A 56,238-nucleotide genomic window follows, 5' to 3' on the forward strand; every position below is an offset into this window, starting at 1 on the left:
TGCCGAGGAGTTCCGGGTGTCCAGGAGCCGGGCCGGCGAGAGGCTCTTGAAGGAGCCGCCCGTCGCCGGCGTTCCGGTGACGTAATAGCCCGTCACGTCAGCGATCAGCTGGGAGGACCCGGAGGAACTGTTGAACAGGGCGACCTTGCCGTCGGCCCCGACCGGGACGGTGACCAGGTTCGGTACCGTCTGGCCGGCAGAGAAGTTCAGGTTGGACGCGTTCGGACGGGCGGCGCCCGAGGCGTAGGCCGTGATGAACCCGACGGACCGGGGCTGGGTCACCGTCAGGTTGAACACCACCGCCGAAACCTTCGCCGGGATCCCGTTGACCCCCGCGACTTGGAACGACACCGCGGAATTCGCCCGGACCGGTGAGCTGTTCCTCGTATCAAGGACACGCGTGGGAGCGGTGGGGTTGAAGGTTCCGGGAAGCTGGCCACCGGCCTTGCCGGCTTTGATCACGACGTCGTCAATGTAGCTGTCGCCCGCCTGCCGTCGGTGCTCTGCGCCGAGCTGCATCTGGGTGACCGCGGTGAAGGCCGTGGCGACCTGCTTGCTGGAATAGAGGAGCTTGCCGTCAAACCACACCTCGATGGTGGAGGAGGCGCCGTTGGGGATTACGTGCATGACCAGGTGGTGCCACGTTCCGAGCGGGACGTTCACTTTCATCGCGGTGTAGCCGAGCGTGCCGTCGGGCGCCGCTACGCGCAGCCACAGGGGGCCGGCGCCGCCGTTGGAGCGGTAGACGTCCACGAACCGGGTGGTTCCGTTGAAGAACCGGAACATGGGGACGTTGTTGCCCGCGACGCCTTCCTTGGTGACGTTGAACCATCCGTCGGCGTAGACCTCATTGGTGCCCGCAGGAAGCGGTGCGGAAAAATTGGCCAAGGAACCAGCATCCGTGGTCACGTGAACATGGGCTGAGCAGCGGCCCGAGTGTTGTTCAGCCGAGGAGACGTCGGCCGTGCCGGTCCCGGCCGTGACGGGGGCGTTGAAGCCCGAAGCCGTGATGCTCCCCGACTCGAAGTTGGTCGCAATCACCGTTGTGCCCGGGTATTGGTTGGTCGGTTGAGGCGCCCCCGGCTGACAAGTCGGCGTTGCGGCGGACGCCGGACCGGCCCCCACCGCCGAACCCGCCATCACCAATAGGCTCAGCGCTGCAATCACGCCCGCCCTCTGCAATCGAATCATTGATCTGCCCCCCTGCGTGGCTTCCACTCGATACGAAATCCCAGAAACCCTGAGGATTCGAGGCGCCACAGAAGCGCTGTGAGTAGCCGACGCACGAGACCGCTCATACTCCGACGGTGCCTGCCCCCAAGGTATCCCCCAGCAACTTGAATAAACCTTGGACCAGCGCCGATGCGGCGTCGGGGGCGCCGCCCGCCCGCGGGCATCAGGCCGGGACCAGCCCCAGGAGCACGGGCACGACGCCGAGGCAGACAAATGCCGGCAGGGAGCACAAGCCCAGAGGCACGACCAGCTTCACGCCTAGCGCCGCGGCACGCTGCTCGGCAGCCCGGTTCCGTTCGCGGCGAAGCCGGGCCGCTTGGGCATAGAGGAGGGCCGAGGACGGGGCGCCCGTGAGGGCGGCGAACGTGAGGGTGTCGCGCAGGGCAAGAAGTTCGCACGCCTGGCCACCTGAACTGTGCCATGCCGTGTCCCAGTCCGCGCCAATGGCAAGGGCTGACACCACCGGCCGAAGCTGCCGCCCGAGTTCCTGCGGCACCAGGGCGGCGATGAGTTCCAGGGACCGGCCCAGTCCGGCTCCCGCATCCAGCATGGCGCCGATGAGTTCCAGCATCATGGCGGTGTCCCGCAGACCCGGATAGCCGGGCTGGCGGCCGGCCGGGGTCCCCCGACGCAGTCCGGACCCGTCCGCCGGGGCCAGGATTTGGCGGTGGAGTCTTCGGCGGACGCGGCCGGAGTCTCCGCGGACCATAATGGCTGCACCGGCAAGGCCGGCGGCCACCACAACTCCGGCGAGTCCGGGACTCACGGCGGCGGTGGAGTCACGAGTGCGCTCCCGCCGCGGCCCGCACGAGCTTCGAAGACCACACCCGGCCGGCGGCGGTCAGGACCACCCCTGCGGCCAACGCCAAGAGGCCCCACGGATTTCCGAGGAGCGTAGCCATCGGGTCCACTCCCAGCAGCAAGCCGAGCCCCAAACCCGATACCGGCAGCCAGGTCAGCAAGCGGATGGTTGCCCGGGGCCCCGCTAAAGCCGTCTGCCGGGCACCTTCGGCGTCGTCCTCCGCCTCAAGGTGCGCGGCAAAGCGCGCCAGGACGTCTGCCAGCGGGCAACCGCTGGCCTCCGCGGTGTCGAAGCATGCGGCGAGCTCGCCCCACACCCGGGCGTCGCGCCCGGCACGGACGCTCACGGCGCCGCCAAAGGCAGCTCCAGCGCCGCTGCCCCCGCCGGCCGGCCCGCCGGATACCGTGCGGCGGATCGCCACGGCCACGGAGGACCCGCCCAGGGCGGCCGCACGTGCGGCCGCGAGGACTCTGAGCGACTCCGGGTCAAGCACCGGCCCAGACGTGACTTGGGCACCGTCGCGGCCCGCGCCGCGGACCGAAGCACGCACCGAAGCGTCGACAGTTCTGTTGACCGCGGCCCCTTGCTCCGCAGCCTCCGCGCCGTACAGCACCCACAGTTCATCCCACAGCCGGGCGGGGGTGCGTCCGCCCTTCAGCAGCGCGGCCAGCTGCTGAACCACAACTGTCATAGGCACGGCCCCCACCCCCGCGGAGCCTCCAACCAACACGCGGTGGAGACCTGGGAAGGCCCTCCGGCCACGACTGCGCAGACCTGTTGACCGACCCGGGCTCCGAGTGCTGGATGGCTGCCCGCGGGGCAGGAAACTCCGCGGGCCGGCGCCGTGCAGGGCATTGCGGGTGCGGCGGCCTGCCACACGCGGGGAGGGAAAGGCCAGCCACAGGGCCAAGATCAGGACGATGATCAGGAGCGCCGTCATCGCGGGGTCCATGACTGCGGGTGTTCGGCTCCTGAACCCGGCGGGCGTGTTTCGGGCGCCGGGCGGGCCCCGGTGTTGGTTCCATCGGCTACTGCTGGATCCAGGCCGAGCCGGTCCGCCAGCCGCGGCCAGGCCGGGCCGAACCGGGCCCGGTCCCTCAGTACTTCCAGTGCAGCGGTGACAGCCAGCCCGGATTCCTGTGCTTCCATGATTCCGATGCTCGCGACCTGGCGCCCGGTCCCGCTCCGCTCGACATGCACGACGGCGTCGATGGCACTCGCCACCTGCAAGCGCACGGCATCCTGGCCCATGCCGGCGAGCGCGCCGAGCGCCGCCAGCCGGGCAGGCACGGCCGCCGCAGCGTTCGCGTGAATCGTCCCGCCGCCTCCCGTATGACCGGTATTCATGGCCGACAGCAACTCCCGGACCTCCGCACCGCGGCATTCACCCACCACCAGCCGGTCCGGCCGCATCCTCAGGGCCTGACGAACTAGTTCGCCCAGGTCCACGGCACCCCCGCCTTCCAGGTTTCCGTGCCGGGATTCCAGCGTGACGACGTGCGGGTGCACCGGATTAAGTTCCGCGGCGTCCTCAATGAGGACGAGACGTTCTCCGGGGCCGCACAACCCCAGCAGCGTCGCCAGCAGCGTGGTTTTCCCCGAGCCGGTGGCGCCGCTAATGAGGAAGCTCAGTCTGCACCCCACCATGCGTTCGAGTACGGACTGGACCAGCCCGCCGCATGCCCCGCTCCCGAACATGCCCTTGCGACCCAGCTCGGCCATCGTAAAGACCGAAGTCCGGCGGATTCGCACGCTCAAGAGGGTCCCGGCCGGGGAAATCGGCGGCAACACCGCATGCACCCGGTAGCCGCCGTCGAGCCTGACATCGACGCACGGCGAACCGTCGTCCAGGCGGCGGCCGCCGGCTGCCACCAGCCTCGCCGCGAGCGCCCGGACCTGCGGTTCCCCGGAAAAAAGGACGGGCGCCTTTTCCAGGCCGTTGCCGCGGTCCAGCCAGACCGAGTCCGGTCCGTTCACGAAGATGTCCGTCACAGCAGGATCCCGGGTCAGCGGATGCAGGGGACCCAAGCCGCTCAGCTCCGCGCTGATACTTTCCACAGCTGCAAGGGCGCCGGCCGTGCCAAGCAGCCGTCCGCTCGCCTGGAGGGCCGCTGCGACCCGGGAGGGGGTTACCGGGGCGGAATCGGTCATGACTGACTCGCGCACGGATTCCAGCAACGCCGGGTCCAGAAATCCCTGCGAGCGGCGGCGGCCCGACGCTCGCCGGGTAAGCCGTTCCGGTTCGGCGGGGTCCGCGGCCGAATGGGCGCTCATCAGACGTCACCCCGGTCCAGGTCAAGGAGCCCTGCGGTGAGACGGCGGACAGAGCGCTGACGGCCGGCTTCGAGGAGTCGGCCGAGTTCCGTGGCCGCCGCCAGACCCTTGATTTCCGGCATGACCCCGTGGAGGGGAAGCCCCACGGACTCCGCAATCAGTGGCGCATCCAAGGCAGCGCCCGGACTGGCCCGGACCACTAGCGTCGTATCTACCGGTGGAAGCTCCTGCGCCAACCGGGCCGTGGCGACGGCCGCCCGCAGCCGGGCCGGCGCCACGACCACGATCCGGTCGCATTCCCAGGCGAAGGATCGCAAAGCCTCCCGTCCCCGGCCGATGTCCAGCACGACCAGCTCGCTGCCCCGCCGGGCGGCGTCGAGAACCACGGCCACCGAGGTCGCGTCCACGCCGGCTGCACCGTCCCGGGTGCCCGGCCACGACAGGAAGGAGAATCCCCCGACCTTCGGGAGCGCATCGTCGAGCTGGGCGGGATCGATACTGCCGCTCGCCCCGGCCAGGTCCGGCCAGCGGAGCCCGGGAGCGTCCTCGGCGGCCAACGCCAGTTCCAGTCCGCCGCCCCAGGGGTCGCCATCGATCAGCACCACGCGCGCCCCGAGCCCGGCGGCGGCCTGCGCGACCCAGATGGCGGCGGTCGTGGCCCCTGCACCGCCGCAGCCGCCCGTCACGCCTACAACGAGTCCGCCGGCTTCCGGCGCGCGGGACCGGCTCAGGTATTCGGCCAGCCAGGCGGCGGCATCCGGCAGCACGGCGACGCGTTCGGCCCCGATGGCGGCGGCCAGTTGCCACAGTCCGTCGCCGTCATCCTTGACTCCGACGAGCACCGCCGGCGCCCTCCTTCGAAGTGGCAACTCCCTGATGTCGCTGCCAACCAGTACGGCGCCCGCGGCGTCCCAGAAGGGCGCGGCATCGGCCACGTCCCGGACTGTCCGCAGGTGGCCCCCGGCAGCGGCGACGATGCGCTCCACCTCGCCGCGCAGAACATCGGCGCCGGTGACGAGCAGAGTCTCCGCGGACTCCCCGGGAATCCACGGCCCCCCGTCCTGCGGGGGCGGCGAGTCCGGGCCGGGTGGCTGGTGCCTGTTCATGCTGCCACTGTGCCTGTCCGGGAAGCGCAGCGTAACCGCCGTCGTCGGCTATGTGGACAAACCGGGCCCGGCCTCTGCAGCCCCGCCAGGCAGTGCGCACCGAGCACGCTCCGGAGCAGGGCAGAATTGACCCTATGTACCTCCTGCTTGCCGCCCACGCCGACGGCACGGCTCTCCAGGAACTCACGGCCGATGGCCTCCCCGCACCGTCCAATCCACAGCCACGGGTGGTGAGCGCCGGTGACCTCGCCGGCGTCGTCCGCGGGCTTGAAAAGCGGCGCCCGCGCTGGATCTGGCACCGCACGCAGGACTGGTATCCGTCGCTGCTGCGGGCCGGCGTGGAGCTCGAGCGCTGCTACGACCTGACTTTGTGCGGTTCGATTCTGGCCCACTCGGAGTTCACCGCCCACACCGGCTATGCCCGGGCGGCGGAGAAACTCACGCAGGACGACGAGCTGCACCAGCCGCCGCGGGCCCTGCAGCCCCCTCCCCCGCCGCCGGAGCAGGGCGCACTCTTCGATGCCCCGGCCCGGGACCAGCGCCCCGGCCAGTCCCTTGAGGAACTCCGCGCCGAGTATGCCGCCCAACAGGACGCGCTCCGCCAGGCGGGAGCCGTGCCGGCAACGGCCCCCGGCACGACCGGCGGCTCGGCCGACGCCCCAGACGCCAACCGGCGCCAACGGCTCCAGCTGCTGCTCGCGGCCGAATCCGCGGGCGCCATGATCGCCGCCGAAATGCAACACACCGGCGTGCCCTGGCGTGAGGAACTGCACGAGCAGATCCTCGCGGACTGCCTCGGACCCCGCCCGGCTCCGGGCCAGCGCCCTGCCAAACTCGAAGCGCTCACCGCCGAACTCAGGCAGCTGCTGCGCTCACCCGCGCTGAACCCGGACTCACCGCAGGAGCTCATGCGCGCCCTGCACCGGAACGGCATCGAGGTGAAGACCACCCGCCAATGGGAGCTGAAGGAATCCAGCCACCCCGCGATCGAGCCGCTGCTGGCCTACAAGAAGCTGGCCCGTCTCCACGCGGCCAACGGCTGGGTGTGGCTTGACGCGTGGGTCAAGAACGGCAGGTTCCAGCCCGAGTACGTGGTGGGCGGTGTGGTGTCGGGGAGGTGGGCGTCGCGCGGCGGAGGGGCGCTGCAAATTCCGCGCCAGATTCGCGGCGCCGTCCACGCCGATCCCGGCCACAAGCTGATCGTTGCCGACGCCTCGCAGCTGGAACCGCGGGTCCTCGTCGCGCTCGCGCAGGATTCCAAAATGGCCGAGGCCGCCCGGGACAAGGACCTCTACGCCGGCATCGCGGCACAAGGCTTCGGCGGCGACCGGGCAAAAGCCAAGGTAGCCCTCCTCGGGGCCATCTACGGCGCAACCACGGGCGAGTCCGGGCGCCTGATGCCCCAACTTGCCCGCACCTATCCCCGCGCCGTGGGCTTCGTCGAGCAAGCTGCCCGCGACGGCGAAGCCGGGAGAACCGTCACCTCCCGCCTGGGCCGCAGCAGCCCTCCGCCGTCGGATCGCTGGCTGCGCAGCCAGCACTCGACTACCGCGGAAGAACAGCGCCGGGCGGACTCGATCGCCCGCTCGCGCGGACGTTTCACCCGGAACTTCGTGGTGCAGGGCTCGGCCGCCGACTGGGCGGCCTGCTGGCTGGCGGAACTGCGACGGCGGCTGCGCGACCTGCGGTCGGACGGCACCGCCGCGGCTGAACTGGTCTTCTTCCTGCACGATGAAGTGATGGTGCACTGCCCCGATGGCGCCGTCGAGGACTGCATGCGGGCGATCGAGGACTCAGCGGCTGCCGCCAAAGAGCTCTTGTTCGGCCGGATTCCGGTGGAATTTCCGGTCAGCGTGGCGGTCGTGGACTCGTACGACAAAGCAAAATGAGTGACCTCGGACACCATCCGTAACGTACCCGTCGGTAGCGTTGTGTGGGCTCCATCACCCGGCTAGGCTCGAAAAGGCCGGCGGATTCCCGTTCTTTCCGCTGGCTATTGCAATGACGCAAGGAATTGGGGAGGCACAGATTTGGCTGGCATGTTTGAGATTGCACAAGCTGGAGACAAGGCGTATTTTTTTCGGCTGACGGCACCGGATGGAACGGTCGTCGCCGTATCGCCGCTGTTCAGCTCCATTAAGAGCGCGGCGGCGGGCATTACCGCTGTGCGTGAGAACGCCGCGACCGGTCTGATTGTGGATCGTTCCGGCACTCAGCGGCGAGCCGCCAGCCGGCCGGCGGCAGTGGCACCCGCTGCCCTGGTGGGCAGCGGCGTGGGGGCCAGCTAGCGGATCAGCCGGCAGGCCGGCGTAGAACAGGCCGGCCTAGAACAGGCCGGCGCAGAATCGGCCGCACGCATCGCCGGGAGTGGCTCACACATCGATCCCGTAGAGCCGCGCACGGTCCCAGGGAACCGCCCAGCCCAGCTGTTCGAACAGCTGGTTCAGAATCATCCCGGTAAACCCCCACACCACCACGCCGTTGACGGTGAACGCGGGGCTCTGAAACGTCTGGCCCGCCCGGCTGACCGTGGCCATCACCCGGTTGTCCGGATCCAGCAGATCCCGGACCGGAACCCGGAACACCTGCGCGGATTCGCCGTAATCCACCACCCGGACGGGCGACTGGGCGGCCCACCAGGCCAGGACCGGGGTGACGAGGAAATTCCCCCGCGGCAGGGCCAGCTCGGGCATCGCCCCGAGGACGTCCACACCCGCTGGGTTCAGCCCCGTCTCCTCTTCGGCCTCTCGAAGGGCCGCGGCGACCACCGACTCGCCCGGGTCGATGCCCCCGCCCGGAAAGGCCACTTGTCCGGGATGGTCATCCAGGGTCTGCGCCCGCTGCAGCAGCAGAACGTCCAGATCGGCCGGAGCCAGCAGCTTCTCGGACACCGCCGGGACGTTGTCGAGCGCCCCGAAGAGCATCAGCACGGCGGCCTTGCGGACCCGTTCGCCGGGCTCGACGGCGAGTTCCCGCCAGCGTGGATCCGGCGCGGGCGCCGTGCCCGCCACGACGGCGGCAACGAGGTCGACGAGGTCCTGGCGCGCGGTCACGGCTGCTTCCTCTGCGATTCCATCCGGATTTCGGCAGCGCGGTGCGTCTCGGCCAGAAGCCGGGCCAGCAATGCCTCCTGCCCCGGGGCGAGCTCGTACTTCAACAGCTTCCTGGCCTTCTCCGGGTCGGTCTCGCCGGCGCCGTAGCTGGGGCACCAGTTCGCTACCGCGCAGGCGCCGCACGCCGGCTTGCGGGCGTGACAGACGCGGCGGCCGTGGAAGACGACGCGGTGCGAGAGCATGGTCCAGTCCTTCGGCTCGAACAGTTCGGCGACATCGGACTCGATCCGGACCGGATCATCGGAGTCTGTCCAGCCAAAGCGCCGGGCCAGGCGGCCGAAGTGGGTGTCCACGGTGATGCCCGGAATGCCGAAGGCATTGCCCAGCACCACGTTCGCGGTTTTCCGCCCGACGCCGGGCAGCGTCACCAGGTCCTCCAGCCGGCCGGGCACCTCGCCGTCGTACTCATCCACGAGCCGGCTGCACAGCGCCAGGAGGTTCCTGGCCTTGGCGCGAAAGAAGCCGGTGGGCTTGATGATGGCCTCGAGCTCGGCCGGCTCCGCCTCCGCCATCCGGCGCGCGTCAGGGTAGCGCGCGAACAAAAGGGGCGTGATCTGGTTGACCAGCACATCCGTGGTCTGGGCGGACAGCACCGTGGCCACCACGAGCTCAAACGGGCTGCGAAAATCCAGTTCCGCGTGGGCATAGGGGTACTGTTCCGCGAGGGCCCGGTTGATCCGGCGAGCCCGGCGCTTGAGCGCCAGAAGGGACTCCGACGCCCGCGGCGCACCGGGCTTGGTGCTGCGGGGGGCCTTGCCGCCGGATTCCTTGGTACCGGATTCCCTTCTGCCGCATTCCGTGGTCACGGACGGCTAACCGCGTTCGATGTTGCTGAGGTCCCGCAGCACGCCGAGGCGCCCGTCCGTGTGCTGGACCAGGAATTCGTTGCCGCGGTCTTCAAGGGCCAGGACCCAGCCGCCGGGCTCGATGACGAACGCCGGGGCCCCGGTGCGCTCGTCGACGGCGGTACGGGGCTGTGCGACGGCGAACCAGAAGGCCTCGTGCACGGGGTGGACTTCGTCCTCGGCGGCGCGGCTGGCTGGATCGACGGTGGCTCCGATGGGTTCCTGCGGCCGGACCTGTTCCTGTGGCCGGACCTGAGGGTGGACCGTGGTGGGGGCGCTGCCGCCGGAGGCAGCCGGAACGCTGGCGGCCTGGGTCTGTTCCGCGGCGGTGCCGGTGGAAGCGGCCGGGGCAACGGAAGGAGTCGATGCAGCAGCACCGGCCGCGGCACCGGCCGCGACGCCGGCGGCCTGAGTTTGTTCCGCGGCAGACGCCGGCTCAGCGGAGGGAGCCGGCCCAGGGGACGGAGCCGACGTCGACGGCGTTGACGGAGCCGACGTAGACGGAGCAGACCCTGACGGGGCGGAAGCAGCGGACGGCGCAGCACCAGCCGTGCCACCCGCGCCAGCGGGTGGCACGACGCCGGAAATCTGGGTTGCCGGCGCGCTGGAAGCCACAGCGCTCGTCGCTGCAACGGACGCTGCACCCGCCGAAGCTACCCCGGGCGACGGTACAACCGGTGAAGGTGGTGCCGGCACGGCGGTCTGGCCGGCGGTGGCCGGTCGATTGTCCCGGCCTGCGGCCGCCCCGAAGGCGGCCGCCTTGGATTCGCCGGTTCCTGTGGCGGCCTTGGCCGGTTTGGGTGCCTTCGGCGTCTTGGGTGCACGGGGCTTTTGCACCGGCGCAACGGCTTCACGGGCCACCACGTGGGCAGGCGCTTCCTCGCGGCCCAGGAAGTCGCCGGCAAAGAACGGGATCCAGCGGGCCAGGACCGTGGCCGCGAAGAGACCCGCGGCTCCCAGGAGGGCTATCAGCATGCTCGGCACGAAGGCCCCGGCCGCGGCGAGAAAGAAGAAAGCGAGCGTAAAGGACGCCACGACGGACGCGAACTGATCAATCGACAGCGATCCGACCCGGATTTTCGTCCCCGGGCTGAGCCGGCGCGCCACGAACAAGACGGTGACAATGAGCGGCAGCACGATGCCCAGGCCCAGGAAGAAGAGGCTGCCCAGGTTCCACAGATTGTAGGAGAAGGCAAACATCGGAATGAGGGAGGCGATGAAGAGAAGCAACGTGGAGCCGAACACGGTCAGATCCCGGATGGTGAAGGGGCCCAGAATGGATTCGTTCTTCTTCGCGGTCTTCTTGTCCACCGTGAAGCGCGGCGCGTCCCCGAACCCGGCTGGCCCCGGCTGCGCCGCGCCGCCCTGGTTCTGGGCGGGCGCCCGGAGTTGCCCGTTGTCTTGCTCGTTCATTCCGTATCTCCTTAGCATGGCGGCGCCCTGGACAGCGCCGTCTAACGGCAGGCAAGGACAGGACCGCTAACGGGTCCCGCCGCCTCCATCGGATGTCACAACTTCATCTCAGCCTAGCCAAGTGCATGGCCGATCACTAGCTGACAAGCCGAGGGCGGACACAGCAGAATTCTCTGTATTCCCGCCTCCCCGGCGCCTGCGCCGGGGAGGCGGGAACGGGCACGTCCGATCGCCGAAGAGACCACTCGGCGCTTAACAAACACCGCTCACGGCGCTCTTTGTGACGGGGCGCACGTTTGGTCGGACCCGCGTATTAGTGTTTATTGCAGAACAGCTCTTGCGGCACTGCCGTGATCTGCCGCCGCCCGACGTCGCGCATGCGGCCCGGCGCGGAGGCGGCACGAACGTCCGCTCAGCACGGATCGATGAATGATGAGGTTCACCATGTCCCAGCAGACACCCGGCACCACTGCCACGCAGGCGCCCCAGGGCGATGCCTTCGAAAATCTGTCCCAGGAGAACCGCCGTTTCGCGCCGTCGGCCGAGTTCGCGGCGAATGCCGTGGTTACCGCCGCTGACTACGCCGAGGCCGACGCCGACCGTCCCGCCTTCTGGGCGAAGCAGGCCCGCGAGCTGCTGAGCTGGTCCAAAGACTTCACCCAGGCGCTGGACTGGTCGAACCCGCCGTTCGCGAAGTGGTTCGTCGGCGGCGAGGTCAATGCGGCCTATAACGCCCTGGACCGGCACGTCGAGGCCGGCAACGGGGACCGGGTGGCCATCTACTTCGAGGGCGAGCCCGGCGACACCCGCACCTACACCTACGCGCAGCTGACCGAGGAAGTGAAGAAGGCCGCGAACGCCTTCGAGTCACTGGGCGTGGCCAAGGGCGACCGTGTGGCCGTCTACCTGCCGATGATTCCCGAGGCCGTCATCACCCTGCTGGCCTGCGCCCGGATCGGCGCGATCCACTCCGTGGTCTTCGGCGGCTTCTCCGCCGAGGCCCTGCGGTCCCGGATCGACGACGCCGAGGCCAAGCTCGTGGTCACGGCCGACGGCACCTACCGCCGCGGCAAGCCCAGCGCCCTGAAGCCGGCGGTCGATGAGGCCCTGGCCCACGACGGCCACACCGTCCAGAACGTCGTCGTGGTCAAACGCAACGGCCAGGACGTGGACTGGCACGAGGGCCGGGACCACTGGTGGGCCGACACCGTCGGCGCCGCGTCCGCCGAGCACACCGCCGTCGGGCACGACTCCGAACACCCGCTCTTCATCCTCTACACCTCCGGCACCACGGGCAAGCCCAAGGGCATCCTGCACACCACCGGCGGCTACCTCACCCAGGGCGCCTACACGCACAAGGCCGTCTTCGACCTCCACCCGGAGACCGATGTCTACTGGTGCACCGCCGACGTCGGCTGGATCACCGGACACTCCTACGTCGCCTACGCCCCGCTCATCAACGGCGCCACCCAGGTCATGTACGAAGGAACCCCGGACTCCCCGCACCAGGGCCGCTGGTGGGAGATCGTGGAGAAATACAAGGTCTCCATCCTCTACACCGCCCCCACCGCCATCCGGACCTTCATGAAGTGGGGCAAGGAGATCCCGGCCAAGTCCGACCTCTCCTCGATCCGGGTCCTGGGCTCGGTGGGCGAACCCATCAACCCCGAGGCCTGGATGTGGTACCGCGAGGTCATCGGCGCCGACAGCGGCCGGACGGCGATCCCCGCACCGATCGTGGACACCTGGTGGCAGACCGAAACCGGGGCACAGATGATCGCCCCGCTGCCCGGCGTCACGGCCACCAAGCCCGGCTCGGCCCAGGTCCCGCTCCCCGGCATCGCCGTGGACGTCGTGGACGAACTCGGCGAATCCGTGCCCAACGGCTCCGGCGGCTACCTCGTCATCCGCGAACCCTGGCCGGCCATGCTCCGCGGCATCTGGGGCGACCCGGAACGGTTCAAGGAAACGTACTGGTCCCGTTTCGAAACCATGTACTTCGCCGGCGACGGTGCCAAGAAGGACGAGGACGGCGACATCTGGCTCCTGGGCCGCGTCGATGACGTCATGAACGTCTCCGGCCACCGCCTGTCCACCGCGGAGATCGAATCCGCCCTCGTGTCCCACCCGGCCGTGGCCGAAGCCGCCGTCGTGGGCGCCGCGGACGAGACCACCGGCCAGGCCGTCGTGGCCTTCGTGATCCTGCGCGGGGACGCCGTGGACACCGGCGACGCGATCGTTCAGGAACTCCGGAACCACGTCGGCAAGGAGATCGGACCGATCGCCAAGCCCAAGACCATCCTCGTAGTGCCGGAATTGCCCAAGACCCGCTCCGGCAAGATCATGCGCCGGCTCCTCAAAGATGTCGCGGAAGGCCGCGAGGTCGGCGACGCCACCACCCTCGCCGACAACACCGTCATGGCCCAGATCGCGCATTCGCTGAAGAAGTAGCCGGCAGAAACAGCCGGGGCGCCGGAGTGTTTCGACACCGGCGCATGACGACGGCGGCGCCTCCCACCCGGTGGGAGGCGCCGCAGTCGTTAATGCTGTCCGCGGATTTTGGCGCGGCGCGCAAAGTCCGCATTAACGAAGGGTGTGGCAGTAACGAACAGCGCACACGGGCCGGGGCGCGATAGATTTGCTGACATGACTGAAGCCTCCCCCGCCAGCGCTGCCGGCCGCGGCACCATCCTTGTTCTCAACGGACCCAATTTGAACCTGCTCGGCACACGCGAGCCCGAGAAGTACGGGACGGCGACCCTGGCCGACGTCGAACAGCTCGCCAAAGATGCCGGTGCGGCGCACGGGCTGGACGTCGAATGCTTCCAGTCCAACCATGAAGGGGCCCTCGTGGACGCCATCCACGCCGCACGCGGGAAGGCGGTGGGAATCGTGCTCAACGCCGGCGCCTACACGCACACGTCCGTCGCCATCCGGGACGCCATTTCCGCCGTCGCGCTGCCCACGGTCGAGGTGCACATCACGAATGTGCACGCCCGCGAACAGTTCCGGCACCATTCCTATCTGTCGGACATCAGCAAGGCCGTGATTGCCGGCGCCGGGATCCTGGGCTACCGGTTCGCGGTGGAATACCTCGCCGGACTGCACGCGGCCAAAGACTGAGCATGTCCACTGTGGCGGGCCTGCTTCGACCTCAATCCTGTGGATGTGCGCAGCCCTGACGACGTCCACGGGTGGAAGCCTTCGTCCGGCCGGGGCAGGAGTTCCACGTCGAACGGTTACTCCCGGGGGATCGTGATCGCCCGCGAGTGCTCGTGGCCGGCAACCGCAAGGAACAGCTCGCGGCGTAAATGTCCGGCTATTTCTTGACGCAGTGTCCGGACGAGACGGCGCCGCCCAGACCCGGTGCCTGGGCCGCGACCGGGCCGAGGTCGGTCATGGTGATAGCGAATCCGAGCGAGGACTCGGCGGTGGCCTTGGCAAAGACCACCCCTGCCACCTGCCCGTCCGTGGTCAGGAGCGGGCCTCCGGAGTTACCCGGCTGCACGTCGGCAGCGAGCCGGTACACGTTCTCGGGCGCGGCATTGTTGCCGTAGATGTCGGGGACCAGCACGGTGGTGATGTCCTGGACCGTGGCCGGCTTGGACTGGAACGGACCGCCGTGTGGATAGCCGGCGAAGGCCGCGGCGCTGCCGGACGGCAGGTCAGAGGCCAGGGGAAGGGGTGCCGACTGCAGGCCGTCCACCGCCACGACGGCGAGGTCGTGCTGGGTGTCAAAGTACACAACGCGCCCGGGCAGGGCGCCGCCGCCGGGCGTTTCCACCACCGGCTGATCGACGCCTGCGACCACGTGGGCGTTGGTCACCACGCGTCCGGGGGCGACGACAAAGCCGGTGCCGGTCTGGTTCTGGCCGCACTGGTAGGCGGTTCCGGCGATCTTGAGGACCGACGCGGCTGCTTTGTTCAGTGCCGGGGTATCCGTGCTCGTGTCCGGGACGGCGACCGGCTGGCCCTGGCCGATGCCGTCCAGCAGGGTGGGGATGCCCTCGCCGATCACTGCGGAGCGCAACTGGGCCATTGACGCCTTGACCGGGGTGGGCGTCACGCCGTCGATGAAGCCGATGACTTTGGATTCGGCGATCTGCTGGGACACGAAGGGCACGCCCAGGGCCCCGATGCTGAATGCCAGCATCGACATCACCAGGGCGGACACGACGACGTTCACGCCTCCGCCCACGAGACGGTCCGCCGCACGCAGGGGGCTGAACGGCATGACGCTGCGGATTCGCCGGCCGATCATGGTGCCTAGCCCGTTCCCCACGATCATCAGCAGGATGGCCGTGGCCACGATGGCGGTCAGCCGCCAGCCGCTGTCTTCCACGAGCCCGCTGACGATGGGAACGGACACGAATGCGGCGACCGCGCCCGCAGCGAATCCCGCGATGCCTCCGAGCGTCACAAGGAAGCCGTTGCGAAGGCCGTGGATCAGGTAGGACAAAAGCGCCACAACCAACACCAGGTCCAAAATGGTCAAGCCAAACACCGGGGCTCCTCACAGACAGTTCAGCCACGATTCTAGCGGTGTAAGCTGAACGTTTGCCGATCGGCCGCCGGCCTGCCGGGTCTTCCGGGATCGGCGGGGACTTCCGGGACCCCGCTTTCGAGCCCTTCGGGCGTTTCAGTGCCAACTACGTCACAGACGCGCCAAAATTCTGAAAGAATGGCTGAAGCGCCCCAGCCGACACAGCTAGTCAGGAGATTTCATGGATATCGAGGTATTGCGCCGCGCACCCCTTTTCGCCACGCTCGACGACGAGGCGTTCCGTCTGCTGACGGACGAACTCACCGAGGTGGACCTTTCACGCGGTGCCTCGGTATTCCGGGAAGGCGATCAGGGTGACCAGCTCTACTTCATCGTCTCCGGCAAGGTGAAGCTCGGCCGCACGTCGCCGGACGGCCGCGAATCGCTGCTTGCCATCCTCGGCCCGGGCGAACTCTTCGGCGAAATGGCGCTCTTTGACCCCAGCCCGCGAACGGCGACGGCTACGGCAGTTTCCGAGACCCGCCTGGCCGGTCTCAAGAACGAAAGCCTCAATGCGCTGCTGCGCACCCGTCCCGAGGTTTCGGCCCAGCTGCTGCAGGCCTTGGCACGCCGCCTGCGCCGTACCAACGATTCCCTCTCCGACCTCGTCTTCTCCGACGTTCCGGGCCGCGTGGCCAAGGCGCTCTTGGATCTGGCCGACCGCTTCGGCCGCCCCGCTACCGACGGCGTCCTGGTCGCCCACGAACTGACGCAGGAAGAGCTCGCCCAGCTGGTCGGCGCCTCCCGCGAAACGGTCAACAAGGCCCTAGCTGAATTCGTCCAGCGCGGCTGGCTTCGCCTGGAAGCCCGCGCGGTCGTCATCCTCGACATGCAGCGACTGCGCCAGCGTTCCCGCTAGGAAACCTGAGCAGAAACCACGAAGGCCGGGCCCGGAATGAACGGGACCGGCCTTCTGTCGTTGGTACTCACTTGTCCGAGGGACATGCCCATTCTTCACAGACCCATGGCCGGGACATGCCCAGCTTCGGAAGCCAGGAATGGACATACTGCCACCATGTCCAACGGCCAGCGCCAACGGAGGGCATGTCCCCCAACGGGCCAGCCCCGAAAGGCCGCCACACCCCTCAGGCAGTCACCAAGCCTAGCCAGACGGGACCACGCGGTGTGGGCTTAACGCTCCCGCTGGGGTTCGCCGGCAACGGTCTTGGCGGCCTCGACTTCGAGCATGAGCCGGCCTTCTTCCTCGACGAGCTTGGGCTGGTAGACGTGAGCCTTGCGCTTGTAGCTGAGGTAGGCGATGCAGCCGTTGGCCTTGGCCATCTTCTCGAGCATGATCTCCGAGCCAGGAACCAGGAGTTCACCCAGGGTGCGGCCCACGGTGTTCTCCTGCCCCACCTCGTCGCCGAGCACCGTGGTGTCCCGTTCGCTGACAACCTTGCGGACGCAGACCCAGCGGCCCCAGACGCCCTTGCTGGCGAGCAGGGAGGGCTGCTGGTTCACGGGCAGGGTGGCAGCGAAGTAGCGGGTGTTGAACCGGCGGTGCGCGAAGTCGGGGCTGAGCCAGTTGACCAGGGGCTTGAGTAGATCCGTCCGCAGGGAGAGCCCGCGCTTGGCCAGCACGTCGGTGAAGGATTTCTCCTGGTCCGCCACGGCTTCCCGGGCGCGCATCCATTCCGCGCTGGAGGTCGACTCCACCGTGGTGGACAGGTCCGGGCCGGCCAGCAGGATGCCGGTCTCCTCGAACAGCTCACGGATGGCGCCAACCACATGGCGGCGCGCTAAGCCGACGTCGGAGGTCCCCATCTGCTCGGCCCAGTGCTGGGGCGAGGGACCAAGCCAGCCGACGGCGTCGTCGTCGGACGTTTCGAGCGATCCGCCGGGGAAGGCCAGGACACCGAGCGGGGAGGACCCCGTCCGGTACCCGAGCCAGGTCTCCAGACCCGTGGGCGAGTCCCGCAGGAGGATCACCGAGGAGGCGAAGCGCGGGGCGCGGGGCGTGCGTTCACCGTGTTCAAGCCAGCTGCGTGCTGCTCCTTCAAGATCGGGGGGCAGAACGAACAGGCGACGTGCTAACTGAGGCAAAGAACTAACCGGCCTTCTAAGCGAATTCGGCGATCAGTTCGACTTCAACAGGAGAGTCGAGCGGCAGGACGGATACCCCGACGGCGGAACGGGCGTGCTGGCCGGCATCGCCGAGGACCTGGCCCAGCAGCTCGGAGGCGCCGTTGATGACACCGGGCTGGCCGGTGAACGAAGGATCGGAGGAAACAAATCCGACCACCTTGACGATCCGCGTAATGCGGTCGAGGTCCCCGATCACACTCTTGACCGCCGCCAGGGCGTTGACGGCGCAGACGGCGGCGTATGCCTTCGCGGCTTCCGGGGACACCGTGGACTCGTCGGAGGCGCCTTCCGAGCCCGTGGACACCTTGCCGGTGGCTTCGAGTTTGCCGTTGATGAACGGCAGCTGCCCGGAGGTGTAGACATGATTGCCGGAAATGACGGCCGGAACGTAGGCCGCCACGGGGGCAGCGACGTCGGGCAGGGTCAGGCCCAGCTCCGCGAGGCGCTGTTCGACGGCGGACGACGCGCCCGTGCCGCCGGTCTGGCCTGCTGCGGCGGCCGTCGAGGCAGCGGTGCCTTCGGCGACGTTTTCCGGGTTTGCCGGCGTGGCCGGGGTGGCTTCAGAGGGGGTGCTCATGGCTACTGCTTCTCCCGCTTCAGGTAGGCAACAAGGCCGTTTCCGTCAGGGCCCGGAACAACTTGGACGAGCTCCCAGCCGTCCTCGCCCCACTGGTCCAGGATCTGCTTTGTGGCATGGATGATGAGCGGAATCGTGGCGTACTCCCATTTGGTCATGACATAAAGCCTAGTCGTTGCCGGTAAAGTGGAAAACATGGCGACTGGTAAGAACCCTTTATTCGACACGGCCACCACCCTCGGAAAGATCCTTCTTTTCCTGGGCGTGAGCGCCATTTGTGGCGTCCTGGTGGCGGGGCTCCTGGTCCCCGCGGCGGCCGTTTCGGGCAGCGCGGCGAGCGGTTCGATCCAGTTCTTTGACACCCTTCCGGCAGAGCTGAAGGTCGATCCGCCGAGCCAGTCGACGACGATTCTGGCCTCCGACGGCAGCGTGATCGCCAATCTCTACGCGGAGAACCGCACCCGCGTCTCGCTGGACCAGATGTCCCCGTACATCAAGGACGCGATCATCGCCATCGAGGACAACCGGTTCTATGAGCACGGCGGCGTGGACACCACCGGCATCCTGCGCGCCCTCGTCAGCACCGCCCGCGGCCAGAAGCAGGGCGCGTCCACGATTACGCAGCAGTACGTGAACAACGTCATCAACTCCTCGCTGGAGGCCGAAGGCAAGGGTGACGAGGTCCTCCTCAACGGCGTCAACAAGGGCGTCGGGGACAAGCTCCGGGAAATGAAGCTGGCCATCGCCTTGGAGAAGAAGTTCACCAAGGAGCAGATCCTTGAGGGCTACCTGAACATCGTCTTCTTCAACCGGGACGCCTACGGAATCGAAGCCGCATCCAAGTTCTTCTTCAGCACCACCGCCAAGGACCTGACCCTGCCGCAGGCGGCACTGCTCGCCGGCGTCGTGAACAGCCCCTCCTTCTACGACCCCATCGCGAACCCGGACAACGCCAAGGTCAGGCGCGACCTCGTGCTCAAGGCGATGCTGACCCAGGGCAAAATCAAGCAGGCCGACTATGACGCCGCCGTCGCGACGCCGGTGGAAACCAAAGTCACCCAACCCCGCCAGGGCTGCGCCTATTCACAGACCGCACCGTACTTCTGCGACTACGTGTTGCACCTGCTCCTGAACAACCCGGCCTACGGGGCCGACGCCGCCGAGCGCGAGCGGAAGATCTTCCGCGGCGGCCTGACCATCAAGACCACGCTGGACCCGCACGCCCAGGCTGTGGCCCAGTCCCAGGTTGATGCTTCGGCCGGCGCCAACCCGGACAAGTGGGGCGCCTCGCTGGTGTCCGTGCAGCCGGGCTCCGGCAAGATTATTTCCATGGCCCAGAACACCGTCTGGTTCCCGGCCGACGGCAAATTCGACCAGACCCAGAACTTCAACGTGGACAGCCAGGACGCCAAGGGCAACGACCTCAACGGTCTGGGCGGCTTCCAGCCCGGCTCCACCATGAAGCCCTTCACGTTCGCGGAATGGCTCAATGAGGGCAAGTCCATGAGCACGCTGCTCAATGGCGCCGTGCGCCGATATCCGCAGAATTTCCCCTGGAAGAACACCTGCCCCGCCCCGACCGTCGGCTGGTATGACGCGACCAACGGCACCCATGACCTGCAGAACGCGGAAGAGGGCTACTACAAGTACATGTCCGTCCTCGACGGGCTTGCCAACTCCATCAACACGATCACCTTCGCTACGGCGGCCCAGGTGGATCTCTGCGGGATCCAGAAGATCGTCGACGCCGTCGGCATCCACGGCGGCCTGCCGAGCACGGACAACCCCAATCCGCAGGTGCCGATGACCACCCTCGGCAACCTCATCGGCTCCACCCAGACGGCGCCGCTGACCATGGCCAGCGCGTTCGCCACGTTCGCCAACGACGGCAAGTACTGCGAACCGATCGCCATCGATTCGGTGACGGACGCCACCGGCGCCCAACTGCCGGCCCAGACGCCCAACTGCCGGGACGCGATCAATCCGGATGTGGCCCACGGCGTCGCGTATGCCATGCAGGAGGTGCTCAACCGCGGTTCTGGTGCGCTGATTGTGCCCCGGATTTCGACCAAGACCACCTTCCCGATCGCGGCCAAGACGGGAACCAACGACTCCAACAGCTCCACTTGGGTGGCCGGTTACACCAGCGGCCTGGCGACGGCCACGTGGTTTGGCGATCCCCTGGGCAACCAGCAGCGGGCCGGCCAGAACGTCACCATCAACGGCAAGTTCTACAGGGGCATCGACGGCTACATGATCGCCGGGCCGCAGTTCTCGAACTACATGGCCCAGGTGGCGCCGGCCTACGGCACCAATCCTTTCCCGGCACCGCCGTCGAACCTGCTGAACGCGCCGGCCCCGGTCGCGCCGCCGCGGGCGACCATCCCGACAACCCAGAGCACGGATCCGGCCACGGCCCCCGCCGCCGACCCGACAACGGCCCCGACGCTGGCTCCGGCTCCGGCCCCGACGAAGTCCAGTAAGAAGTAGCCGATGAGCCGGGGGAATGATCTGGCAAGCCGCGTTCGAAGCATCGGACGCGGCTTTGCCGTGACCGCCGCGGTCGGCACCGCAGCAGGGGCGGCCGCCACCGGTTACGGAATCTGGGAGAAGAACCAGTTCGTGCTCCGGGAGGAAACTCTCCCCATCCTGCCGGCCGGCTTCGGCCCGTTCCGGGTGCTGCACCTCTCCGACATCCACTTCGTGCCGGGCCAGCACCGGAAGGCCCAGTGGCTGTCCTCCCTGGCCGAGCTGAGGCCGGACCTCGTGGTGAACACCGGCGACAACCTCAGCCATCCCAAGGGCGTGGCCCCCCTCGTGGAGGCCCTGCGTCCCCTCCTGGAATTCCCCGGCGTGTTCGTTCCCGGCTCGAACGACTACTTCGGCCCGCGCCTCAAGAACCCCGCCTCATATCTATTCGGGCCCTCCGGCCAGAGCAAAGACCCACAGAAGCTCGACTGGCCGCTGCTGCGGTCCGAGTTTGGCATGTCCGGCTGGTTGGACCTGACCAACCGCTGCCAGTCCCTGGTGCTCCAGGGCATGCGCTTCGACTTCTCCGGCGTCGACGATCCCCACCTGCGCCTCGAACGTTACGCCGGCTGGCCCCGCGGTACCAAGGGCCGGGACTCCGATCCGCACGTGCGCGTCGCCGTCGCCCACGCGCCCTACCAGCGCGTCCTCGACCACTTCACCGACGACGGCGCCGACCTCATCCTGGCCGGCCACACCCACGGCGGGCAGATCTGCATCCCGGGCTACGGGGCGCTGGTCACCAACTGTGACCTTCCCACCTGGCGGGCCCGCGGCCTTCACACGTGGGAAAGCAACGGCAGGGCGACGCCGGTCAACGTCTCCGGCGGCATCGGCACCTCCCGGTTCGCCCCGGTCCGCATCGCCTGCCGCCCCGAAGCCGTCCTGCTCACGCTGACCTCCCGCGCCTGAACCTGACCTCCTGCGGGCCCGACGGATGGACATGCCCTCCCCCGGCGCTGCCGTCCGCGGGACATGCCCTCCGGTGGCTCTCCTTCCCGTGGGACATGCCCTCCGGCGGCTCTCCTTCCCGTGGGACATGCCCTCCCCTGATCGCGAGCAATGAGCATGGTGGCATCATCTCCACTCCAGGGAGCCAGGACTGGACATGTCCCGTGGGGCCCGGGCCAGGACTGGACATGTCCCGTGGGGCCCGGGCCAGGACTGGACATGTCCCGTGGGGTCCGGGGAGCGGTACCCTGACTTCATTGCGGATCGTAATGACTGTCCGAGACCACGGGCCCGCCCAGTGCCGGGTGAATGCGGTCACATGATGGCCTAGGGTAGTTGCTACAGGAAACTACATTCAACGGTGCTCTCTACGCACGGGCGTCTTAAGAAGCAGGCATGGCCAAGCAGACTTCATTCTTCACCTCCATCAGCCGTCTCTACCCGCACGTCAGGCCGATACTGCCCCGGCTGGTCATGGGTCTGCTCTCGGCGCTGCTGGCGAGCCTGATGGCCCTGGCCATCCCCCAGGTGCTGCGCGTGCTGGTCAACGAATCCCTCAAGCCCGGCGGCAGCGCGGAAGCCGTGTGGACCGCCTCGCTCGTGATCCTGGTCCTGGGCATCGCCGAGGCCGGTCTCGTAGCCCTGCGCCGCCAGTTCGTCATCAACCCTGCCACCACCGTGGAGACCCGGATGCGGGTCTCCCTGTACGGGCATCTGCAGGACCTCACGGTGTCCTTCCACGACCGCTGGGGCTCCGGGCAGCTGCTCTCCCGCGCCATGACGGACCTGAATTTCCTGCGCCGCTGGATGGCCTTCGGGGCCATCATGCTGGTTGTCACCACGCTCACCGTGGTGATCGGCGTCGCGGTGATGTTCTCAATGAGCTGGCAGCTGGCCCTGATCTTCCTTGCCGCCGCCGTGCCGATCATGATCTACGGATTCCGTTTCCGCACCCGGTTCAGCAAGGTGGCCCGCCGCAGCCAGGACCAGGCCGGGGACCTCGCCACGACGGTCGAAGAATCCGTGCACGGCATCCGAGTCCTGAAGGCCTTCGGCCGCAGCCAAGAGGCGCTGGAGAACTTCAACGAGCAGGCCCAGGAGCTCCGGCAGACCGAGATTGCCAAGGCCAAACACCTGGCGACCTTCAGCCTGGTCGTGACGCTGCTGCCCGAGCTCGCCCTCGGCGCCGGGCTGGTCGTCGGCATCATGCTCGCCTCCACGGACCAGCTCTCCATCGGGTCCCTCGTGGCCTTCTTCGCCACCGCCGCCGTCGTGGCCGCGCCGGTCGAGTTCTGCGGCATGCTGCTGGCCATGGCCCTCACCGCGAAGTCGGCGGTGGACCGGCACTTCGAGGTCATGGACGCGCGGAACACGATCACCAGCCCGGACAAGCCGCGCCGGCCAGCTGAGCTGAAGGGTGCCCTAAGCTTCCACGATGCCTCATTCGCGTTCGAGGACGCCCCGGACAAGCCGATCCTCAAGAACATCAGCCTGGACATCCGGCCCGGGGAGACCATGGCCTTGGTCGGCATCACAGGCAGCGGCAAGAGCGCCCTGCTCCAACTGGTCCCCCGCCTCTACGAGGTCACCGGCGGCGCCATCACGATCGACGGCGTGGATCTGCGCGAGTTCAGCGTGGAGGATCTGCGCACCGTCGTTGCCGTGGCGTTCGAAGACACCACGTTGTTCTCCAGTTCCGTCCGCGACAACGTCCTGCTCGGAGCGCCCGACGCCGGCCCGGCGGACAGCCGCGACGCGGCCCTGGAGGAAGCCCTCGACGTCGCCCAGGCCCACTTCGCCTATTCGCTGCCGGACGGGGTGGACACCCTGATCGGCGAGGAAGGCCTGAGCCTCTCCGGCGGCCAGCGCCAGCGCATCGCCCTGGCCAGGGCCATCGCAGCGAAACCGGCCGTGCTGGTCCTGGACGACCCGCTCTCGGCACTCGATGTGAACACCGAGGTCCTCGTTGAGGCCAGGCTCCGCGAAGTCCTCGCGGACACCACCACGCTGATCGTGGCCCACCGGCCCTCCACGGTGGCGCTGGCCGACCGCGTGGCTCTGCTCGAGGACGGCCGGATCACCGCCGTCGGAACCCACACGGAGCTGCTCGCCACCAACAGCCACTACCGCTACGTGATCGCCAGCCTGGACACGGAACCGCGGGACCTGGATTCAGAACTGTCCGCCTTCGACGACCGGTCCGAGGAGATTTCCCGATGAGCAGCGCAACATTCGGCACCGCCAACGAGGACAACGCGCACCTCACCAGGACCGAGAGCAAGGCCGTCCGGCGGCGCTCCCTGGCCCTGCTGGGTTCCCTGATCCGCCCCGTCCGGGCGCGTTTCTGGCTGACAATCGGCGCCGTCGTCCTGTCCCAGGCAGCCCGCGTGGCCGGGCCGGCGCTGATAGCCTTCGGAATCGACCACGCGCTCCCGGCCCTGCGGGCCGGCAACAGCCTGCCCCTCGCGTTTGCCGGCGTCGCGTACCTGGCCGCTGCCGCCGCTACGGCGGGACTGACCGCCCTCTACGTCACGTCGACAGCCAGGCTCAGCCAGGCGATGCTGCTGGATCTTCGCGTCCGGGTCTTCCGCCACACGCAGCGGCTGAGCCTGGAATTCCACGAGAAGTACACCTCCGGCCGGATCATCGCCCGGCAGACCTCGGATCTGGAGGCCCTGCGCGAACTGCTGGACTCCGGCGTGAGCTCGCTGGCCTCGGGAGTGCTGTTCATGGCCTTTACGGCCATCACGGTGTTCGCCCTGGACTGGCGCAGCGGTGTGCTGGTGCTGGCCGCGGGCGTGCCCATGTACTTCCTGGCCCGCTGGTACCAGAAGCATTCCCAGATCGCCTTCCGCGAATCCCGGGTGGTCTCGGCCCGGCTGATCGTGCACTTCGTGGAGACCATGACCGGCATCCGCGCGGTGAAGGCATTCCGCAAGGAACGCGAGAATGCCGCGCGCTACGCCGAACTCTCCGAGGACTACCGGCGCGCAACCGTCCGCTCCATCAACCTCAACGGTATCTTCCAGCCCGGACTGGTGCTGATCGGCAACGTCTGCGTCGCCGTCGTACTACTCACGGGCGGGTTCCGGGTCCTCAGCGGCGAGCTCGCGGTGGGCGTGCTCCTGGCCCTGATCCTGTCCACCAAGCGCTTCTTCCAGCCGGTGGACCAGATGGCCATGTTCTACAACTCCTTCCAAAGCGCCCAGGCGGCCCTGGAAAAGGTCTCGGGCCTGCTTGAGGAAATCCCCACCGTCCGGCCGCCGCAGACGCCCGTGGCCCTGCCCTGCGCGCGCGGCAGTATCGACTTCAACGGCGTCGAATTCCGCTACGGCGACGGCCCGGTGATCATCCCGAGGCTGGACCTGCACATCCCCGCCGGCCAGACGGTCGCGCTCGTCGGGCAGACCGGCGCCGGCAAGTCCACCCTGGCGAAGCTGATCGCCCGCTTCTACGACGTCTCTGGCGGATCCCTCACGCTCGACGGCGTGGACCTGCGCCAGCTCACCACCGAAGACCTGCGCCGCAACGTCGTCATGGTCACCCAGGAGGCCTTCCTGTTCAGCGGCTCCGTCGCGGACAACATCGCCCTGGGCCGGCCCGAGGCGTCCCGCGAGGAGATCGAGGACGCCGCCCGGGCCGTGGGGGCACACGCCTTCATCACGGAACTTCCGGACGGCTACGACACGGAAGTCAACAAGCGAGGCGGCCGCGTCTCCGCCGGACAGCGCCAGCTGATCAGCTTCGCCCGGGCCTTCCTGGCCCGCCCGGCCGTCCTGATCCTGGACGAGGCAACCTCGTCGCTGGACATCCCGTCGGAGCGCATGGTCCAGCAGGGCCTCGCCGGCTTGCTGCAGGGCACGCGGGAGACCAGCCCGCGGGAAGCCGGCCCGGACGGCGCGCACGGCGCCGGACGGACCGCGCTCATCATCGCCCACCGGCTCTCCACCGTGGAGACCGCGGACCGGGTCCTGGTGGTGCACGACGGGCGCGTCGTCGAGGACGGCACGCCCGGGCAGCTGATCGGCGACGGCGGCGCCTTCGCCCGGCTCCACGGCGCCTGGAAAGACTCCCTGGTCTGACCCGCTCCCCCGCGGTTCGCACGACGGCGTCCGGCGTCCGGTCCCGGCGTCGTACGCCGTCTTCACGTCCTCGAACCCATCCCCACGCACCGGTGTTCCACCCTATTTCACGCCCGATTTCACATCCGGGGCCATGATCGGATACTCTTGTGAAGTTGCTTTTGAAGCAACGGATCGGGATGTGGCGCAGCTTGGTAGCGCGCGTCGTTCGGGACGACGAGGTCGCAGGTTCAAATCCTGTCATCCCGACCACAGATAAAAGAGGGCCCTCCACGCGGAGGGCCCTCTTTTTCTTTGCCCGCACTTTTGGTCCCCCGCGAAAATAGGAAAATCCTTCCGACGGGGATTTGCGCCGGACGCGGCACAGCCCCGGGAAACAGTCCCCGGGGCTGCGCTGGATAGCCGTGGTGGATCTTTGTGACGCGGGCCGGCAGGCGCTGCGCCGGATCTGTCACATCGAATCTGTTACATCGGGTCGGGCCAGTTGCCGACGTTGAGCGAGTGGGTCATGGGATCGGGCCAGTTGCCGACCGCCTGGGCCGTGCGCATGGGATCCGGCCAGTTGCCGACCGCGGCAACGTGTGAGACATCGGTAAGTGAAGCAGCGGACAGCACGGCCGGAGCCGCGGCGGAGAATGCCAGTGCGCCCGCCAGAACGGCGCCGGCTGCAATCTTCTTCAACATAGAGTTCCTCAATAAGAGTCGGGGTCCTTAACCAAGTCAGCACTACCCTTGTTGACACACATTGTAAAATGGTTTCCACAGAGACTGTCAAGCATTTAGTACAAAGAATGTCCGGAATTAGGAGGTGTCCGTGGGGAACGGATTTGGGGAGAAGCTCCGCGCGGAACGGCTCGAACGGGGCCTGACGCAAGCGGAACTGGGCCGTGACCTGTACTCCCCCAGCTATATCTCGCTACTGGAAACCGGACGCCGCGAGCCCACTGCCGATGTCATCGAAGAGCTTGCGCGCCGGCTCGAACTTGCCCCCAAAGCGCTCGAAGCCTGGAGCCAGCCGGTGTCCGTCAGCGACGCCGAATATGTGCTCGCGGGACTGTACGCCCGGCAGGCCTGGGACCTCCGCGACTACCCAGTGGCCGCCACCCACGCCGCCGCCGCCGCCAAGATCGCCTTGGAAGCCAAGAACACCAGCGCCTGGTGGAACATGACCTACATGCAGGCCGAGTGCCTGATCAAGCAGGGCCTCTGGCAGGAGTGCAAGGACGTCGTCCGGAATCTCCTGGAGCACCCGATGGCCGCGGAATCGGCCGGGCTCGGCGTCCGCGCCCAACAGATGCTCGCCGCCGCCTCGCAGGGGCAGGGCCAATTGACGGCCGCCGTCGAACATGCGCAGGAAGCGGTGCGCCTCTGCGCCCAGCTGCCCAAGGGCTCCACGATGATTATCGGCGCGCTGCGGGCGCTCATCGGCGCCCTGGCCGAGAGTGGCCGGCTGGATGAGGCCTGGGAGTACTGCCAGGCCATGAACGACCAGATGGACGACCACTCCATGTCCCAGCTCGCCGGCGAGGTCGCCTGGGTGATCGGCAACGTAGCATTCATGCGCCACGACTACGCCGAGGGCATCAAATACCACGAGCGTGCCGGCCGCCTGCTCTCCCCGGCGAACGACATCGACTTGTGGGCCCGGTTCAACAAGGCCTCCGCCGCGGTCCGGCTCTCCTCGGGGATCGTCGAACCCGAAACCCTGTCCTCGATCGAACGCGCCGAACTGGCCCTCTCGATTGTGGGCGGCAACAAGACCGACCAGCTGGAAGTCGCTTTTATCCGGGCCCGCTGGCTCTACCTCACCGGGGACATCGTGGCGGCCGTCCAGAAGCTGCGCGAAATCCACGCGGAGCGCGAGTCACTGGCCCGGCACACGGCCGGCGAAGTGTCCCTGCTGCTGGGCAAGGCCCTCAAGGCTGCCGGGGAATCCGCCGAGGCCCTAGTTTACCTCGAGGAAGCCCAGAAGGAATTCAGCGCGGCGGGAGCTTCGGACCGGGTCCAGCAGGCACTGGATGCCGTGCTCGAGATCCGGCTCGCCCAGCGGCGCGCCGAGGCAGCGTCGGCCGAAGCCTAGCCGCCCCACAGGCCGTACGGCCGGGTCCCGTGATGGGCCCGGCGAACGGTGCCGGCGGGGCCGCCGGATTAGGCGAACGTCCGGCCGGTGAGCTTCTCGTAGGCCTCCACATAGCGGCTGCGCGTGCGGGCCACGACGTCGGCCGGAAGGGCAGGAGGAGGCGTGTCGGAGGCCTTGTCCCAGCCGGAGGCCGGCGACGTCAGCCAGTCGCGCACGTACTGCTTGTCATAGGACGGCTGGGCCTGCCCGGGCCGGTACGTGGCCGCATCCCAGAAACGTGAGGAATCCGGGGTCAGCACCTCGTCGCCCAGGGTGATCACGCCGGTCACCGCGTCGACGCCGAACTCCACTTTGGTGTCGGCCAGGATGATGCCGCGGCCGCGCGCGATGTCCTCGGCCTTGGTGTAGATCTCCAGAGTGAGCTCGCGGAGCTTGGCCGCGACCTCCGCACCGACGAGGCCAACGACGGCGTCGTAGGTGATGTTCTCGTCGTGCTCGCCTACCTCGGCCTTCGCCGACGGCGTGAAGAGGGCTTCATCCAGCCGCGATCCGTCCACGAGGCCGGCGGGCAGCGGGATGCTGCACACGGTGCCGGACTCGCGGTACTCCAGGAGCCCGGAGCCGGTGAGGTAGCCGCGGGCGATGCACTCGACCGGGAACATGTCCAGTTTTTTGCAGATCATCGCCCGGCCCTCGACGGCGGCGGGAACACCGCCGTCGACCGTGGAGGCGAGGACATGGTGCGCGACGCCGAGTTGTTCGAACCACCACAGGCTCAGCTGGGTCAGGATGCGTCCCTTGTCCGGGATCTCGCTGGCCAGCACGTGGTCGTAGGCGCTGATGCGGTCGCTGGCCACCACCAGGACGCAGTCCTGGCCGACGCGCTCCGTGATGGCCGCGTCCGCGGGGACATAGAGGTCACGGACCTTGCCGGAGTAGACGTGCTGCCAGCCCGGCAGGTCCTGCGTGGCGGTGTCCAGACCGCCCTTGGGCGACGTGCCGGACTGTGCGGGGCCGGACTGTGCGGGGCCGGGGGTCGAGGCTGCGGGATCCGTCACGGTCATGCCTTCGCTTTCGACGCGGCCGGGGCACCCGGCGTCGTCACCTGGATTTGACCGCGGGCAGCCTTGCGGCCGATGTCGGTGCGGAACTGGCTGCCGTCCAGCTGGATGAGTTCGACGCCGTCGTACGCCCGTTCGCGGGCCTCCACGAGGTCGGTGCCCAGCGCCACAACGGCCAGGACGCGGCCGCCGGCGGAGACCACGCGGCCTTCCTCGTCCAGCTTCGTGCCGGCGTGGATGACGTGGACGCCGTCCAGCGCGTCAACCTTCTTGAGGCCCCGGATGCGGTCGCCCGTCCGCGGGGTGCCGGGGTAGTTCTCCGCGGCCACGACGACGGCGACGGCGGTGTCCTTGGACCAGCGCAGCGGCTGCACCTTGTCCAGTTCGCCCTTCGCGGCGGCCATGAGCAGCCCGCCGAGGGGTGTCTTGAGCCGGGCGAGGACGGCCTGGGTTTCGGGATCACCGAACCGGACGTTGAATTCGATGACCCGCGTGCCGCGCGAGGTCAGTGCCAGGCCGACGAACAGGACGCCGACGAACGGCGTGCCGCGGTGGGCCATCTGGTTGACCGTGGGCTGGGCGACGCGGTCGATGACTTCCTGGACCAGGCCGTCGGGGGCCCATTCCAGAGGGGTGTACGCTCCCATGCCACCGGTGTTGGGGCCTTCGTCGTTGTCGAAGATGCGCTTGAAATCCTGTGCCGGGGACAGGGCGACGGTGTTCCGGCCGTCGCAGAGGACGAACACGGAGACCTCGGGGCCGTCCAGGAACTCCTCGATGACCACGGTGCCGCCGGCGTCGAAGCAGCTCTGGGCGTGCGCCAGGGCCTCGTCGCGGTTGGAGGTGACCACAACACCCTTACCGGCGGCGAGCCCGTCATCCTTGACGACGTAGGGGGCGCCGAAGGTGTCGAGGGCGTCGGCGGCTTCCTCGGCGTTGGAGGCCACACGGGCCATCGCCGTGGGGACGCCGGCCTCGGCCATGACCTCCTTGGCGAAGGCTTTTGACGCTTCCAGCTGGGCAGCGGCCTTGCTGGGCCCGAAGACCGGGATGCCGGCGGCTCGGACGGCGTCGGACACTCCGGCGGCGAGCGGCGCCTCCGGACCGACCACCACCAGGTCCACGGTGAGCTTGACCGCGAGCGCGGCGACGGCGTCGGGATCGTTCGCGTCGATCGCATAGGTGGGGACGAGCGCGCTGATGCCGGCGTTTCCCGGGGCCGCGTGGACCTCGGACACGTTGGGGTCTGCAAGCAAGGATCGGACAATGGCGTGTTCGCGGCCGCCGGGGCCGATGACAAGTACCTTCACAGTCTCCAAGGGTACGTGGTGCACCCCGCAGGCTCCTAAGCTGTGTCGGCCGCTGGACATGCTCAATCTTCCGCCCGGGAGATGCCCGGACATGCCCCGGCACCGCGTAATCCGTGGGACATGCCCAGTCCCGGCCGCAGCCACTGGACACAATGCCACCATGTCCGCTCCCGGATACCAGGGCTGGACATGTCCCCCGGGCCAAGGAGCATGTCCAGTCCCCGGGACGCGGCCACGGAGCATGTCCATTCGCTGCCGAGTGGCCGCGGTACATGCCCTTCCGCCAGGCACGACATCACTCCTCGGCCCGCGATCTTGCCCAGAAACTCCCCGGACATGCCCAGTCCCGGCCGCCGCCACTGGACACAATGCCGCCATGTCCGCTCCCGGATACCAGGGCTGGACATGTTCCCCGGGCCAAGGAGCATGTCCATTCGCTGCCGAGTGGCCGCGGTACATGCCCTTCCGCCAGGCACGACATCACTCCTCGGCCTACGCCCTTGCCCAGAAACTCCCCCGGACATGCCCGGTCCCGGCCGCCGCCACTGGACACAATGCCGCCATGTCCGCTCCCGGATACCAGGGCTGGACATGTCCCCCGGGCCAAGGAGCATGTCCATTCGCTGCCGAGTGGCCGCGGTACATGCCCTTCCGCCAGACACGACATCACTCCTCGGCCTACGCCCTTGCCCAGAGACTCCCCCGGACATGCCCGGTCCCGGCCGCGGCCACTGGACACATTGCCGCCATGTCCTCTCCCGGATACCAGGGCTGGACATGTCCCCCGGGCCAAGGAGCATGTCCATTCCCCGGCACGAGGCCACGGAGCATGTCCATTCGCTGCCGAGTGGCGGCGGAGCATGTCCCTTTCGACGGGTCGCCGGGGAGCATGTCCACTCGCTAGACAAATCCGGCGGCCCTGCGGCTACGAATGGCCTGTATGACAAAGCCCAGCATGAAGCCCAGCAAGCGGTCCCGCGGCGCCACAGCCCTGGCCGCGGTGGCCGGAGTGGCCGCCGCCGCCGTCGTCCTGTCCGTCGCGGAACTGATCGGTGCCTTCTTCACCACGCGGGCAACGCCCCTGATTGCCTTGGGCTCGACGTTCATCGACTTTACGCCGCTATGGATGAAGAACTTTGCCGTTGAAACGTTCGGCACCAACGACAAGGCGGCGCTGTTCGTCGGCATGGGTGTCACGATCCTGCTCCTGGCGTGCGTGCTCGGCATTGTGGCCTACCGGAAGTGGGCCTTGGGCGTGGCCGGAGTGCTGCTGATGGGCGCCGTGATCGTCGGGAGCGTGGTGACGCGGGCCAGTGTCAAACCGGTCGACGCCGTCCCGTCCCTGATCGGCACCGCGGCCGGGCTGGTGGTACTCCGGTTCCTGATCACGCGGCTGTGGCGGATGCAGGAATGGCCGGACCAGGCGGCCGACCGCGCAGCGAAGGAACCCGAGCGCCCGGCGACCACCCGGCGCGGATTCTTCGCCGCCGCCGGCATCACCGCGGCCGCCTCGGCCATTGCCGCCACCGGCGGCCGGATGCTCAGCGCCGCCCGCAGTAACGTGGCGGCGGCGCGTGAGTCGCTGCAACTGCCTGCACCTGCCAAGGCCGCCGCCGCGGTCCCGGCCGGTGTGCAGTCCAAAGCCCCCGGCGTTACTCCGTGGCTGACCCCGAACAAGGATTTCTACCGAATCGACACGGCCCTCAGTGTGCCGGAAATCAACGCCCAGGACTGGGAGCTGCGCATCCACGGCCTCGTGGAACAGGAGGTCAGGCTCACCTTCCAGGACCTCCTCGACGCCCGGCTCATCGAATCCCATGTTTCCTTGACCTGCGTGTCCAACCCGGTCGGCGGCAACCTCGCCGGCAACGCCAAATGGCTGGGCATGCCCATCCGCGACGTCCTGAAGATGGCACGGCCCACGCAGGGCGCGGACATGGTGCTGTCCACGTCGGTTGACGGCTTCAGCGCCTCTACCCCTTTGGAGGTCCTCCAGGACGACCGCGACGCGATGCTGGCGATCGGCATGAACGGCGAACCCCTCCCGCTCGAACACGGCTACCCGGTCCGGATGGTGGTCCCCGGGCTCTACGGCTTCGTCTCGGCCACCAAGTGGGTGGTCGACCTGGAAGTGACCCGGTTCGCCGACAACAAGGCGTACTGGACCCAGCGGGGCTGGTCCGAACGGGGCCCGATCAAGACCATGGCCCGGGTGGAAGTGCCCAAGTCCTTCGCCAAGGTCCCGGCCGGAAAAGTCGCGCTCGGGGGCACCGCATGGGCCCAGACCCGCGGCATCACCAAGGTCGAGGTGCAGATCGACAACGGTCCGTGGACCGAGGCTGTGCTCTCGGATGAGGCCTCGCTCATCACGTGGCGGCAGTGGTCCTTGGACTGGGATGCCACGCCCGGCCCGCACTACATCAAGGTCCGCGCCACGGACGGCACCGGCCAGGTGCAAACGGACAAGCGGGCGGATCCGGTGCCGGAAGGCGCCTCCGGCTGGCAGTCGGTCATGGTGACCGTGGAATAACCGGGGTATCCGCACCCGGCACCATACACTTGCTGCATGGCTTTGAACCCGCATGCAACTTTCACAGTCGACTCCGCCGTCGAACTGGCAGTCATCGAACGCAGCGGCTTCGTGGAGTCCCGCCACATCGGTTCGGCTGTAGTGATGGCCGCGGACGGAACCGTGGTGATCGAGCTCGGCGATGTCACCGCCCCCATCTTTGCCCGGTCCACGCTCAAGCCGCTGCAGGCCTTGGCCTCGATGCAGTCCGGCGTGCCTCTGCGGGGTGCCCAGGTGGCCATTGCGTGCGGCAGCCACATCGGATCCCTTGACCACATGGATGTGGTGGAAGGCATGCTCAAGGCGGCCGGAGCCAAGGAGGACCAGCTGCAGTGCCCGGCCGACTGGCCGCAGGACGAGACGGCCCGGAACTGGCTCGTCCAGACCGAGCGCGGCAAGTCCAGGCTTGCCTTCAACTGCTCGGGCAAGCATGCGGCGTTCCTCTGGGCGTGCACGGAGAACGGGTGGGACAAGAACAGCTACCTCGAACCCAACCACCCGTTGCAGCAGCGCATCCGCTCCGTGATCGAGGAGTACTGCGGCGAACGCATTGCGCATCTCGGGATCGACGGCTGCGGCGCGCCGGTGGCCGCCGTCTCCCTGACCGGTCTGGCCCGGGCCTACTCGAAGCTGGCCAAGGCTCCGGGCGACAAGAACTCCAACGCGCGCGCCGCCACGATCGCCACTTCCATGCTGGACTACCCCTGGGCCGTCCAGGGCCGTGGACAGACCAACACGATCGTCATGGACGAACTCGGCATCCTGGCCAAGATCGGCGCCGAAGGGGTGCTGGTCATGGCCACCCGGCAGGGCGTCTCCGTCGCCATCAAGATGCTCGACGGCAACATCCGGGCCACGACCCTCGTCGGGCTGACCCTGCTGGCCGCCTCGGGCGCCGTCGAAATCCCCGAAGTTTCCAGCGTGCTGGACAAAGTAGTGGACCCCGTCCTGGGCGGCGGACGCCCCGTCGGCAAGATCCGGCTCGGCCGGGCCGTCGCGGCACTGCTGGACTGACACTGCTGGACTGACACTTCTGGACTGGGACGTCCGCTCCGGTCCGAGGCAGCCCGGCGGCCGGTCACGGCCGGTCACGGCCGGTCACGGACCTTCCGGACCCTTCCGGACCGGCCCTGTCGGTGGCATAGGCTGGTGGGAGGCCGCCGAGCGGCGGCCGTGACATCGCCAGGCTGGAGGCAGGAACGTGGCCGTATCGCGCCGACGCATCGCCGTGGACGAGGGCCGCGCGGCGCTCGCCGCATGGCAGGACGCCACCCCGGCACTGCCGGGAGCCACACTGCCGGGAGCCACAGTGCCGGGAAGCGGGGCCGCCGGCACCGTCCCGCGCAGCACGATCGCGACGGCGGTGCGCTACTCGCTGGAGGAGGTCACCGCCCGGGCACCCGGCAACTCCGTGGAAGTGCGCGTCCCGCCGTTCGGCGTCACACAATGCGTGGAGGGCCCGCGGCACACGCGCGGCACTCCCCCGAACGTCATCGAGTGCGACGCCGCCACCTGGCTGGCGATGGTCAGCGGGCAGCTGAGCTGGGCGGATGCCGTCGCGGCCGGCAAGGTTGCCGCCTCGGGACTGCGCGCGGACCTCTCGGCGCTCCTGCCCCTCTAGGGCATGGACAACACGACCTAGCCTTCCTGGTTGCGGGCCGCCATATCGCCGACGCCGGGCGTGCCACCGGCGAGAGCGTAGCGCTGCAGCACCGCACCCTTCGGTGAGGCGACGACCGGCTCGATGAGTGTGAGGTTCGTCGGAACGACCCCGTCGGCGAAGACCTTCTTTCCACGGCCGAGGAGGATCGGATACACCCAGAGCGTGAGCCGATCGAAGAGCCGCTCGGCGAACAGGGTCTGCACGAAGTCAAGACTGCCGATGACGTGGATGTTGGCGTGCCGGTCGCGCAGTTCGCGTACGGCGGCGACGACATCAGGACCGAGCAGGGCGGAGTCGGCCCACTCGAGAGTCGGCGTCTGGCGCGAGGCCACGTACTTCGGAAGGCGGTTGAACAGCCGCGCGATGCTCCCGTCCGCGTGCGGCCAGTACGCGGCGAAAATGTCGTAGGTTCTGCGCCCCAGCAGCAGCGCGTCCATCCCCGCCATCCCGGATTCGACCTGCTCGCCGACGACCTCGTCCAAGAGAGGCGCTTGCCAGCCGCCAAACGCGAAACCGCCGTCGGCGTCCTCGTCCGGGCCGCCGGGTGCCTGCGCGACGCCGTCGAGTGTGGTGAAAAGGTCGATATGGATGAGTCCCATGCCGGGCTCCTTCTCTGTCGCCCGTCGTCGCCCCGGCGACGGGATCACTTCGAGGCTGTCACAGGATCCCACTGCGAAGCAACAGGTATCGACGGCTCGACACGAGTCCCGCTGTGCATCCGGCCCCTCAGCCCCGGCCGATGAACGGCATGCCGGCGGCCGTGACCACGAGGGACCCCACATTGGCCGACGCCGGCATCCCGGCCATGAGCAGCACGGCCCGGGCGGCGTCCTGCACCGGAAATGTGGGTTCGGCCCTGCGGCTGCCGTCGGCTTGCACGGCCCCGGAGCCCACGCCGATCTCGTCCATGAGATCCGTGGCCGCATTGCCGATATCGATTTGTCCGCAGGTGATGCCGAACCCGCGCCCGTCGAGCTCAATGCTCTTGGTGAGCCCGGTAATCGCGTGCTTGGTCACCGTGTAGGCCACGGTCTTGGGGCGGGGCGAATGGGCCGCGATGGAGCCGTTATTGATGATCCGGCCGCCCTGGGGCGATTGGGCCTTCATGGCACGGACGGCGGCGGCGGCGCAGAGGAGGGATCCCGTGAGGTTTACCGCTACGGTCGCGTTCCAGTCCGCCACCGTAATCTCGTCCACCGAGGCGGCGGGGCCGAACACGCCGGCGTTGTTGAACAGCACGTCCACCCGCTCCCACTGCTCCAGGGCCGCGGCGAAGAGCCGTTCGACGTCGGCGGGGACGGTTACATCGCACGGTACCGCGAGCGCCTGGCGGTGGCCGGCCGCGGTCTCCAGCAGTGGCTCTTCCCGCCGGCCTGCCAGGACCACCCGGTAGCCCTCGGCCAGCATGAGCCGGGCCACCGCCCGGCCGATGCCGGATCCTGCTCCGGTGACGACGGCAACCCGTCCGGGGGTGTGGTGCTGGCTCATGGGGGTCCTCCTCGACTGGTGCGCGCGTGCGCCGTTGCCCGGCCAGCCTACCGCCGAGTGGGCCGGTCACGGCAGTGTTGCGCGCCCCGACGGCCGCGAACTGCCCCCTCATGAGGTCGGGCGGACGCGGCCCTAACGGGTGTCGTCGTCGCGGTCCCTGATCTGCCCGTTGCCGATCCGCCCGTCCCGGATCTGTCGCCCCGCGCGGTAGCCGGACCAGAACGCCAGGACCAGCAGGCCGGCGCCGATCAGGGCAACGCCGGTCCAGGTCTCGGCGCCCATGAAGACCAGCCCCTGCGGCACGACGGGCCGGGCGGCCAGCGGGGCATAGGCGAACCAGCCGAAGTCTTCCTGCGGCACCGGCCGGGCCAGCAGGACCAAGCCCGCGAGCAGCATCGCCAGGGCAACGAGCGGCACCGCCAGACGGCCCAGCAGACGCGTTCCGGCAGGGCCGGCGTCCCGATTCCCCCGCGGATCCATGGCCCTACTGTAACCGGTACGAAGGGCTCTGTCCGGGCACCGGGGAAGTCAGTACAGTAAAGCATGGCGACCACCACGGGGGATGTTCTGCAGGCCTATCTGGGACAACAACTGGGCGAGCTGCGCCGACACGGCCCCGGCGCCAGGGCCGGACAGGCGGAAGCCATCCACCAGATGCGCGTCGCGGCCCGGCGGCTCCGTTCGCTGCTGGCCACGGGACGAACCCTCTTTGCCGCCGGCGCCGCTGATGACATCCGCACCGAGCTCCAGTGGATCTCCGGGGTGCTCGGCGCCGCCCGGGACCCGACGGTGGTTCAGGACCGGCTCAGGGAACTGCTCGCCGAAGAGCCCCCGGGGCTGGTTATCGGCCCGGCGGCCGAACGGATCGACGAAACTTTGGATGCCTCCGCCGCCGCGGGCATGGAAAATGTGATCGTGGCCCTCGACGGCGAACGCTATGCCCTCCTGCTCGGCCGGCTGGCGGAGTTTGTCACCGCCGTCCCGCTGACCGCCAAGGCCTCCCGGCCTCCGCATAAGACTGTGCGGAAGCTCGTGGCCAAGGATGAGGCACGGCTCAGGCGCTCGGTGGACGGGTTGGCTCCGCGGGCCGACGGCGGACCGGGTATCCCTTCCCACGCTGAAGCCGCGTCCCGGGATGAAGGTCTGCACGAGGTCCGCAAATCGGCCAAACGTCTGCGCTATGCCGCCGAGTTCGCCGCTACCGTGGCCGGGAAAGGGGACGCGAAAAGGCTTTCCCGGATGGCCCTGGCGGCGCGGCACATTCAAACCGCGTTGGGCCTGCACCAGGACAGCGTGGTGGCACAGACCCTGCTGAGTGAACTCGGACGGCGTGCCGCGGGCAGCGGCGAACCCGGATTCACCTTCGGGCGGCTGCACGCCCGCGAGGGCCAGTTGGCCGCCCAGGCCGAGGCGGACTTCGCTAAGGCCTGGAAGAAGTTCCCCGGACCACGGGACGGGTAGCCGGGCTGCGCGACAATCGGATCAGCGCGGCCGCATCCGTTCAGCGCCCCATCCGTTCAGCGCCGATCAGTGGCGGGCACGCGTCCTCTTCCCGGCCGCCAGCGAGCCGCCGGTCGCGGGCGCTGAGCGCCCGGCCGTGCCGAGGGCCCGCCGGATCACCCGCGGCGTCGAGCCGTGCCGGGCGGCCGGGGCATCGGAACTGCGGTCCCGGATCAGGCCGGTTCCGGCGATCTCCCGCGCCTGGGCGACGCCGGCCACCGCCGCCCTCTTGCTGGGAAAGGTGATGGAGACCGCCATCAGTTCGCCCGCACCGTCCAACATCCGAATGCGGTAGCCGCCCTCGGGCGCGTCCACGAGCTCGAAATATCCCGCCATTGCACACTCCTCGTTCCATGTATCCCCCGCCATATCCCGTGCCGGGATATTAGTAAGTATACTTACTTGACGGCCGGGCGAAAGCCCCGAAGGCTTCGCCGGCTGCACGCCCGGACGGGCGCCGGAACGCCGCCGGGCCGGCGCTTGGCATGCTCAGGCGCCCGCCGTGGGCACAATTCCCTTGAGGCACAATTAACGTCGGGCACAGTTCCGGGGCGCGGTTGACGGACGCCGGTTCAGCGCGCGTCAGCGGCGGATCAAGGGCGCGGGGTCCCGCCGTGAGCCGGGTGTCCCGCCAGCCCGGCGTGTTCGGCTGGTCCGGGGTGGCGCGCGGCGCCGCCCGCGTCCAGCGGGGTGTCGCTGCGGCGGACACCGTCATCATGGAGCTCCAGTGCACTCATGATGAGGGCGAAGTGGCTGAAGGCCTGCGGCGTGTTGCCCAGCTGCCGGCCGGCCTCGACGCCCCACTCCTCACTGAGGAGTCCGACGTCGTTGCGCAGCGCCAGCAGGCGTTCGAACAGTTCCCGGGCCTCATGGCGCCGGCCCGCCCCGATCAGGGCCTCCACCAGCCAGAAGGAGCACGCCAAGAACACCCCTTCCTCGCCGGGGAGCCCGTCGCCGCTCTCCGTTGGCAGGTAGCGGCGCAGGAAGCCGTCGTGCGTCAGCTCGCGCTGGACGGCGTCGATGGTTCCGATGATGCGCGGATCATCCGGCAGAAGGAAGCCGACCCGGGGCAGCAGCAGCAGGCTCGCGTCCAGTTCCGGCCGCCCGTAGGACTGCACGAACGTGTTGCGTTCGGCGTCGAACCCGTTGGCCATGACCTCGGCGTGGATGGTGTCACGCAGCTCCTCCCAGCGGTCGGCCGGGCCGGTCAGGCCGAAGTCCCGGACGCCCTTGACCATGCGGTCCGCCGCCACCCATGCCATGACCTTGGAGTGCGTGAAGTGGCGCTGCGGACCGCGCATTTCCCACAACCCGTTGTCCGGTTGGCGCCATGCCGTCTCAAGGTGTTCCATGAGGGCCACCTGGACGTCCCAGGCGTCGTCGGTGTGCTTCAGCAGGGAGTTCCGTGTCAGGGACAGGCAATCGAGCACCTCGCCCCAGACGTCCAGCTGCAGCTGCCCTGCCGCGCCGTTCCCGGTGCGCACGGGAGCGGAATTTTCGTACCCCTTGAGCCAGGGAAGTTCGGTCTCCGGCAAGCGGCGCTCCCCGTGGAGTCCGTACATGATCTGCAGATCGGCGGGATCCCCGGCGACGGCACGGAGCAGCCAGTCACGCCATGCACCGGCCTCCTGCGTGTAACCTGCGGCCAGCAGCGCCTGCAGCGTCAGGGTGGCGTCGCGGAGCCAGCAGAAGCGGTAATCCCAGTTCCGGGTGCCGCCGATCTCTTCCGGGAGGGACGTCGTGACGGCGGCGACGATGCCGCCGGTGGGGGCGAAGGTCAAGGCCTTGAGCGTGATCAGCGAGCGCTGGACCGCGTCGCGGTAAGGCCCGGTGATCGTGCACTTGGCAGACCAGCTGTGCCAGAACTCCTCAGTGGACACCAGGACCGCTTCCGGGTCCACGGTGCGCGGCCGGGCGAGGTGGCTGGGGCTCCATGTCAGCACGAAGGGAACGCGCTCCCCGGCCGTGACGGTGAAGTCGCTGACCGTGTGCATCCGTTCGCCGCGCAGCGGCGCCTCAGTCACGAGGTAGACGGCGTCAGGCCCTGCAACGGCGTGGATGCCGTGCTCGTCGTGGCGGACCCATGGCACAATGTGGCCGTAGTCGAACCTCAGCGCCAGCTCGCCGCGCATCCGCACGGTGCCGCGGACGCCCACTACGATCCGCACGATGTCCGCCACCTCGTCACGTGGCGGCATGAAGTCAATGATCCTGACCGCCCCCTCGGGCGTCTCCCATTCGGTCTCCAGGATCAGGGTGTCTGCGCGGTAGCGGCGCCGGGTGCATTCACCGCCGGCTGCCGGCGCCAGCAGCCATCGTCCGGCCGCGGGCGTGTCGAGCAGCGCGTTGAAACAGGCAGGCGAGTCGAAACGCGGCAGGCAGAGCCAGTCGATGGAACCTTCTGTACTGATCAGGGCGGCGGTGTGCAGATCGCCGACCATTGCGTAATCCTCGATGCGTGCCATGACACTTACAGTGCCACACCGGCTCTCCGGGTTCGAGGAGGCGGCGCGATGAGGGCGCCCGACGACGGCGTCCGCAGGCGGCGCACGACGGCGGTGCGCACCGGTGCGCACCGGCGCCGCGTGCGCTGCTGACGGCGCGCGGCGCAGGGCCTTCCCGGTTTGCGGACGGCCGGGCCCGCGGGACTAGGATCCATCCATGCTGAAACGGAACTTCGGATCATCGTCATTGCAGGTCTCCGCCCTGGGCTTCGGCGCCGGGCACATCGGCTACGACGACGTGACAGAACGCCAGGCCCATGCGCTCCTGGACCGGGCGCTGGAGCTGGGCATCAACTTCATCGACACGGCCCGGGGCTACGGGTTGTCCGAGGAACGCATCGGCTCCTGGCTCCCGGCGCACCGCAACGACGTCGTCCTGTCTACAAAGGTGGGCTACGGCGTCGAGGGCGCCACGGACTGGAGCGCCACCGCGGTGACCCGCGGCGTCGACGAGGCGCTGGCGACGCTCGGCACTGACACGATCGACGTCGTCTTCCTGCATTCCTGCCCCCTCGAGGTGCTGGAGCGGGGCGATGCCGTGCAGGCGCTGCTTGCCTGCGTGGACGCGGGCAAGGTCCGGGTGCCGGGGTACAGCGGCGAGAACGAGGCCCTCGCCTGGGCCGCCTCGGCCGGCGTCTTCGGCGCCGTACAGTCGTCCGTGAACCTGGCAGACCAGCGTTCCCTCCGCGAGGTGCTGCCCGGCGCGGCGCGGAGCGGACTGGGAGTGGTTGCCAAACGCCCCCTGGCCAACGCGCCGTGGCGGCACACGGACCGCCCCACCGGCGTGTACGGCGAGACGTACTGGGACCGGCTTCGTGAGATGGACCTGAGGCCGGAGGCCGATGACTGGCAGGGCACGGCACTGCGGTTCTCGGCGTTCAGCCCCGGCGTCTCCACGGCGATCGTCGGGACCTCGCAGCCGGCCAATCTGGACGCGGCGGCAGCCGCCGTCGTGCGCGGGCCGCTGCCCGACGCCGAGCGGCAGCGCTGGGAGGCGGCGTTCGCCACGCATGCCGGCGACTGGGCCGGAGAGGTCTAGGCGGGCCGGGGCACGGAAGCGGAGGGGCACGAACCGGCATGGCAGAGCACATGGATACTGACCGCACGGGCACTGTGCGGATCGGGACGTCAGGCTGGAGCTATGACCATTGGGAGGGGGTCCTCTACCCGCCGGGCCTGCCGGCCCGGGACAGGCTGGCGCACTACGCGGCCCGCTTCGACACCGTGGAACTGAACGCCAGCTTCTACCGCTGGCCCAGGGAGGACGCGTTCGCCGGCTGGCGGCGCCGCCTGCCCGATGGCTTCGCCATGTCCGTCAAAGCTCCGCGCGGCCTGACCCACGGCAAGAAGCTCTACGCCCCGGAGGCGTGGGTGGAGCGCATCACCCGGTGCTGGCACGAGCTCGGCGACAAGCGGGCCGTCCTGCTCGTCCAGCTGCCGCCGGACTTCGGGCGGGACGACGCCCGGCTGGACTATTTTCTCGCCGCGCTGCCCGAGTGGATCCGCGTCAGCGTGGAGTTCCGCCACCCAAGCTGGGACGACCCCGGCGTGTATGCCCTGCTGGAGCGGCACGGCGCGGCGTACTGCATCATGAGCGGTGCCGGGCTCCCGTGCGTCCTGCGCGCGACGGCCCCGTTCGTCTACATCCGGCTCCACGGCCCGGATCGCGACGCGCTCTACGCCGGTTCATACCCGGACGAGGACCTGCAGTGGTGGGCTGCGCGCATTGGCGAATGGCGGGCGGACGGCAAGGACGTCTTCGCCTATTTCAACAACGACGGCGGCGGCAACGCCGTGCGCAACGCCGCCGCACTGCGCCGGCTGCTGGGCGAGTCGCTTCCCTGGTAGGCCGTGCGTCGCGGGGCGTCCGGTTCCCGGACCGCCGTCGCGGCACTACGGCCTCGGGCTAGTCACACGCACGGCGGGAGTCCGGCGCTGTGGGAGAGTGGGGGCATGGAATTGGCGTCACAACCAGCGCATCAGCAGCCCGTGTCCGGCACCAGGGCCTTTCGGCTCGCCCACTGGGTGTCGGACACCGTCAATGGGCTGCGCCTCAAGACGGCCCGACGCTGGAAGTTCATCCCGCAGACCGTCGCCTATCAGGGCTACGGCTCGACCGAGTGGGTCCGGGTCCTGGGCCGGGTGGTCCTCACCAGCAAGCCCGTGCCAGGCAGCAAGGCAGAGCGACTTGTCCAGAACGGCAACCAGAACTTCCGCGGCTGGCGCGCCTTCACAAGCGTCCCCGTCCAGTTCACCGAGGTGGAGATCCTGCTCGGCGGTGTCACCACCCGCGTCCATGCGGACCGCGGCGGCCTGGTCGACACCGTGGTTCCCGTGGCGTTGACCCCGGGCTGGCATACGGCCACGCTGCGGGCCGAGGGAACGGAACCGGTCGAGGCCAGGATTTTCGTGATCTCAGCCGACACCAGGCTGGGCATTGTCTCGGACATTGACGACACGATCATGGTCACGGCGCTCCCGCGGCCTTTCCTGGCGCTGTGGAATACCTTCGTCCTGAACGAACGCGCCCGGATGGCGACGCCAGGCATGGCTGTTCTGATGGACCGGCTCAAGGTCGAGCACCCCGAGGCCCCGGTGCTGTACCTGTCCACCGGGCCGTGGAACGCGGCGCCCACCCTGGCCCGCTTCATCGCCCGGAACCTCTATCCCTCGGGCGCCCTGCTGCTCACCGACTGGGGCCTGACCCACGACCGCTGGTTCCGCAGCGGCCAGGAACACAAGCGGCGGAACCTTGAACTCCTGGCCCAGGAGTTCCCGAACATGCGCTGGCTGCTGTTCGGCGACAACGGCCAGCACGATGAAGAAATCTACTCCGGCTTCGCCCAGGAGCACCCGGACCGGGTGGCCGCGATCGGGATCCGGCAGCTTTCGGCCAGCGAGGCCGTCTTTGCCGGCGGCCACTCCGATTCCGGCGACCACTCGGGATCCTCCGTTCCCTGGATCTACTCTCCCGATGGCGCCGGACTCGCCAAGGGCCTGCAGGACCTGGACCTGCTCTGAGCTAGGTCTGCGCTGACGTTGATCCGGGTAAGGGCCTCAGCCCGCCGGGCGGGGCGGTTCGGCGTCGGCGTCTGGCTCCTGCTGTCCGACGGCGGCCCCGGGCACATGCGCGGCGGACGCCGCGCGGCGGGCCGCGATCACCTCCTGCAGCCAGTAGTACGAGGCCTTCGGCGTGCGGACCTGGGTGTCGAAATCGACGTGGACCAGGCCGAATGGCTGCTTGTACCCGGCGGACCACTCGAAGTTGTCCATGAGGGACCAGACATAGTAGCCGCGAAGGTCCACGGACTCGGCGGCACCGCCGGGGCGCGTGGCTTCCAGAGCCGTGCCGATATGGTCGGCCAGATACCGTAAGCGGCGCTCATCCGGAATGATCCGCCGGTCCGCCGCGGCGTCCCGGACCACGACGTCCTCGAAGCTCGCCCCGCCCTCGGTGATGTAGACCGGCGGCAGGTCCGGGTAGCGCTCGGCCATCTCGGCCAGGGCGACGGCCATGTAGTCGGGCTTGACCGGCCAGCCGTAGGCCGTGTGCTCCGTGTCCGGGAACGACGCTATGTGGAACGGCGCCCCGGGCGTCCCGCTGAGGTCGTCCCCCATCGCCTCCGCCATGCCCGGCGGCACGGCCCCCTCTCCCGGACCTGACGCGACGCGGGTGGGCATGTAGTAGTTCAGGCCGTAGAAATCCAGGGGCTGGGAGATCAGGTCCATGTCCTCGCTGGAGGGGCTGAAGGAGGAGGAGAAGAACGTGGCCGCGCGGATGATGTCGGGGTACTTGCCAAGCAGCACGGGATCCGCGTAGAGCCGGTTCTGTGCCACGTCCATGAGTCCGGCGCTGAGCTTGTCCAGCGGGTTGGCGCTGGCCGGGACCATCGGCGAGTAGACGTTGGTCATGCCGATTTCGCCCCGTACGTTGGCGGCACGCAGCGCCTGGAGCGCCAGGCCGTGGCCCAGCAGCTGGTGGTGCACGCTGGGCAGCGCCTTCAGCATGAGAGCTTCGCCGGGCGCGTGCATGCCCAGGGCGTAGCCGTTGGTGGTGACGGTCGCGGGCTCGTTGACCGTCACCCAGCGGTCCACGCGGTCCCCGAAGGCAGCCGCGGCGATGGCGGCGAACTCGCCCAGCCGGTACGCCGTGTCCCGGTTCATCCAGCCGCCGGCCTCCTCCAGCGGCAGCGGGGTGTCCCAATGGTAGACGGTGGCCATGGGGGAAATCCCGTTCTCAAGCAACAGGTCGATCAGCCGGTCATAGAAACCCAGCCCGGCCGGGTTCACCGGTCCGCTGCCGCCGGGCTGGATCCGCGGCCAGGACAGCGAGAACCGGTAGGAATCGATCCCGAGGTCCTTCATGAGGGCCACGTCCTCGGGCATCCGGTGGTAGTGGTCGCAGGAGACCGCGGGGCTCTGGTCCTCCACGATCGCTCCGGGCTTCGCGGCGAAGACGTCCCACCCGGACGGGCCGCGGCCGTCCTCATCGAGCGCGCCCTCGATCTGGAAGGCGGACGTCGCCACGCCCAAGGTGAAGCCGGGCGGAAGAAGGGCGGCCAACTCCTTGGCGGAAGCGTTCATCGACAGGACCCCTATGTAGTTTCGGTGGTGGTTGACTGATCTTAGGCCTCACCCCGGAGCGGGCGCCACGACCTCGCCGGTTTGACGGACGCCGGGGCATTGGCCAGTGTTGATCCGTGCAAGTGAAAATTGAACACGCCGTCGACCGCCGGCCGTCGGCACGGCCCGGGCCGCGCCGGCAGGGAGCGGTTCTCGTCGGTTTCCTCGCGGTTTCCCACGCGGTGGCCTACCTGGCCTCGCAGGTCATCATCAGCAACGCCGGCGGCTGGTATGCGGCGGCGGACAAGGCTCCGTGGACTCCGCCGGGCTGGGCCTTCGGATCGGTCTGGATGATGCTTTACACGACCATGGCCGTGGCTGCATGGCTGGTATGGCGGCAGCGCTCCGGAAGGGGCGCCGGGGTGAAATCCGCGCCGGACGCCGGGCAGCACACCGGCGCCATGACGGTCTACGGCATCCTCCTGCTCCTGAACGTGGCCTGGGCGCCGCTGTTCTTCGGCATGTATCCGATGATCGGCACGGCAGCCCTCTGGCTTGCCCTTCTGGTCATCGTGGCGCACGCCGTGGCCGCTTCGGCAACCACCGTCCTGTTCAGCGTCGCCAGCCGGGCGGCCGGCCTGCTCATGCTGCCCTACGTCTCGTGGATCGTGTTCTCCTGCAGCCTCAACGTCTACGCGGCCGCCAACAACTGAGCCCGGCCCCCTGGCGGCTCAGAAAACCGACGTCTCCGGCCCGAAGAGGAAGTCCTTGGCGTGAGCCACCGCCTTACGGAAAGCGTCGTTCCGCAGGCCCACGAGCTGCTCAGCCTCGTCCGCCGAAGGTTCCAGGTACTCGGTGAAACCGGGCCTCAGCACCCAGATATCACCCGCGGGCGGCAGGTAGAACACGCCAAAGGAACGGTGCTGGTTGTCCTCTGCGGTCCAGACCGGAACCACCGCCAGCGCCGCGCCGGTATCGACGTTGATCCATTGGGCCCGGGGCAGCGGGGCCTCGTGCGCCTCCGGATCCAGGAACGGTGCCGTGCCTTGGCCCCAGCGCTTCTCGAAGCGTTCGTGGAACACCGGCATCAGGTGTGAATCGTAACGGCGCCATGCGCTCATGGACGTTCTCCTCCTCCGTGGGAGTGGCTGGTGATTGGGGTCGGCGGCCAGGGCCAGCAATCCCTGCTCAGTGACCTCTGCGTGGGGGCTGCTCCCGGCGGTGCTCTGGTTCCCAGCGGACGGGGAACACCCGCAGAAGCGGTTCCCGGCGCCGGATGATGCGCACCGGGATGTCACGGCCGCCGTGTCCGGCCCCGCTCGTCGACGTGCCGGCCGGGCCGGCCGCCCGGCGCCCGGCGGCGTCGTAGTCCGCCCGCATCCTCGGGTCCCGCAGCACGGCGAAGGCTTCCAGGATCGCGCTCACCTCGCCGGCACCGGAATCGCCGGTACCGCGACCGGCCCCGGAGCTTCCGGCGTCGGGATGGTGCAGGCGCATCAGCGCCCGAAAGGCGCGGCCGATCTCCTCCCGGCTCGCGTCCGGAGACACGTGCAGGAGTGCGTAGTAGCCGCGGGGGTCGGGGTTGTTCGAGGGCATTATCGGGCTCCGCCGTGTGAAGCCGGAGCCTGCGCCGGGCATGGTGCCCGGCGCAGGCTCCCGGGACTACTTGCCGATCTCCTGCAGGTTGTCCTGCGAATGGGTGATTTCAATCTTCCGCGGCTTGGCCTGTTCCTTCACGGGGACGCGGAGGGTCAGGACACCGTCCGCGTAATGGGCCTTGACGTTCTCGGTGTCCAGGGTCTCGCCCAGGATCAGTTGGCGGCTGAAAACACCGCGGGGGCGCTCGGAGACCGTCAGTTCCACATTGGGCTGCACGGGGTCCCGCCGTTCCGCCCGGACCGTCAGGACGTTGCGTTCAATATCGAGCCCGATCGAGTCGACGTTGACGCCCGGGAGGTCAAAGGCGACGACGAATTCGCCGTCCTCCTGCCACGCGTCCATGGGCATGGCGGCGGGGCGCGCCGTCGTTCCGAAGACCTGCTGGGCGAACCGGTCAAAGTCACGGAACGGGTCCGTCCGAATTAACATCATTTCCCACTCCTTCAGCGCGAATTTGCTCCATTTTCTCCATCACCCGTCACCGTTTTTCTATGGTGAAGGGTATAGATTTTTTATAGCACCGGTGACACACTGCTGCAAGGGGGAAATCGCAGCAAAGGGAGGAAAACCATGGCGGAGAGCGGGTCGGAGGCAGGTCTTTACGCCATCTCGGTGGTGGCACACCTGGTGGGCACGGGACAGCAGAACATCCGGCTCTATGAGCGGCGGGGACTGCTCACCCCGGACCGCACCGCAGGCGGCACACGGCAGTACAGCGATGCTGACCTCGCGGTGCTGCGGCGGATCGGCGAACTCCTGGAAGAAGGCCTGAACCTGGCCGGGGTGGCCAAGGTGATGGAACTCGAGGCCGCCAATGCGCGGCTGCGCGCCGAACTCAAACGGGCGCGCAGCCGCTGACGGGGCTTAGTCCGTGCCCGGGCTTAGTCGGTGCCGGCGTCGGCGGTGGACAGCGTTCCGGTGATCCGCTCCCCCGGAATCCGGGCCGTCCGCCAGGTATCCAGCGCAATGACCCCGCCCAGCACCACGAGCGAGATCGAGAAGGCGCCCAGGGCATCGGTCATCCAGTGGTAGCCGAGGTAGAGGCGGCTGACTGCCGCGAAGAAGATCCCGATCCCCGCCACGATGAAGGCGATGATGGCCGACCGCGGGTTCTTCCGGCGCGAAAAGACCAGGTACGTGGTCACCAGCAGAAAATCGCACGCGCCCAGGACATGGCCGGACGGAAAGGAAAAGGTGGTGTCGGCGCCGAAGAGCATCAGGTCCACGGGAGGGCGGTGGCGCTCCACGATCCGGCCAATGACCTGAGCCAGGATCACGCCAGTCAGCATAGCGCCGGCCAGGAGCATGGGCCGCCATGCATGCTTGGCGGCCAATCCCCAGGCCACGGTGACGATCAGGACGATGATCGGCAGGCCGATGGGGCCGAACACGATCGCCAGGATGATCATGATGGTGGTGGCGGGTTCACCGCGCAGGGTCACGAGCCAGGACCGCACGGGCTCGTCGGCCGCCGAGATGCCGCCGTGCTGCAGGACACCTGTCAGGATCACGACGAACAGGACGACGCCGAGGATCATCAGCCCGACGGCCGTGCGGTAGAGATTCCGGCGCGCCGACACGCTCATGAACCGTTCCTCGACGACGAACTTCTCGTGGAAGGTCCGCCACCGGCCCTGCGACTTATCCGATTGTGCTTCTGCCATGGTGCCGTGCCGCCTTTGCGCCGTTTGTGGACATTCTCTGCAGAAGATTATCCCGGTTGTCCGGCATTCGATACGCAGAGTACGCGGGCGGGGCCCTGACGGCCGTCCCCTCGGGGGCCCGGGCAGGCGCTCCGGCAGCCATCTGGCCCGTTCGCCTCGCGCGGAATCTGTCCAGTGCCGAAGGTCCCGGGTTGAAAAGGATCCGCAGGTCCACGCCGCGGCACTCGCCCGGACCGCATTTTGAGGACCGGAAGTGGCCGTCCGGCGACTTGACGCCCCTATAAATATGACGTTATTGTCCATTCAATTGGGGCCAAGAGAAGAACTCCAAGAAAGACTGTGCTATGACCCAAGTTACCCCGACCATTGAGATCCAGGTCGACAGCCGCAAAGTCCTCGATGACCGCCTCAACGACGCCGTCCTCGGCCTTCAGCGGCTCGCGATGACCGCCGGAACCCACGGCATCCTGCTGACGCGGCACAGGCCGGGCCACTACACGGCGGCTCTGTCCGACCAGGTGCCCTTCGGCATGACCCGCGAGCTCGTTCACTGAGCCGGATTTCACCGGAACACCACAATGCGGGGTCATTTCCCGCCTGTCCACTGCTGGACGGGCGGGACGTGACCCCGCGTTTGTTCTCTAGCGACCGCCCTCGAGCTTCCGGCTGCGCTGCTCCTGGGCCATCGGCCCGTACGGATAGACGCCGACGCGCGGCCGGCTGATCTCGGTCAGCCGCTCAGTTTCCCCCGCGGTGAGCCGGAGCTCCGCCGCCGCCAGGTTGTCCGCGAGCTGCTCGACGGTCCGGGCGCCCAGGATCACCGAGGTGACGGCCGGCCGGTCCGCCAGCCAGGCCAGTGCCACCTGGGACGGGCTCACGCCATGCCGGCCGGCGGTTTCCTCGACTTCGGCAATCACGTCCCAGGTGCGCGGGTCGGCGTTGCGGGCCTCCCACGCTTCCATCCCCCGTTTCGGATTTTCGCCGAGGCGGGTGGCCCCGGCGGGCGGCTGGTCGCGCTTGTATTTGCCGGACAGCCAGCCGCCGCCTAAAGGCGACCACGGCAGCAGCCCGATCCCGGCGTCGAGCGAGGCCGGAACGATTTCCGATTCGATCTCGCGGACCAGCAGGCTGTACTGCGGCTGCAGCGTCACGGGGGCACTCCAGCCCTGGGCTTTCGCTACGTGGACCGCCTTGGTCAGCTGCCAGCCCAGGAAATTGGAGAAGCCGTAGTACGCCATCTTGCCGCTGGTGACGGCGTCGTGCAGGAACCGGAGTGTCTCTTCCAGGGGAGTGATCGGGTCCCACGCATGCAGCTGATAGAGGTCGATCTGCTCCACGCCCAGCCGGCGCAGCGAGTCATCCAGCGCCCGGACCAGGTGGCGGCGGGAAGTCCCGACGTCGTTGGGGGCCTGACCCATCGGGAAGCGGCCTTTCGTGGCCACGACGGCCCTGTCCCGGGCGTCTGCCCGGTCGGCCAGCCAGCGGCCGATGATTTCCTCCGACACCCCCGAGCTATAAACGTCCGCGGTGTCGATGAAGTTGCCGCCCGCCGCGAAGTAGTCATCCAGGATGGCGCGGGACTGCTCCTCGGTGGCTTCGGCGCCAAAGGTCATGGTGCCCAGCGCATAGGTGGAGACAACGGCGCCGCTGTTGCCCAGGGTGCGGTAGTGCATGGAACTCCTCAGTGGTGGGTGGATTGGTCCCGGTTTCGTCAGCCGCGGGTGTTTCAGTCTTCGGTCGGGGTGGTCCGGTTCGAGTGGTAGGTCCGCCAGGTGTGCTCGGGCGCGTAGCCGAGGAGGCGTTTGGCTTTGTCGATCGAGAGCATGGTTTCGTGCTCGCCAAGCTCCTTGACCACTTTGACGTCAGGGAAGACCTCGGCGGCCAGGCTGGCGCTGGAACGGCTCATCACGGTGTCTTCGTTGGCGATGATGAAGGCCTCGAAGCCGGGCTTGCCGTGGGCCAGAGCGCGGGCCACGGCCTGGGCGCCGTCGCGGCCGTCGATGTAGCCCCAGAGGTTCCATTTGCGCAGGGTTGCGTCGTGGTCAAAGGAGGGGAACTCCTCGTAGTCCTCCGGGTCCATCACATTGGAGAACCGCAGGCCCGTGATGCTCAGTTCCGGGTCCCAGCGGGTCAGCTGGATGGCCATCTGCTCCTCGAGGTGCTTGACCAGGGAGTAGGTGCTTTCCGGCCGGGCCGGGTAGTCCTCGTCCACCGGGATGTAAGGAGGGTCGACGTCGAACGGCAGCCCCAGGACCGTCTCGCTGGAGGCGTAGACAATTTTCTTGATCCCGGCACGGCGGGCGGCCTGGAACACGTTGTAGGTGGACTGCATGTTGTTCTCGAACGTGGCGGCATCGGGGGCATGCCCCGGGGCGGGAATCGCGGCCAGATGCACCACGGCGTCAAAGCCGTTGTGGCGGTCTTCCAGGCCCAGGAACACGTCCACCACCTGGCCGTAGTTGCGCAGGTCCACCTCCGTGAACCCGGGGCTGCGCGCGCCCGTCCGGTCCAGGTTGGTCACATCGTGGCCGTCCTCACTCAGCCGCCGGACGACGCTCCGTCCCAGCTTTCCGCTTCCTCCGGTAACAGCAACTCTCATCAGGAACTCCTCGGGTGGCAGGATCTGCAGACCGTCTTGGTCCGGCACGGGCTCCGGCCCCAGGTCCGGCGCCGGCAGTCACCGTTCCACCCTAAGGGGAGCCGGGTGCTCTGCCCAGCCCCGCGTGACTTTCGGCCCTAGGCAGTCCCGGAGGCAGGGGGCAGGCTGGGGGCCATGAACGGTGATCAGCGCATTGTCGTGGGCGTGGACGGATCCGAGTTTTCGACGACGGCGCTCCGCCTCGCCGGGCGCATGTCCACGAGTCTGAACGTCCCGTTGGAGGTCATCACGTGCCTGGGCACCTCCGACTTCTTCCTGGCGTCCCACCTGCCGGAGGAGAGCACGCCCACCACCGCGCAGCTGGAAGAGACCGCCAAACGCCTCGTGGACCAGGCGCTGGAACGGGCCTTCGGGGACTCCCGCCCGGAAGGACTCACGCGCTCGGTCAAGTTCGGGGCCCCGGCCAAGGCTCTCATCGACGAGAGCAAGAACGCCCAGCTGCTCGTGGTGGGCAGGCGCGGGAAGGGCGGCTTCCTCCATCAGGTCATGGGCTCGGTGAGCGGGGCCTGCGTGGCCCATGCCCATTGCCCGGTGCTGGTGGTCGGCCAGAGCGCGGACGACCTGAGGGACCGGACCACGGGATGAACCGCGCCGGCCCCGCACCGGCACCCCGCAGGACCGCCCGTGCTGCCGCAGCGCCGGCTGAGGTCCCTCGCCTGAGCGGCCCGCACCTTCCGGACCGGATCCGCGGACCGCTCGCGGCGCTTGCGGCGGCGGCGGCGGGTGCCGCGTACGTCCTGGCCGTCCGGCCGAGGCTCCTGCGCTGGGGAGCCACCACCCAGGAGGCCGCCGGGCCGCTGCCCGGGGACGAGATTGTGCCCGCGCCGCGCATGCAAAGCACCCGGGCCGTCACCATCGCGGCCCCGGTATCAGACGTCTGGCCGTGGCTTGTCCAGTTGGGCGCCGGCCGCGGCGGCATGTACTCCTACGACTGGCTCGAGAACGCCGCGGGCCTGGGCATCCACAGCGCGGACAGGATTCTGCCGGAACTGCAGCATCTGGAGGTCGGTGACATCGTTCCGCTTTCCCGCGACGGCGGCCTGCCGGTCAGGCTTCTCCAGTCCCGGGCAGTGCTGGGCCTTGGCGGAACCATCGATCTGCGGACCGGGCGGGTGTCACCGGCCGGTCCTCCTCCCGACGGGCCCTGGCTGGAGGCGGGGTGGACGTTCGTGCTGCGTCCTGCGGGCCCCCATGCCAGCCGTCTCGTGTCCCGCACCCGGTACGACTATTCGCCCCTGGCCGCGGGACTGGTGCTCCGCCCGTTGCTGGAGCCGGTGCAGTTCGTCATGGAGCGGCGGATGCTCCTCGGCATCCGTGCCAGGGCCGAAAGCCGGGCCAAGGGCCAGGCAAAGGCCCGCGGCGGGGGTCACGGCAAGGCGCGCGGCGCCTGATTCTCCAAGCGGCTGTGTTCTTCAAGCATCTGTGTTCATCAAACGCCCGTGTTCTTCAAGCATCTGTGTTCATCAAACGCCCGTGTTCATCAAACGCCCGCGGCGCCGTCACGCGGTCCGGTACCGTCCGGGGCCAGCAAGTAGTCGACAAACCAGTCCCGGGCCAGGATGGCCGCCGCGGCCAGCGTGCCCGGTTCCTCAAACAAGTGCGTCGCCCCCTGCACGACGGCGAGCTGGTTGGGGCACCGCATCATGGCCTTGGCCTTGCGGTTGAGCTCCAGGACCTCATGGTCCAGGCTCCCCACAATCAGGAGCGTCGGCGCAGTCACGGCGGAGAGCCGCGGGCCGGCGAGGTCGGGCCGGCCGCCGCGCGACACAACAGCCGCGATCCGTGCCGAGGGCTCCGACGCCGCCCACAGCGCGGCCCCGGCGCCCGTGCTGGCACCGAAGTAACCCACGGCGCAGGAGGCCGTGTCCGCCCGGGTGGCAAGCCAGTCGGTTGCCGAGGAGAGCCTGCGGGCCAGGAGTTCGATGTCAAAGACGTTGGCGCGGTTGCGCTCCTCCGCGGGCGTCAGCAGGTCCAGCAGCAGTGTCCCGAGCCCGGCCTGCTGCAGGACCCCGGCCACGTAACGGTTCCGGGGGCTGTGGCGGCTGCTGCCGCTGCCATGGGCGAACAGCACCACGGCCCGGGCCGGCACCGGAAGGTGGAGCTGGGCCTGAAGCCGCACCCCCCGGGACGGAATCTCCACTTCCTCTTCGACGTCGGCGGCGCTGCCCGCGTGGGTGAAGTACGGAGCACGGGACGGCGGCGGCGCGGATTCCAGGCGCTTGGCCGCAAGATCGAGCAGGCGCACCACCTCGTCGTCGTCGGTGGGAGAGAAGTCCCGGTAGTGGTAGCCGACCGCGGTGAACTGGCGCGGCGTTGCCAGGCAGACCACTTCATCCGGCTCGGTGAGGCTGGCTAGGGTATCCGCCGGGGCAACCGGAACGGCAAGGATCACCCGTGCTGCCCCCTGTTTGCGGGCGATCCGGCAGGCCACACGGGCGGTGGAGCCGGTGGCGATCCCGTCGTCGACGATCACCGCGATGCGTCCGGTCAGGTCCTGCCGGGTCCGGCCCTTCCGGAACAGGACCACCCGGTTTTCCAGCACGGCGCGCTCGCGGTCTTCAACTGCCTGGAGTTCGTGGGCGCTGACCCGCGCATGGGCCAGGACCTGCTCGTCCAGGACCTTGGCTCCGCCTTCACCGATCGCGCCCATGGCGAGCTCCGGCTGGTATGGAAGTCCGAGCTTTCGCACCACGATTACGTCCAGGGGGGCGTCCAATGCGGCGGCAACCTCGAAGGCGACGGGGACGCCGCCGCGGGGTAGTCCCAGGACCACAATGTCCTGGCCACGCAGTTCCGCCAGACGCCGGCCGAGCTGCCTCCCGGCGTCGACCCTGTCTTGAAAAATGCTCATGGGTTATGGCTTTCCAGTCGAAATGTCGGCCATCGGCCCCATCAGTCCTGGACCGCTGAAACTGGTGTCCCTGCGGGCCCGGCGAGCCGGAAATGGGCCAGGTGGCCGCTCCCTCCAACTATCCGCCCGGGGCTGTCACCCGGTGAGGGCCTTTGTGCCCGATTTTGCGCCGGCGGCGCCAGCCCGGGCCACGGTTGACGAGCAGCGGGCGGGCCGCCGGGATGCTGAAGCGTGCGGCCCGGCGGGCGATGCGGTGGGTCCGGCCGCGGAGCCGGACGGGACGGGGCGGGAGAGGCTGCTGCGCGGCCCGGGCGTAGAACCAGACTTTGGCCAGTTCAACCAGCACCAGGTACACCGCGCCCATCCCGAGCAAGGCGAGGAAGAACGGCGTCGGCAGTGGATCGAAGCCCAGCACCCCGGCCAACGGCGAGAACGGGAGGTACACTCCGAGGGCCACCACGCCCAGGGACGCGCTCACCAGGCCCACCGACGGCCGGCTCCGGAAGAAGGGTACGCGCCGGGTCCGGATGACGAAGATGATCAGCGTCTGCGTGACGATGGATTCGATGAACCATCCGGCGCGGAATTCGCCGGGAACCGCGTCGAAGACGAAGAGCATCAGCGCGAACGTCGCGAAGTCGAAGATGGAGCTGATGGGGCCAAACAGGAACATGAAGCGCCGGATGAAGCCGATGTCCCAGTGCGATGGGGCCAGCAGCTGTTCCTTGTCCACCCGGTCGCCCGGGATGGCCAGCTGGCCGGCGTCGTAGAGCAGGTTGTTCAGCAGGATCTGGCCGGGCAGCATGGGCAGGAAGCTCAGAAGCACCGAGGCCGTGGCCGCGCTGAACATGTTGCCGAAGTTGCTGGAGGTGCCCATCAGGACGTACTTGATGGTGTTGGCGAAGATCCGCCGGCCTTCCATGACGCCTTCGGCCAGGACCCCCAGGTCCTTGTCGAGCAGCACGACGTCGGCGGCATCCTTGGCGACGTCGGTGGCGCTGTCGACCGAAATGCCGATGTCCGCGGCGTGCAGCGCCAAGGCGTCGTTGACGCCGTCGCCCATGAACCCCACGGCGCCGCCGCTCTTGCGCAGCAGCCGGATGATCCGGGCCTTCTGTTCGGGCGAAACCCGGGCGAAGATGCTCGCCTCGCGCGCGGCGGCGGCCAGCTCGTCGTCGGTCATGGCCTCCACCGCGGGACCGCTGAGCGTTCCGCCCGAGAGGACGCCGAGTTCATCGCAGACCTTTTCGGCGACCCTGGCGTTGTCACCGGTGGCGATCTTGACCGTTATGCCCAGTGCTTCGAGCTGGTCGAGGGAAGCCCGGGCGTTGGCTTTGGGCCGGTCCAGGAAGATGAGGAACCCGGCCAAGACCAGGTCCTTCTCGTCGGCCGGGGTCAGATCCTCCAGCCCGTCCGCGGGGCGGCTCGCGACGGCCACCACCCGGGATCCGGCGTCGAACTGCTCATTCAGCAACGCCTGTACGTCCGCCGGGGTGTCCGCGCACAATGCGAGGACGTCCTCCGGCGAGCCCTTGGTGATGAGGCGGGCGGGGCCGCCGTCGTCGCTGACCAGCACGCTGGTCCGGCGCCTCAAGTGGTCGAAGTCAATCACGTCCAGGCGTTTGTAGCGGGCCGGCTGGAACGCCGCGGCCTCCGGTGACGCCCACAGGGCGGCGTCCAGCGAGTTCAGGCCCACCGGGGAGGTCTGGGATTCTGCGTAGTCGGCTTCGGTCGCCAGCAGCCCCAGCGTGAGCAGGTCAGCGGGGGCGATGTCCGGGCGGGCGGGCAGCGCGGCCGTGAAGCTGATCCGGCCCTCTGTCAGAGTCCCGGTCTTATCCGTGACCAGGATGTCCATGTCGCCGAGGTCCTCGATGCAGACCAGCCGCTTCACCAGCACCTTCCGCCGGGCCAGTTGCCGGGTACCCGTGGCCAGGCTGGTGCTGACCACGGCCGGCAGCAGCTGCGGGGTGATGCCGACCGCGATCGCCAGCGAGAACAGCAGCGATTCGATCACCGGGCGGTGCAGGAGCAGGTTCGCGACAAAGATCAGCGAGGTCAGCCCGATGGCCACCTGCAGCAGCAGGAAGGAGAAGCGTTTGAGGCCCAGCTGGAACTCGGTCTGGGGCTGCCGTTCGCCCAGTCCCAGTGCGATCCGGCCGAACTCTGCCCGGCCCCCGGTGGCGACCACCACCCCGGTGCAGGAGCCGGACTGGATCACCGTCCCCATGAACAGGCACGACGTCAGGTCACCCAGCGCCACTGCGCCGGTGACCGGGGCGGGGTCCTTGCCGACCGGCAGCGATTCGCCGGTCAGGATGCTTTCATCGCACAGCAGGTCTTTCGCGGTCAGCACCCGCATGTCAGCCGGAATGATCGCGCCGATCCCCAGATGGACGACGTCGCCGGGCACCAAGGCGGTGACCTCGACCTCTCGGGCGGTCCCGTCGCGGACGACGACGGCGCGGTGCGTGACGCGCGAATGCAAGGCCTCCGCAGCGCGTTCGGCCCGGAATTCGTTACTAAATCCGAGCCCGACGCTAACCAGCAGGATCACGCCGATCACGATCGCGTTCGTGGCGTCCCCGAGGAACAGCGAAAGCCCCGCGGTGATGAGCAGCAGGATCAGGATGGGGCTGGCCAGCTGCCGGCCCAGCACCGACCACCCGCTGGCCATGTGGGTCCGCACCGCGTTGGGCCCCAGCTCCGCGAGGCGCCTGTCCGCCTCCGCGCCGGTCAGCCCGGTCTCATCCGAGCCCAGCTCTCCCAGCACGGCAGCCACGGGCTGGCCCGCGGCACGGGAAATCGCCAGCGGAAGGGAGTGCGACTCCTTGACGTCGAGCTCTGGCATGCGGCATCCGTTCACGACAATTCACTTAAGGCAAGCCTACGTGCCCCAGCGAAACGGTTCAGCAGTCTGTGACCCCGCGGGCGCCGTCTGGAGCCCCGCGTATCCGGATGTATATAATCTCCCGGTACGGTTTTGCAGCAAGCCGTTGGATTGTTCTTCGATCCGGCCGGCCGCTGCCGTATCCGCCACTTGCCGCGGTGGGAAGCACCGCCGGGTCGTCTTGACCTGAGGGAAACGGCACAACAGAGAAGTGGTCAGCGAGTCAA

51 protein-coding genes, 1 tRNA gene and 1 pseudogene (1 of these 53 running past the window's edge) are annotated in these 56,238 nt (G+C 68.6%); 24 read left to right on the forward strand and 29 right to left on the reverse strand.

All coding sequences use genetic code 11. From position 1 onward, the window contains the following. From ABD243_RS13400 to ssd, 5 genes and pseudogenes are all read right to left on the reverse strand, one after another. Positions 1-888, reverse strand: a pseudogene (locus tag ABD243_RS13400) (hypothetical protein); the annotation flags it as partial. Between the two features lie 508 nt (positions 889-1,396). After that, the gene (locus ABD243_RS13405; protein WP_344366601.1) at positions 1,397-1,999 is read right to left on the reverse strand and encodes a type II secretion system F family protein; all 603 of its coding nucleotides are present in this window, start codon (positions 1,997-1,999) and stop codon (positions 1,397-1,399) included. Positions 2,000-2,012: 13 nt separating this feature from the next. Continuing rightward, positions 2,013-2,726, reverse strand: a complete 714-nt coding sequence (locus ABD243_RS13410) for a type II secretion system F family protein (protein WP_344366603.1) — start codon at positions 2,724-2,726, stop codon at positions 2,013-2,015. A gap of 245 nt (positions 2,727-2,971) precedes the next feature. Then, positions 2,972-4,309, reverse strand: a complete 1,338-nt coding sequence (locus ABD243_RS13415; protein ID WP_344366605.1) for a TadA family conjugal transfer-associated ATPase — start codon at positions 4,307-4,309, stop codon at positions 2,972-2,974. Next, positions 4,309-5,415: a septum site-determining protein Ssd gene (gene ssd, locus ABD243_RS13420; RefSeq protein ID WP_344366608.1), complete on the reverse strand. Its 1,107-nt coding sequence runs from the start codon at positions 5,413-5,415 to the stop codon at positions 4,309-4,311. The genes ABD243_RS13415 and ssd overlap by 1 nt, the downstream gene beginning before the upstream one ends. A gap of 134 nt (positions 5,416-5,549) precedes the next feature. Between ssd and ABD243_RS13425 the strand changes: the two genes are divergently transcribed. Together ABD243_RS13425 and ABD243_RS13430 are read left to right on the forward strand one after the other, a co-directional pair. Next, positions 5,550-7,304, forward strand: a complete 1,755-nt coding sequence (locus ABD243_RS13425) for a bifunctional 3'-5' exonuclease/DNA polymerase (protein WP_344366611.1) — start codon at positions 5,550-5,552, stop codon at positions 7,302-7,304. Positions 7,305-7,454: 150 nt separating this feature from the next. Then, a complete protein-coding gene (locus ABD243_RS13430; protein WP_116766147.1) occupies positions 7,455-7,703 on the forward strand; it encodes a YegP family protein in 249 nt (82 codons plus the stop codon). A gap of 84 nt (positions 7,704-7,787) precedes the next feature. Here ABD243_RS13430 and ABD243_RS13435 read toward each other — a convergent pair whose 3' ends face one another. From ABD243_RS13435 to ABD243_RS13445, 3 genes are all read right to left on the reverse strand, one after another. Beyond that, positions 7,788-8,468, reverse strand: a complete 681-nt coding sequence (locus ABD243_RS13435; RefSeq protein WP_344366616.1) for an NUDIX hydrolase — start codon at positions 8,466-8,468, stop codon at positions 7,788-7,790. Continuing rightward, positions 8,465-9,232, reverse strand: coding sequence for an endonuclease III (gene nth, locus ABD243_RS13440; RefSeq protein ID WP_344367148.1), 768 nt, complete (start codon positions 9,230-9,232; stop codon positions 8,465-8,467). Before nth ends, ABD243_RS13435 begins: the two co-directional genes overlap by 4 nt. Positions 9,233-9,340: 108 nt before the next feature. Then, a complete protein-coding gene (locus ABD243_RS13445; RefSeq protein WP_344366619.1) occupies positions 9,341-10,786 on the reverse strand; it encodes a hypothetical protein in 1,446 nt (481 codons plus the stop codon). 444 nt (positions 10,787-11,230) lie between these two features. Here ABD243_RS13445 and acs point away from each other — a divergent pair, with 444 nt between their 5' ends. After that, entirely contained in the window at positions 11,231-13,237 is a 2,007-nt protein-coding gene (gene acs, locus ABD243_RS13450) for an acetate--CoA ligase (RefSeq protein WP_344366622.1), read from the forward strand. Positions 13,238-13,432: 195 nt separating this feature from the next. Next, positions 13,433-13,909 carry a type II 3-dehydroquinate dehydratase gene (gene aroQ, locus ABD243_RS13455; protein ID WP_091256046.1) on the forward strand — a complete coding sequence of 159 codons (477 nt, stop codon included), beginning with the start codon at positions 13,433-13,435 and terminating at the stop codon, positions 13,907-13,909. Positions 13,910-14,105: 196 nt separating this feature from the next. On the opposite strand, the gene ABD243_RS13460 is transcribed toward aroQ, so the two are convergent. Then, positions 14,106-15,290 carry a MarP family serine protease gene (locus ABD243_RS13460; RefSeq protein ID WP_344366625.1) on the reverse strand — a complete coding sequence of 395 codons (1,185 nt, stop codon included), beginning with the start codon at positions 15,288-15,290 and terminating at the stop codon, positions 14,106-14,108. Positions 15,291-15,510: 220 nt separating this feature from the next. Between ABD243_RS13460 and ABD243_RS13465 the strand changes: the two genes are divergently transcribed. Next, positions 15,511-16,188 carry a Crp/Fnr family transcriptional regulator gene (locus ABD243_RS13465; protein ID WP_011693220.1) on the forward strand — a complete coding sequence of 226 codons (678 nt, stop codon included), beginning with the start codon at positions 15,511-15,513 and terminating at the stop codon, positions 16,186-16,188. A gap of 272 nt (positions 16,189-16,460) precedes the next feature. Here ABD243_RS13465 and ABD243_RS13470 read toward each other — a convergent pair whose 3' ends face one another. Genes ABD243_RS13470 through sp36 form a run of 3 tightly spaced genes read right to left on the reverse strand, consistent with a single transcriptional unit; the run spans position 16,461 to position 18,149 of the window. Next, on the reverse strand, positions 16,461-17,372 hold the full coding sequence (locus ABD243_RS13470) for an NUDIX hydrolase (protein WP_116766152.1): 912 nt from the start codon (positions 17,370-17,372) through the stop codon (positions 16,461-16,463). Positions 17,373-17,388: 16 nt separating this feature from the next. Next, the gene (locus ABD243_RS13475) at positions 17,389-17,991 is read right to left on the reverse strand and encodes a RidA family protein (protein ID WP_344366633.1); all 603 of its coding nucleotides are present in this window, start codon (positions 17,989-17,991) and stop codon (positions 17,389-17,391) included. Between the two features lie 2 nt (positions 17,992-17,993). Then, entirely contained in the window at positions 17,994-18,149 is a 156-nt protein-coding gene (gene sp36, locus ABD243_RS13480; protein ID WP_009359196.1) for a Sp36 family protein, read from the reverse strand. Positions 18,150-18,186: 37 nt separating this feature from the next. Between sp36 and ABD243_RS13485 the strand changes: the two genes are divergently transcribed. From ABD243_RS13485 to ABD243_RS13505, 5 genes are all read left to right on the forward strand, one after another. Continuing rightward, complete coding sequence (locus ABD243_RS13485; protein ID WP_116766154.1) at positions 18,187-20,481, forward strand: transglycosylase domain-containing protein; 2,295 nt, start codon at positions 18,187-18,189, stop codon at positions 20,479-20,481. A gap of 3 nt (positions 20,482-20,484) precedes the next feature. Then, positions 20,485-21,432, forward strand: coding sequence for a metallophosphoesterase (locus tag ABD243_RS13490; RefSeq protein ID WP_116766155.1), 948 nt, complete (start codon positions 20,485-20,487; stop codon positions 21,430-21,432). Between the two features lie 435 nt (positions 21,433-21,867). Continuing rightward, on the forward strand, positions 21,868-23,691 hold the full coding sequence (locus tag ABD243_RS13495) for an ABC transporter ATP-binding protein (protein WP_344366647.1): 1,824 nt from the start codon (positions 21,868-21,870) through the stop codon (positions 23,689-23,691). Continuing rightward, entirely contained in the window at positions 23,688-25,553 is a 1,866-nt protein-coding gene (locus ABD243_RS13500; protein ID WP_344366650.1) for an ABC transporter ATP-binding protein, read from the forward strand. The genes ABD243_RS13495 and ABD243_RS13500 overlap by 4 nt, the downstream gene beginning before the upstream one ends. A 175-nt stretch (positions 25,554-25,728) precedes the next feature. Further along, positions 25,729-25,805, forward strand: a tRNA-Pro gene (locus ABD243_RS13505). Positions 25,806-26,018: 213 nt separating this feature from the next. Here ABD243_RS13505 and ABD243_RS13510 read toward each other — a convergent pair. Next, on the reverse strand, positions 26,019-26,237 hold the full coding sequence (locus ABD243_RS13510; RefSeq protein WP_116766158.1) for a hypothetical protein: 219 nt from the start codon (positions 26,235-26,237) through the stop codon (positions 26,019-26,021). A gap of 130 nt (positions 26,238-26,367) precedes the next feature. Between ABD243_RS13510 and ABD243_RS13515 the strand changes: the two genes are divergently transcribed. After that, complete coding sequence (locus ABD243_RS13515; protein WP_116766294.1) at positions 26,368-27,633, forward strand: helix-turn-helix domain-containing protein; 1,266 nt, start codon at positions 26,368-26,370, stop codon at positions 27,631-27,633. A 68-nt stretch (positions 27,634-27,701) separates the two neighbouring features. Here the strand turns inward: ABD243_RS13515 and ABD243_RS13520 are convergent, their stop codons facing one another. Then, a complete protein-coding gene (locus tag ABD243_RS13520; protein WP_344366653.1) occupies positions 27,702-28,697 on the reverse strand; it encodes a phosphoribosylaminoimidazolesuccinocarboxamide synthase in 996 nt (331 codons plus the stop codon). Further along, positions 28,694-30,004, reverse strand: coding sequence for a phosphoribosylamine--glycine ligase (purD, locus tag ABD243_RS13525; RefSeq protein ID WP_344366657.1), 1,311 nt, complete (start codon positions 30,002-30,004; stop codon positions 28,694-28,696). Before purD ends, ABD243_RS13520 begins: the two co-directional genes overlap by 4 nt. A gap of 940 nt (positions 30,005-30,944) precedes the next feature. Here purD and ABD243_RS13530 point away from each other — a divergent pair. The 3 genes from ABD243_RS13530 (at position 30,945) to ABD243_RS13540 (ending at position 34,194) form a co-directional block, all read left to right on the forward strand. Beyond that, complete coding sequence (locus ABD243_RS13530) at positions 30,945-32,534, forward strand: molybdopterin-dependent oxidoreductase (RefSeq protein WP_344366661.1); 1,590 nt, start codon at positions 30,945-30,947, stop codon at positions 32,532-32,534. A 36-nt stretch (positions 32,535-32,570) separates the two neighbouring features. Further along, on the forward strand, positions 32,571-33,587 hold the full coding sequence (locus tag ABD243_RS13535) for an asparaginase (protein WP_344366663.1): 1,017 nt from the start codon (positions 32,571-32,573) through the stop codon (positions 33,585-33,587). A 187-nt stretch (positions 33,588-33,774) separates the two neighbouring features. Beyond that, positions 33,775-34,194, forward strand: coding sequence for a sterol carrier family protein (locus ABD243_RS13540; protein WP_116766163.1), 420 nt, complete (start codon positions 33,775-33,777; stop codon positions 34,192-34,194). A 17-nt stretch (positions 34,195-34,211) separates the two neighbouring features. On the opposite strand, the gene ABD243_RS13545 is transcribed toward ABD243_RS13540, so the two are convergent. The 3 genes from ABD243_RS13545 to ABD243_RS13555 form a co-directional block, all read right to left on the reverse strand. Next, on the reverse strand, positions 34,212-34,835 hold the full coding sequence (locus ABD243_RS13545) for a dihydrofolate reductase family protein (RefSeq protein ID WP_116766164.1): 624 nt from the start codon (positions 34,833-34,835) through the stop codon (positions 34,212-34,214). 127 nt (positions 34,836-34,962) lie between these two features. Continuing rightward, positions 34,963-35,724 carry an SDR family oxidoreductase gene (locus ABD243_RS13550; RefSeq protein WP_116766165.1) on the reverse strand — a complete coding sequence of 254 codons (762 nt, stop codon included), beginning with the start codon at positions 35,722-35,724 and terminating at the stop codon, positions 34,963-34,965. Positions 35,725-35,856: 132 nt separating this feature from the next. Further along, positions 35,857-36,204, reverse strand: a complete 348-nt coding sequence (locus ABD243_RS13555) for a hypothetical protein (RefSeq protein WP_344366668.1) — start codon at positions 36,202-36,204, stop codon at positions 35,857-35,859. 63 nt (positions 36,205-36,267) lie between these two features. Between ABD243_RS13555 and ABD243_RS13560 the strand changes: the two genes are divergently transcribed. Then, complete coding sequence (locus tag ABD243_RS13560) at positions 36,268-37,185, forward strand: CHAD domain-containing protein (protein WP_344366671.1); 918 nt, start codon at positions 36,268-36,270, stop codon at positions 37,183-37,185. A 66-nt stretch (positions 37,186-37,251) separates the two neighbouring features. Here ABD243_RS13560 and ABD243_RS13565 read toward each other — a convergent pair whose 3' ends face one another. Then, positions 37,252-37,560 carry a hypothetical protein gene (locus ABD243_RS13565; RefSeq protein ID WP_116766168.1) on the reverse strand — a complete coding sequence of 103 codons (309 nt, stop codon included), beginning with the start codon at positions 37,558-37,560 and terminating at the stop codon, positions 37,252-37,254. A 257-nt stretch (positions 37,561-37,817) separates the two neighbouring features. Continuing rightward, positions 37,818-39,689 carry a glycoside hydrolase family 15 protein gene (locus tag ABD243_RS13570; RefSeq protein ID WP_344366675.1) on the reverse strand — a complete coding sequence of 624 codons (1,872 nt, stop codon included), beginning with the start codon at positions 39,687-39,689 and terminating at the stop codon, positions 37,818-37,820. Positions 39,690-39,885: 196 nt separating this feature from the next. Here ABD243_RS13570 and ABD243_RS13575 point away from each other — a divergent pair, with 196 nt between their 5' ends. The 3 genes from ABD243_RS13575 (at position 39,886) to ABD243_RS13585 (ending at position 42,749) form a co-directional block, all read left to right on the forward strand. Continuing rightward, the gene (locus tag ABD243_RS13575) at positions 39,886-40,767 is read left to right on the forward strand and encodes an aldo/keto reductase (RefSeq protein ID WP_344366678.1); all 882 of its coding nucleotides are present in this window, start codon (positions 39,886-39,888) and stop codon (positions 40,765-40,767) included. A 50-nt stretch (positions 40,768-40,817) separates the two neighbouring features. Then, complete coding sequence (locus tag ABD243_RS13580; RefSeq protein WP_344366680.1) at positions 40,818-41,576, forward strand: DUF72 domain-containing protein; 759 nt, start codon at positions 40,818-40,820, stop codon at positions 41,574-41,576. A 105-nt stretch (positions 41,577-41,681) separates the two neighbouring features. Beyond that, positions 41,682-42,749 (forward strand): App1 family protein phosphatidate phosphatase, encoded by a 1,068-nt coding sequence (locus ABD243_RS13585; protein ID WP_344366683.1) that lies wholly within the window; start codon positions 41,682-41,684, stop codon positions 42,747-42,749. Between the two features lie 36 nt (positions 42,750-42,785). Here ABD243_RS13585 and ABD243_RS13590 read toward each other — a convergent pair whose 3' ends face one another. Further along, positions 42,786-44,312, reverse strand: a complete 1,527-nt coding sequence (locus tag ABD243_RS13590) for a GH1 family beta-glucosidase (RefSeq protein ID WP_344366688.1) — start codon at positions 44,310-44,312, stop codon at positions 42,786-42,788. 116 nt (positions 44,313-44,428) lie between these two features. On the opposite strand from ABD243_RS13590, the gene ABD243_RS13595 reads away from it, so the two are divergent. Beyond that, positions 44,429-45,004 (forward strand): TspO/MBR family protein, encoded by a 576-nt coding sequence (locus ABD243_RS13595; protein WP_344366690.1) that lies wholly within the window; start codon positions 44,429-44,431, stop codon positions 45,002-45,004. Between the two features lie 18 nt (positions 45,005-45,022). Here the strand turns inward: ABD243_RS13595 and ABD243_RS13600 are convergent, their stop codons facing one another. The 3 genes from ABD243_RS13600 to ABD243_RS13610 all read right to left on the reverse strand — a co-directional run bounded on the left by ABD243_RS13600 (position 45,023) and on the right by ABD243_RS13610 (position 46,382). Then, positions 45,023-45,412, reverse strand: coding sequence for a hypothetical protein (locus tag ABD243_RS13600; protein ID WP_116766173.1), 390 nt, complete (start codon positions 45,410-45,412; stop codon positions 45,023-45,025). Positions 45,413-45,479: 67 nt separating this feature from the next. Next, the gene (locus ABD243_RS13605) at positions 45,480-45,887 is read right to left on the reverse strand and encodes a J domain-containing protein (RefSeq protein WP_344366693.1); all 408 of its coding nucleotides are present in this window, start codon (positions 45,885-45,887) and stop codon (positions 45,480-45,482) included. A gap of 66 nt (positions 45,888-45,953) precedes the next feature. Beyond that, positions 45,954-46,382: an Hsp20/alpha crystallin family protein gene (locus ABD243_RS13610; RefSeq protein ID WP_272914140.1), complete on the reverse strand. Its 429-nt coding sequence runs from the start codon at positions 46,380-46,382 to the stop codon at positions 45,954-45,956. A gap of 138 nt (positions 46,383-46,520) precedes the next feature. Here ABD243_RS13610 and ABD243_RS13615 point away from each other — a divergent pair, with 138 nt between their 5' ends. Beyond that, a complete protein-coding gene (locus ABD243_RS13615; RefSeq protein WP_091256005.1) occupies positions 46,521-46,808 on the forward strand; it encodes a MerR family transcriptional regulator in 288 nt (95 codons plus the stop codon). A 23-nt stretch (positions 46,809-46,831) separates the two neighbouring features. On the opposite strand, the gene ABD243_RS13620 is transcribed toward ABD243_RS13615, so the two are convergent. Next, complete coding sequence (locus ABD243_RS13620) at positions 46,832-47,614, reverse strand: phosphatase PAP2 family protein (RefSeq protein ID WP_116766175.1); 783 nt, start codon at positions 47,612-47,614, stop codon at positions 46,832-46,834. A 344-nt stretch (positions 47,615-47,958) separates the two neighbouring features. On the opposite strand from ABD243_RS13620, the gene ABD243_RS13625 reads away from it, so the two are divergent. After that, a complete protein-coding gene (locus tag ABD243_RS13625) occupies positions 47,959-48,168 on the forward strand; it encodes a hypothetical protein (protein WP_091256002.1) in 210 nt (69 codons plus the stop codon). An 87-nt stretch (positions 48,169-48,255) separates the two neighbouring features. Here ABD243_RS13625 and ABD243_RS13630 read toward each other — a convergent pair whose 3' ends face one another. Together ABD243_RS13630 and ABD243_RS13635 are read right to left on the reverse strand one after the other, a co-directional pair. Further along, on the reverse strand, positions 48,256-49,287 hold the full coding sequence (locus ABD243_RS13630) for an aldo/keto reductase (protein ID WP_344366702.1): 1,032 nt from the start codon (positions 49,285-49,287) through the stop codon (positions 48,256-48,258). A gap of 53 nt (positions 49,288-49,340) precedes the next feature. Continuing rightward, positions 49,341-50,213, reverse strand: a complete 873-nt coding sequence (locus ABD243_RS13635; protein WP_344366704.1) for an NAD-dependent epimerase/dehydratase family protein — start codon at positions 50,211-50,213, stop codon at positions 49,341-49,343. A gap of 174 nt (positions 50,214-50,387) precedes the next feature. Between ABD243_RS13635 and ABD243_RS13640 the strand changes: the two genes are divergently transcribed. Together ABD243_RS13640 and ABD243_RS13645 are read left to right on the forward strand one after the other, a co-directional pair. Next, the gene (locus ABD243_RS13640) at positions 50,388-50,858 is read left to right on the forward strand and encodes a universal stress protein (protein WP_344366707.1); all 471 of its coding nucleotides are present in this window, start codon (positions 50,388-50,390) and stop codon (positions 50,856-50,858) included. Further along, positions 50,855-51,664 carry an SRPBCC family protein gene (locus ABD243_RS13645; protein ID WP_344366709.1) on the forward strand — a complete coding sequence of 270 codons (810 nt, stop codon included), beginning with the start codon at positions 50,855-50,857 and terminating at the stop codon, positions 51,662-51,664. The genes ABD243_RS13640 and ABD243_RS13645 overlap by 4 nt, the downstream gene beginning before the upstream one ends. A gap of 89 nt (positions 51,665-51,753) precedes the next feature. Here ABD243_RS13645 and ABD243_RS13650 read toward each other — a convergent pair whose 3' ends face one another. After that, positions 51,754-53,124, reverse strand: a complete 1,371-nt coding sequence (locus ABD243_RS13650; protein WP_116766178.1) for a phosphoribosyltransferase — start codon at positions 53,122-53,124, stop codon at positions 51,754-51,756. Positions 53,125-53,242: 118 nt separating this feature from the next. Next, positions 53,243-55,972: a magnesium-translocating P-type ATPase gene (mgtA, locus tag ABD243_RS13655; RefSeq protein ID WP_344366711.1), complete on the reverse strand. Its 2,730-nt coding sequence runs from the start codon at positions 55,970-55,972 to the stop codon at positions 53,243-53,245. A gap of 250 nt (positions 55,973-56,222) precedes the next feature. Between mgtA and ABD243_RS13660 the strand changes: the two genes are divergently transcribed. Next, positions 56,223-56,238 carry the beginning of a GAF and ANTAR domain-containing protein gene (locus tag ABD243_RS13660; protein ID WP_344366713.1) on the forward strand. It continues 719 nt past the right edge of the window, so the window shows 16 of its 735 coding nt (coding positions 1-16); the start codon lies at positions 56,223-56,225; the stop codon falls past the right edge of the window.

Source organism: Arthrobacter humicola, assembly GCF_039531445.1.
Lineage (GTDB): Bacteria > Actinomycetota > Actinomycetes > Actinomycetales > Micrococcaceae > Arthrobacter > Arthrobacter humicola.

What these genes read in the sequence shown, in the direction of transcription:
- ABD243_RS13640 (WP_344366707.1), top strand. Translation starts at nt 50,388, where the DNA reads ATGAACGGTGATCAGCGCATTGTCGTGGGCGTGGACGGATCCGAGTTT.
- ABD243_RS13430 (WP_116766147.1), top strand. Translation starts at nt 7,455, where the DNA reads ATGTTTGAGATTGCACAAGCTGGAGACAAGGCGTATTTTTTTCGGCTG.
- ABD243_RS13495 (WP_344366647.1), top strand. Translation starts at nt 21,868, where the DNA reads ATGGCCAAGCAGACTTCATTCTTCACCTCCATCAGCCGTCTCTACCCG.
- ABD243_RS13560 (WP_344366671.1), top strand. Translation starts at nt 36,268, where the DNA reads ATGGCGACCACCACGGGGGATGTTCTGCAGGCCTATCTGGGACAACAA.
- ABD243_RS13590 (WP_344366688.1), bottom strand. Translation starts at nt 44,312, where the DNA reads ATGAACGCTTCCGCCAAGGAGTTGGCCGCCCTTCTTCCGCCCGGCTTC.
- ABD243_RS13520 (WP_344366653.1), bottom strand. Translation starts at nt 28,697, where the DNA reads ATGACCGTGACGGATCCCGCAGCCTCGACCCCCGGCCCCGCACAGTCC.
- mgtA (WP_344366711.1), bottom strand. Translation starts at nt 55,972, where the DNA reads ATGCCAGAGCTCGACGTCAAGGAGTCGCACTCCCTTCCGCTGGCGATT.
- ABD243_RS13645 (WP_344366709.1), top strand. Translation starts at nt 50,855, where the DNA reads ATGAACCGCGCCGGCCCCGCACCGGCACCCCGCAGGACCGCCCGTGCT.
- ABD243_RS13485 (WP_116766154.1), top strand. Translation starts at nt 18,187, where the DNA reads ATGGCGACTGGTAAGAACCCTTTATTCGACACGGCCACCACCCTCGGA.
- ABD243_RS13425 (WP_344366611.1), top strand. Translation starts at nt 5,550, where the DNA reads ATGTACCTCCTGCTTGCCGCCCACGCCGACGGCACGGCTCTCCAGGAA.
- ABD243_RS13565 (WP_116766168.1), bottom strand. Translation starts at nt 37,560, where the DNA reads ATGGCGGGATATTTCGAGCTCGTGGACGCGCCCGAGGGCGGCTACCGC.
- ABD243_RS13500 (WP_344366650.1), top strand. Translation starts at nt 23,688, where the DNA reads ATGAGCAGCGCAACATTCGGCACCGCCAACGAGGACAACGCGCACCTC.
- ABD243_RS13630 (WP_344366702.1), bottom strand. Translation starts at nt 49,287, where the DNA reads ATGCACTACCGCACCCTGGGCAACAGCGGCGCCGTTGTCTCCACCTAT.
- ABD243_RS13575 (WP_344366678.1), top strand. Translation starts at nt 39,886, where the DNA reads ATGCTGAAACGGAACTTCGGATCATCGTCATTGCAGGTCTCCGCCCTG.
- ABD243_RS13635 (WP_344366704.1), bottom strand. Translation starts at nt 50,213, where the DNA reads ATGAGAGTTGCTGTTACCGGAGGAAGCGGAAAGCTGGGACGGAGCGTC.
- ABD243_RS13535 (WP_344366663.1), top strand. Translation starts at nt 32,571, where the DNA reads ATGGCTTTGAACCCGCATGCAACTTTCACAGTCGACTCCGCCGTCGAA.
- ABD243_RS13605 (WP_344366693.1), bottom strand. Translation starts at nt 45,887, where the DNA reads ATGCCCTCGAACAACCCCGACCCCCGCGGCTACTACGCACTCCTGCAC.
- ABD243_RS13555 (WP_344366668.1), bottom strand. Translation starts at nt 36,204, where the DNA reads ATGGATCCGCGGGGGAATCGGGACGCCGGCCCTGCCGGAACGCGTCTG.
- ABD243_RS13415 (WP_344366605.1), bottom strand. Translation starts at nt 4,309, where the DNA reads ATGAGCGCCCATTCGGCCGCGGACCCCGCCGAACCGGAACGGCTTACC.
- ABD243_RS13610 (WP_272914140.1), bottom strand. Translation starts at nt 46,382, where the DNA reads ATGATGTTAATTCGGACGGACCCGTTCCGTGACTTTGACCGGTTCGCC.
- ABD243_RS13475 (WP_344366633.1), bottom strand. Translation starts at nt 17,991, where the DNA reads ATGAGCACCCCCTCTGAAGCCACCCCGGCCACGCCGGCAAACCCGGAA.
- ABD243_RS13550 (WP_116766165.1), bottom strand. Translation starts at nt 35,724, where the DNA reads ATGAGCCAGCACCACACCCCCGGACGGGTTGCCGTCGTCACCGGAGCA.
- ABD243_RS13580 (WP_344366680.1), top strand. Translation starts at nt 40,818, where the DNA reads ATGGATACTGACCGCACGGGCACTGTGCGGATCGGGACGTCAGGCTGG.
- ABD243_RS13600 (WP_116766173.1), bottom strand. Translation starts at nt 45,412, where the DNA reads ATGAGCGCATGGCGCCGTTACGATTCACACCTGATGCCGGTGTTCCAC.
- ABD243_RS13570 (WP_344366675.1), bottom strand. Translation starts at nt 39,689, where the DNA reads ATGGCACGCATCGAGGATTACGCAATGGTCGGCGATCTGCACACCGCC.
- ABD243_RS13615 (WP_091256005.1), top strand. Translation starts at nt 46,521, where the DNA reads ATGGCGGAGAGCGGGTCGGAGGCAGGTCTTTACGCCATCTCGGTGGTG.
- sp36 (WP_009359196.1), bottom strand. Translation starts at nt 18,149, where the DNA reads ATGACCAAATGGGAGTACGCCACGATTCCGCTCATCATCCATGCCACA.
- ABD243_RS13625 (WP_091256002.1), top strand. Translation starts at nt 47,959, where the DNA reads ATGACCCAAGTTACCCCGACCATTGAGATCCAGGTCGACAGCCGCAAA.
- ABD243_RS13530 (WP_344366661.1), top strand. Translation starts at nt 30,945, where the DNA reads ATGACAAAGCCCAGCATGAAGCCCAGCAAGCGGTCCCGCGGCGCCACA.
- ABD243_RS13585 (WP_344366683.1), top strand. Translation starts at nt 41,682, where the DNA reads ATGGAATTGGCGTCACAACCAGCGCATCAGCAGCCCGTGTCCGGCACC.
- ABD243_RS13510 (WP_116766158.1), bottom strand. Translation starts at nt 26,237, where the DNA reads ATGTTGAAGAAGATTGCAGCCGGCGCCGTTCTGGCGGGCGCACTGGCA.
- ssd (WP_344366608.1), bottom strand. Translation starts at nt 5,415, where the DNA reads ATGAACAGGCACCAGCCACCCGGCCCGGACTCGCCGCCCCCGCAGGAC.
- acs (WP_344366622.1), top strand. Translation starts at nt 11,231, where the DNA reads ATGTCCCAGCAGACACCCGGCACCACTGCCACGCAGGCGCCCCAGGGC.
- aroQ (WP_091256046.1), top strand. Translation starts at nt 13,433, where the DNA reads ATGACTGAAGCCTCCCCCGCCAGCGCTGCCGGCCGCGGCACCATCCTT.
- ABD243_RS13465 (WP_011693220.1), top strand. Translation starts at nt 15,511, where the DNA reads ATGGATATCGAGGTATTGCGCCGCGCACCCCTTTTCGCCACGCTCGAC.
- ABD243_RS13410 (WP_344366603.1), bottom strand. Translation starts at nt 2,726, where the DNA reads ATGACAGTTGTGGTTCAGCAGCTGGCCGCGCTGCTGAAGGGCGGACGC.
- ABD243_RS13650 (WP_116766178.1), bottom strand. Translation starts at nt 53,124, where the DNA reads ATGAGCATTTTTCAAGACAGGGTCGACGCCGGGAGGCAGCTCGGCCGG.
- ABD243_RS13545 (WP_116766164.1), bottom strand. Translation starts at nt 34,835, where the DNA reads ATGGGACTCATCCATATCGACCTTTTCACCACACTCGACGGCGTCGCG.
- ABD243_RS13490 (WP_116766155.1), top strand. Translation starts at nt 20,485, where the DNA reads ATGAGCCGGGGGAATGATCTGGCAAGCCGCGTTCGAAGCATCGGACGC.
- ABD243_RS13620 (WP_116766175.1), bottom strand. Translation starts at nt 47,614, where the DNA reads ATGGCAGAAGCACAATCGGATAAGTCGCAGGGCCGGTGGCGGACCTTC.
- ABD243_RS13445 (WP_344366619.1), bottom strand. Translation starts at nt 10,786, where the DNA reads ATGAACGAGCAAGACAACGGGCAACTCCGGGCGCCCGCCCAGAACCAG.